The sequence below is a fragment of the Trinickia sp. HAY1-2D genome (genome assembly GCF_056754935.1).
Map to the genome: position 1 here is coordinate 972456 of NZ_JBPGWX010000001.1, position 57289 is coordinate 1029744.

The 57289-nt window shown below is 63.1% G+C and carries 50 protein-coding genes and 2 pseudogenes (2 of these 52 only partly in view); 24 read left to right on the plus strand and 28 right to left on the minus strand.

Going from position 1 to position 57289, the window contains the following annotated elements; translation table 11 throughout:
* The 5 genes in view from ACR9ZC_RS04265 to ACR9ZC_RS04285 are tightly spaced (at most 55 nt apart) and all read right to left on the minus strand, a layout consistent with a single transcriptional unit that may run on beyond the window.
* Window positions 1-254: the 5' portion of a (Fe-S)-binding protein gene (locus ACR9ZC_RS04265; protein WP_481579258.1), read on the minus strand. The gene continues 1672 nt to the left of window position 1, outside the view; only the first 254 of its 1926 coding nucleotides appear in the window; it begins with the start codon at window positions 252-254; its stop codon lies beyond the left edge, outside the window.
* 2 nt (window positions 255-256) lie between these two features.
* A complete protein-coding gene (locus tag ACR9ZC_RS04270) occupies window positions 257-2320 on the minus strand; it encodes an oxidoreductase (RefSeq protein ID WP_481579259.1) in 2064 nt (687 codons plus the stop codon).
* 43 nt (window positions 2321-2363) lie between these two features.
* Window positions 2364-2894, minus strand: a complete 531-nt coding sequence (locus ACR9ZC_RS04275) for a DUF5943 domain-containing protein (protein WP_173255508.1) — start codon at window positions 2892-2894, stop codon at window positions 2364-2366.
* A 55-nt stretch (window positions 2895-2949) separates the two neighbouring features.
* A complete protein-coding gene (locus ACR9ZC_RS04280; protein WP_331572949.1) occupies window positions 2950-3921 on the minus strand; it encodes a dipeptidase in 972 nt (323 codons plus the stop codon).
* A gap of 53 nt (window positions 3922-3974) precedes the next feature.
* On the minus strand, window positions 3975-5249 hold the full coding sequence (locus ACR9ZC_RS04285) for a serine hydroxymethyltransferase (RefSeq protein WP_481579260.1): 1275 nt from the start codon (window positions 5247-5249) through the stop codon (window positions 3975-3977).
* A gap of 390 nt (window positions 5250-5639) precedes the next feature.
* Between ACR9ZC_RS04285 and ACR9ZC_RS04290 the strand changes: the two genes are divergently transcribed.
* Complete coding sequence (locus ACR9ZC_RS04290) at window positions 5640-6668, plus strand: GlxA family transcriptional regulator (RefSeq protein ID WP_331572953.1); 1029 nt, start codon at window positions 5640-5642, stop codon at window positions 6666-6668.
* Here the strand turns inward: ACR9ZC_RS04290 and pdxR are convergent.
* On the minus strand, window positions 6658-8106 hold the full coding sequence (gene pdxR, locus ACR9ZC_RS04295) for a MocR-like pyridoxine biosynthesis transcription factor PdxR (protein WP_481579261.1): 1449 nt from the start codon (window positions 8104-8106) through the stop codon (window positions 6658-6660). The two genes, ACR9ZC_RS04290 and pdxR, sit on opposite strands and share 11 nt — an antisense overlap.
* Before the next feature lie 125 nt (window positions 8107-8231).
* Here pdxR and ACR9ZC_RS04300 point away from each other — a divergent pair, with 125 nt between their 5' ends.
* A complete protein-coding gene (locus ACR9ZC_RS04300; RefSeq protein WP_481579262.1) occupies window positions 8232-8975 on the plus strand; it encodes an NAD-dependent epimerase/dehydratase family protein in 744 nt (247 codons plus the stop codon).
* A gap of 78 nt (window positions 8976-9053) precedes the next feature.
* Here the strand turns inward: ACR9ZC_RS04300 and ACR9ZC_RS04305 are convergent, their stop codons facing one another.
* Window positions 9054-9695 (minus strand): TetR/AcrR family transcriptional regulator, encoded by a 642-nt coding sequence (locus ACR9ZC_RS04305; RefSeq protein ID WP_481579263.1) that lies wholly within the window; start codon window positions 9693-9695, stop codon window positions 9054-9056.
* Between the two features lie 75 nt (window positions 9696-9770).
* Here ACR9ZC_RS04305 and ACR9ZC_RS04310 point away from each other — a divergent pair, with 75 nt between their 5' ends.
* Entirely contained in the window at window positions 9771-10430 is a 660-nt protein-coding gene (locus tag ACR9ZC_RS04310; protein ID WP_481579264.1) for a glutathione binding-like protein, read from the plus strand.
* A 93-nt stretch (window positions 10431-10523) separates the two neighbouring features.
* Here ACR9ZC_RS04310 and fdhA read toward each other — a convergent pair whose 3' ends face one another.
* Entirely contained in the window at window positions 10524-11720 is a 1197-nt protein-coding gene (gene fdhA / locus ACR9ZC_RS04315) for a formaldehyde dehydrogenase, glutathione-independent (RefSeq protein WP_331566641.1), read from the minus strand.
* A gap of 246 nt (window positions 11721-11966) precedes the next feature.
* Between fdhA and betB the strand changes: the two genes are divergently transcribed.
* The 4 genes from betB to ACR9ZC_RS04335 all read left to right on the plus strand — a co-directional run bounded on the left by betB (window position 11967) and on the right by ACR9ZC_RS04335 (window position 17340).
* Window positions 11967-13445, plus strand: coding sequence for a betaine-aldehyde dehydrogenase (betB, locus tag ACR9ZC_RS04320; protein ID WP_481579265.1), 1479 nt, complete (start codon window positions 11967-11969; stop codon window positions 13443-13445).
* Window positions 13446-13457: 12 nt separating this feature from the next.
* Window positions 13458-15158 carry a choline dehydrogenase gene (gene betA, locus ACR9ZC_RS04325; RefSeq protein ID WP_481579266.1) on the plus strand — a complete coding sequence of 567 codons (1701 nt, stop codon included), beginning with the start codon at window positions 13458-13460 and terminating at the stop codon, window positions 15156-15158.
* 20 nt (window positions 15159-15178) lie between these two features.
* Window positions 15179-15586, plus strand: coding sequence for a CopM family metallochaperone (gene copM / locus ACR9ZC_RS04330; protein ID WP_414720153.1), 408 nt, complete (start codon window positions 15179-15181; stop codon window positions 15584-15586).
* A gap of 311 nt (window positions 15587-15897) precedes the next feature.
* Entirely contained in the window at window positions 15898-17340 is a 1443-nt protein-coding gene (locus ACR9ZC_RS04335) for an MFS transporter (protein WP_481579267.1), read from the plus strand.
* A 139-nt stretch (window positions 17341-17479) separates the two neighbouring features.
* Here ACR9ZC_RS04335 and ACR9ZC_RS04340 read toward each other — a convergent pair whose 3' ends face one another.
* The 4 genes and pseudogenes from ACR9ZC_RS04340 to ACR9ZC_RS04355 form a co-directional block, all read right to left on the minus strand.
* Window positions 17480-17893: a molybdopterin cofactor-binding domain-containing protein gene (locus tag ACR9ZC_RS04340; protein ID WP_481579717.1), complete on the minus strand. Its 414-nt coding sequence runs from the start codon at window positions 17891-17893 to the stop codon at window positions 17480-17482.
* A 168-nt stretch (window positions 17894-18061) separates the two neighbouring features.
* Window positions 18062-19782, minus strand: a pseudogene (locus ACR9ZC_RS04345) (xanthine dehydrogenase family protein molybdopterin-binding subunit); the annotation flags it as partial.
* Window positions 19763-20218, minus strand: coding sequence for a (2Fe-2S)-binding protein (locus ACR9ZC_RS04350; RefSeq protein ID WP_481579268.1), 456 nt, complete (start codon window positions 20216-20218; stop codon window positions 19763-19765). The gene ACR9ZC_RS04350 and the pseudogene ACR9ZC_RS04345, both read right to left, overlap by 20 nt.
* A gap of 13 nt (window positions 20219-20231) precedes the next feature.
* On the minus strand, window positions 20232-21284 hold the full coding sequence (locus tag ACR9ZC_RS04355; protein WP_331572091.1) for an NAD(P)-dependent alcohol dehydrogenase: 1053 nt from the start codon (window positions 21282-21284) through the stop codon (window positions 20232-20234).
* A gap of 173 nt (window positions 21285-21457) precedes the next feature.
* On the opposite strand from ACR9ZC_RS04355, the gene ACR9ZC_RS04360 reads away from it, so the two are divergent.
* Window positions 21458-22429, plus strand: coding sequence for an AraC family transcriptional regulator (locus ACR9ZC_RS04360; protein ID WP_481579269.1), 972 nt, complete (start codon window positions 21458-21460; stop codon window positions 22427-22429).
* A gap of 31 nt (window positions 22430-22460) precedes the next feature.
* On the opposite strand, the gene ACR9ZC_RS04365 is transcribed toward ACR9ZC_RS04360, so the two are convergent.
* Window positions 22461-23450 (minus strand): aldo/keto reductase, encoded by a 990-nt coding sequence (locus tag ACR9ZC_RS04365; RefSeq protein ID WP_481579270.1) that lies wholly within the window; start codon window positions 23448-23450, stop codon window positions 22461-22463.
* A 137-nt stretch (window positions 23451-23587) separates the two neighbouring features.
* Between ACR9ZC_RS04365 and ACR9ZC_RS04370 the strand changes: the two genes are divergently transcribed.
* Both ACR9ZC_RS04370 and ACR9ZC_RS04375 read left to right on the plus strand, forming a co-directional pair.
* The gene (locus tag ACR9ZC_RS04370) at window positions 23588-23866 is read left to right on the plus strand and encodes a type II toxin-antitoxin system RelE/ParE family toxin (RefSeq protein WP_481579271.1); all 279 of its coding nucleotides are present in this window, start codon (window positions 23588-23590) and stop codon (window positions 23864-23866) included.
* Window positions 23867-23876: 10 nt separating this feature from the next.
* Window positions 23877-24188, plus strand: coding sequence for a HigA family addiction module antitoxin (locus tag ACR9ZC_RS04375; RefSeq protein ID WP_481579272.1), 312 nt, complete (start codon window positions 23877-23879; stop codon window positions 24186-24188).
* Window positions 24189-24299: 111 nt separating this feature from the next.
* Here the strand turns inward: ACR9ZC_RS04375 and ACR9ZC_RS04380 are convergent, their stop codons facing one another.
* Genes ACR9ZC_RS04380 through ACR9ZC_RS04400 form a run of 5 tightly spaced genes read right to left on the minus strand, consistent with a single transcriptional unit; the run spans window position 24300 to window position 30927 of the window.
* Window positions 24300-24926, minus strand: coding sequence for a sarcosine oxidase subunit gamma (locus ACR9ZC_RS04380; protein ID WP_481579273.1), 627 nt, complete (start codon window positions 24924-24926; stop codon window positions 24300-24302).
* Window positions 24916-27939 (minus strand): sarcosine oxidase subunit alpha family protein, encoded by a 3024-nt coding sequence (locus ACR9ZC_RS04385; protein WP_481579274.1) that lies wholly within the window; start codon window positions 27937-27939, stop codon window positions 24916-24918. The genes ACR9ZC_RS04380 and ACR9ZC_RS04385 overlap by 11 nt, the downstream gene beginning before the upstream one ends.
* Window positions 27936-28247 (minus strand): sarcosine oxidase subunit delta, encoded by a 312-nt coding sequence (locus ACR9ZC_RS04390; protein WP_173255535.1) that lies wholly within the window; start codon window positions 28245-28247, stop codon window positions 27936-27938. The genes ACR9ZC_RS04385 and ACR9ZC_RS04390 overlap by 4 nt, the downstream gene beginning before the upstream one ends.
* Window positions 28248-28269: 22 nt before the next feature.
* On the minus strand, window positions 28270-29514 hold the full coding sequence (locus tag ACR9ZC_RS04395) for a sarcosine oxidase subunit beta family protein (protein WP_481579275.1): 1245 nt from the start codon (window positions 29512-29514) through the stop codon (window positions 28270-28272).
* 27 nt (window positions 29515-29541) lie between these two features.
* Entirely contained in the window at window positions 29542-30927 is a 1386-nt protein-coding gene (locus tag ACR9ZC_RS04400; RefSeq protein WP_481579276.1) for an L-serine ammonia-lyase, read from the minus strand.
* 274 nt (window positions 30928-31201) lie between these two features.
* Here ACR9ZC_RS04400 and ACR9ZC_RS04405 point away from each other — a divergent pair, with 274 nt between their 5' ends.
* Window positions 31202-32278, plus strand: a complete 1077-nt coding sequence (locus ACR9ZC_RS04405) for a GlxA family transcriptional regulator (RefSeq protein WP_481579277.1) — start codon at window positions 31202-31204, stop codon at window positions 32276-32278.
* Window positions 32279-32376: 98 nt separating this feature from the next.
* On the opposite strand, the gene ACR9ZC_RS04410 is transcribed toward ACR9ZC_RS04405, so the two are convergent.
* The 4 genes and pseudogenes from ACR9ZC_RS04410 to ACR9ZC_RS04425 form a co-directional block, all read right to left on the minus strand.
* Window positions 32377-33309, minus strand: a complete 933-nt coding sequence (locus tag ACR9ZC_RS04410) for a choline ABC transporter substrate-binding protein (protein ID WP_481579718.1) — start codon at window positions 33307-33309, stop codon at window positions 32377-32379.
* Window positions 33310-33438: 129 nt separating this feature from the next.
* Window positions 33439-34425, minus strand: a complete 987-nt coding sequence (locus ACR9ZC_RS04415; protein ID WP_331570597.1) for a GlxA family transcriptional regulator — start codon at window positions 34423-34425, stop codon at window positions 33439-33441.
* A gap of 12 nt (window positions 34426-34437) precedes the next feature.
* Window positions 34438-35343 (minus strand): choline ABC transporter permease subunit, encoded by a 906-nt coding sequence (choW, locus tag ACR9ZC_RS04420; RefSeq protein WP_173255540.1) that lies wholly within the window; start codon window positions 35341-35343, stop codon window positions 34438-34440.
* Window positions 35336-36628 (minus strand): annotated as a pseudogene (locus ACR9ZC_RS04425) (quaternary amine ABC transporter ATP-binding protein); the annotation flags it as partial. The pseudogene ACR9ZC_RS04425 and the gene choW, both read right to left, overlap by 8 nt.
* Window positions 36629-36668: 40 nt before the next feature.
* Here ACR9ZC_RS04425 and ACR9ZC_RS04430 point away from each other — a divergent pair.
* The 3 genes from ACR9ZC_RS04430 to ACR9ZC_RS04440 all read left to right on the plus strand — a co-directional run bounded on the left by ACR9ZC_RS04430 (window position 36669) and on the right by ACR9ZC_RS04440 (window position 40937).
* Window positions 36669-37550 carry a CDP-diacylglycerol diphosphatase gene (locus tag ACR9ZC_RS04430; RefSeq protein ID WP_481579278.1) on the plus strand — a complete coding sequence of 294 codons (882 nt, stop codon included), beginning with the start codon at window positions 36669-36671 and terminating at the stop codon, window positions 37548-37550.
* Window positions 37551-37742: 192 nt separating this feature from the next.
* Complete coding sequence (locus ACR9ZC_RS04435; RefSeq protein WP_481579279.1) at window positions 37743-38888, plus strand: porin; 1146 nt, start codon at window positions 37743-37745, stop codon at window positions 38886-38888.
* A 159-nt stretch (window positions 38889-39047) separates the two neighbouring features.
* Window positions 39048-40937 (plus strand): methyl-accepting chemotaxis protein, encoded by a 1890-nt coding sequence (locus tag ACR9ZC_RS04440; RefSeq protein ID WP_481579280.1) that lies wholly within the window; start codon window positions 39048-39050, stop codon window positions 40935-40937.
* A gap of 9 nt (window positions 40938-40946) precedes the next feature.
* On the opposite strand, the gene ACR9ZC_RS04445 is transcribed toward ACR9ZC_RS04440, so the two are convergent.
* Window positions 40947-41921: a cysteine synthase A gene (locus tag ACR9ZC_RS04445; RefSeq protein ID WP_481579281.1), complete on the minus strand. Its 975-nt coding sequence runs from the start codon at window positions 41919-41921 to the stop codon at window positions 40947-40949.
* A 402-nt stretch (window positions 41922-42323) separates the two neighbouring features.
* Here ACR9ZC_RS04445 and ACR9ZC_RS04450 point away from each other — a divergent pair, with 402 nt between their 5' ends.
* The 8 genes from ACR9ZC_RS04450 (at window position 42324) to ACR9ZC_RS04485 (ending at window position 49049) form a co-directional block, all read left to right on the plus strand.
* On the plus strand, window positions 42324-42542 hold the full coding sequence (locus tag ACR9ZC_RS04450; RefSeq protein WP_481579282.1) for a response regulator transcription factor: 219 nt from the start codon (window positions 42324-42326) through the stop codon (window positions 42540-42542).
* Window positions 42533-42766, plus strand: coding sequence for a response regulator transcription factor (locus ACR9ZC_RS04455; protein WP_481579283.1), 234 nt, complete (start codon window positions 42533-42535; stop codon window positions 42764-42766). Before ACR9ZC_RS04450 ends, ACR9ZC_RS04455 begins: the two co-directional genes overlap by 10 nt.
* A 195-nt stretch (window positions 42767-42961) precedes the next feature.
* Window positions 42962-43924 (plus strand): hypothetical protein, encoded by a 963-nt coding sequence (locus tag ACR9ZC_RS04460; protein ID WP_331570583.1) that lies wholly within the window; start codon window positions 42962-42964, stop codon window positions 43922-43924.
* A gap of 147 nt (window positions 43925-44071) precedes the next feature.
* Window positions 44072-45769 carry a S8 family serine peptidase gene (locus ACR9ZC_RS04465; protein WP_481579284.1) on the plus strand — a complete coding sequence of 566 codons (1698 nt, stop codon included), beginning with the start codon at window positions 44072-44074 and terminating at the stop codon, window positions 45767-45769.
* 90 nt (window positions 45770-45859) lie between these two features.
* Complete coding sequence (locus ACR9ZC_RS04470) at window positions 45860-46540, plus strand: ribonuclease T2 family protein (RefSeq protein ID WP_481579285.1); 681 nt, start codon at window positions 45860-45862, stop codon at window positions 46538-46540.
* Window positions 46541-46594: 54 nt separating this feature from the next.
* Complete coding sequence (locus tag ACR9ZC_RS04475; protein WP_481579286.1) at window positions 46595-47704, plus strand: hypothetical protein; 1110 nt, start codon at window positions 46595-46597, stop codon at window positions 47702-47704.
* A 3-nt stretch (window positions 47705-47707) separates the two neighbouring features.
* Window positions 47708-48520, plus strand: coding sequence for a bestrophin-like domain (locus ACR9ZC_RS04480; protein WP_481579287.1), 813 nt, complete (start codon window positions 47708-47710; stop codon window positions 48518-48520).
* A complete protein-coding gene (locus ACR9ZC_RS04485) occupies window positions 48507-49049 on the plus strand; it encodes a glycoside hydrolase family 19 protein (protein WP_481579288.1) in 543 nt (180 codons plus the stop codon). The genes ACR9ZC_RS04480 and ACR9ZC_RS04485 overlap by 14 nt, the downstream gene beginning before the upstream one ends.
* 101 nt (window positions 49050-49150) lie before the next feature.
* Here ACR9ZC_RS04485 and ACR9ZC_RS04490 read toward each other — a convergent pair whose 3' ends face one another.
* From ACR9ZC_RS04490 to ACR9ZC_RS04505, 4 genes are read right to left on the minus strand one after another with little or no spacing between them, the layout of a single operon-like run.
* Entirely contained in the window at window positions 49151-51160 is a 2010-nt protein-coding gene (locus ACR9ZC_RS04490; protein ID WP_481579289.1) for an acetyl/propionyl/methylcrotonyl-CoA carboxylase subunit alpha, read from the minus strand.
* A gap of 56 nt (window positions 51161-51216) precedes the next feature.
* On the minus strand, window positions 51217-52002 hold the full coding sequence (locus tag ACR9ZC_RS04495; protein WP_481579290.1) for an enoyl-CoA hydratase/isomerase family protein: 786 nt from the start codon (window positions 52000-52002) through the stop codon (window positions 51217-51219).
* A gap of 51 nt (window positions 52003-52053) precedes the next feature.
* On the minus strand, window positions 52054-53661 hold the full coding sequence (locus tag ACR9ZC_RS04500; protein ID WP_481579291.1) for a carboxyl transferase domain-containing protein: 1608 nt from the start codon (window positions 53659-53661) through the stop codon (window positions 52054-52056).
* A gap of 40 nt (window positions 53662-53701) precedes the next feature.
* Window positions 53702-54883, minus strand: a complete 1182-nt coding sequence (locus tag ACR9ZC_RS04505; protein WP_481579292.1) for an isovaleryl-CoA dehydrogenase — start codon at window positions 54881-54883, stop codon at window positions 53702-53704.
* Between the two features lie 306 nt (window positions 54884-55189).
* Between ACR9ZC_RS04505 and ACR9ZC_RS04510 the strand changes: the two genes are divergently transcribed.
* Together ACR9ZC_RS04510 and ACR9ZC_RS04515 are read left to right on the plus strand one after the other, a co-directional pair.
* Window positions 55190-55972: a TetR/AcrR family transcriptional regulator gene (locus ACR9ZC_RS04510; RefSeq protein WP_481579293.1), complete on the plus strand. Its 783-nt coding sequence runs from the start codon at window positions 55190-55192 to the stop codon at window positions 55970-55972.
* Between the two features lie 87 nt (window positions 55973-56059).
* Complete coding sequence (locus tag ACR9ZC_RS04515) at window positions 56060-57082, plus strand: DUF2891 domain-containing protein (RefSeq protein ID WP_481579294.1); 1023 nt, start codon at window positions 56060-56062, stop codon at window positions 57080-57082.
* 12 nt (window positions 57083-57094) lie between these two features.
* Here ACR9ZC_RS04515 and ACR9ZC_RS04520 read toward each other — a convergent pair whose 3' ends face one another.
* Window positions 57095-57289, minus strand: partial view of a type II toxin-antitoxin system HipA family toxin gene (locus tag ACR9ZC_RS04520; RefSeq protein ID WP_481579295.1) — the 3' end only. It continues 1095 nt past the right edge of the window; the window shows 195 of its 1290 coding nt (coding positions 1096-1290); its start codon lies off the right edge, out of view; it ends in the stop codon at window positions 57095-57097.

Sequence of the window (57289 nt, forward strand, 5' to 3'; positions counted from 1 at the left end):
AAGACGAGCGCGAGCGCCGCGATGGCCCCTCCGGCCGTCGCCACGTGCGTCTTCGCGATGTAGGGATCGCGTGCAACCACGTGATGCAGATCGACGAAGTACCGCTTGGGAATCGTAAAGAGATTGGCCACCCCGAATGCGCCGGCCGGCGTTGCGCGCCCCACGCGCCAATATGCGGCGCGGCGCGCGAGCGCGTAGGCGAGGCCGGCCATCGAGAGCCACAGCAACCCTGTGATGACGAACGCCGGGCTCATGATCAGAAGTCCTTGCAAAGACGAAGCGAATCGTAGATTGCGCCGTGGATGTTATGCATCGAGATGCAGTCGCCCACGCGGAACAGCAGGAACCGGCCGTTGCCGAGTTCCTCCGAGAGGCACGGCTGCGGCTCGGCCGCGAACAGCTTGTGCACATCGGTCTGTCCGCGGTTCAGCGACTCGGGTTTGAGCTTCCAATAGAGTCCATCGTTGGGCGTGCTGCCGTTCTCGATCACGACCTGATCGACGGCGCGCTCCTCCTGCTCCTCGGTATACTCGTTTCGAAGCACGGCGATTTTTTTGCCGTCTTCCTCGTACACGCGATCGAGCCAATAGTTCGGCGTATGGATCACGCCCTCCGCATAGAGGCGCCGATAGAAAATCGGGAACGTGGTGCCGCCGCAATCGTCGGCTACTTTCACATCGGGCGTCACGATCTCGACTTTCGAGCCGCGGCTCGCGATGAAATCGGCTACCCCGGCACCGGCATGTGTGCTGACGCCGTCGTAGACGAGCACGTTCTTCATCGGCTCGACACGGCCCGACAGGATGTCCCACGAGCTCACTGCGAGCCCCTGGGCGACACCCCAGTCCTGTACCTGGTCGGAGAATGCGCGACCGCCCGTGGCCAGCACGATGATGTCCGGTTTTTCCGCCATGATCGCCTTCTCGTCGGCCTCGACGCCGAGACGCCTATCGACGCCCAGACGTTTCGTCTCCATGTCGAACCAACGGACGATGCCGGCCATCTGCTCGCGCTGCGGCGCCTTCGAGGCGAGGACGATCTGACCGCCCACTTCGGTATGCTTTTCGAACAGCACCACGTCGTGGCCGCGCGAGCGGGCAACACGTGCCGCTTCCAGACCCGCGGGACCGGCACCGACCACCACCACCTTGCGGCGCGGACCACGCGACTTCTCGATGACGTGCGGCATCGTCGCTTCGCGCGAGGTTGCGGCGTTCTGCACGCACAGCACGTCCAGGCCGTTGTACTGGCGGTCGATGCAGTAGTTGGCACCGACGCATTGCTTGATCTCGTCTTCGCGGCCGTCCCGGATTTTGATGACCATATGCGGGTCGGCAATTTGCGCGCGTGTCATGCCGACGAGATCGATCATGCCCGAGGCGAGCAGCCGCTCGGCCTGTCCCGCATCGCGGATGCTTTGCGCGTGCATGACGGGAATGTCGACGACCGACTTGATGCCTGCGGCCAGATGCACGAATGGCTCGGGCGGCAGAGCCATCGGCGGCATGCAGTTGGCGAGCGTATTGTGCGTATCGGCACCGGAGCCGATGACGCCGAGGTAATCGATGAGCCCCGTCTCGGACATCGCGTGGGCGATTTCCTTCAGTTGCTCGTGATCGAGACCGTCTTCATGGAATTCGTCACCGCACATGCGCAGACCGACGACGAAGTCCGGCCCGACTGCTTCGCGCACCGCGTTCAGCACCTCGACGCCGAAGCGCAGACGGTTCTGCAGACTACCGCCCCATTCGTCGGTGCGAAAATTCGTACGCGGGCTCCAGAACTGGTCGATCAAGTGCTGGTGCGCCGCCGAGATTTCGATCCCGTCCATCCCCGCATCCTTCACGCGCTTCGCGGCGCTCGCGAAGTCGGCAATGATCCGGCGGATTTCTTCGACCTCGATGATCTTCGCGTTGCCGCGGTGCACAGGCTCGCGAACGCCGGAAGGCGACATCAGATGCGGCCAGTGTTCTCCGTGAAACGCGGAGCGGCGCCCCATGTGCGTCGCCTGGATCATGATCTTGGCGCCGTGACGATGCATCGCCTCGGCCAGTCGCGACAGCGGATCGACGATGCGGTCGGTCGCCAGGTTGACGGATTTCCACCAGCCCTGCGGGCTGTCGATCGATACCGGGCTCGACCCGCCGCACACCGCCAGACCGACGCCGCCTTTCGCTTTCTCCTCGTAATACCGGATATAGCGATCGCCGGGCAATCCGCCCGGCTCGGCGTAGACCTCCGCATGTGCCGTGCTGACGATGCGATTGCGCAGCGTCAGCTTGTTCAGCGTCATCGGTTTGAACAAATGGGGGTAGCGCATTTCGATCGACCTCGAATCTGTTTCCTTGAGCGGCCTTCGTCGTTCAGACGAGCGGCGACACTTCGAAGACGCAATGCGCGTGGCCCTCGCCCGCGCATCGCACTTCCTGCGATATCGAACGCGGCCCGCGAGAAGCGGCCTCGGCGGTATCGTTGACCCAATCCATCGCGCCCGCGAACCAGCCGGCAAACATGTAGCAGAGCTTGCCGTGCTTGTTGGGCTGCGCGAGAACGAACGACGAGTTCCTCAGTTCGATGCGCGCCCGTGCCGCCTTCGGATCCGCCTCGACGATGCTGAAGAGCCCCCAGCCGCGCTGCGACAACCGCTTCAGGTAGTGCTCGAAGACGGCCATGCCCGAAAGGCCATGCTGCTTCGCTTCCTTGTCGCACCAGTGATAGGCCGACTTGTAACCGGCCTTGTAGAGGATGTCGGCATACGCCTCGCGTCCCAACGCTTCTTCCACGGCGACGTGGTTGTTCGTGAAGAAATGGCGCGGCACATAAAGCATCGGCAGCGCGTCCGTGGTCCAGACACCGGTTTCGGGATCGACGTCGATCGGCAGTTGCGGTTGCATGATTGGCCTGTTGCTGTGTTGTGGGGTGGATGTTCGATTCGGATGCGCGGGCGGCCTATGCGCCCCAAACGTCGCGGAAAACGCGTACCCAGTTCTCGCCCATGATCTTGCGGATGCGCGTCTCGCTCCAGCCCGCGCGCTCCATGGCAGCGGTCAGGTTCGGAAACTCGCCGATCGTCCGGATCCCCTCCGGATTGACGACCTTGCCGAAATTCGTGAGGCGGCGGTAACGGCCCTTGTCGTGTGTGAGCCAATCGAAGAAATCGACGCTGTAGCCCTGCGTGAAGTCCGTGCCGATCCCCACCGTGTCCTCGCCGATCAGATTGACGACGTAGTCGATGGCTTCGATGTAATCGTCGATCGTCGCCTCGATGCCGCGCTTGAGGAACGGCGCGAACATCGTCACCCCGACGAACCCGCCGGCGTCCGCGATCTCTTTCAGTTGCGCATCGCTCTTGTTGCGCGGGTGCTCCTTGAGCCCCGAGGGCAGACAGTGCGAGTAACACACCGGCTTTTTCGAAAAAGCGATCGCTTCGGAAGAGGTATTGCCGCCGACGTGCGACAGATCGACCATGATGCCGACACGGTTCATTTCGGTAATGACTTCGCGGCCGAAGTCCGAGAGGCCGCCGTCGCGCTCGTAGCATCCCGTACCGACGAGGTTTTGCGTGTTGTAGCAAAGCTGCACGACGCGCACGCCCATGTCCGCGAACGCCTCGACATAGGCGAGGTTGTCCTCGAACGCATGCGCGTTCTGAAAGCCCAGGATGATCCCTGTCTTGCCTTCTTTCTTCGCACGCAGGATGTCGTCGGTCGTCCGCACGAGCGTCAGCAGTTCGCCATTGTCGCGAATTTGCTTTTTCATCGAGCCGATGTTGTCGACGGTCTTCGCGAAGTTCTCCCAGACCGATACCGTGCAGTTGGCGGCCGTGATGCCGCCCTTATGCATGTCTTCGAATACCGAACGTTCGAACTTCGAAATGTTCAGACCATCGATGATGATGCTGTCTTGATGCAGTGTGCTCATTTATCGCTCCAGCGTAGGTCGATCGTCGCTTTCGTCGGTTTTGCAGCCCGGTTTCAATAGATCGGGAAGCGCTCGCACAGCGCGAAAATCTCGCGCCGCACGCGTTGTTCCGTCTCGGCATGGCCTTCGGGATGTTGCGTGAGCGCATCGAGCACTTCGAGAATCAGCCGCCCGACCTGCTCGAACTCGGCCACGCCGAAACCACGCGATGTACCGGCCGGCGTGCCGAGCCGCACGCCCGAAGTCACCGTCGGCTTCTCGGTATCGAACGGAATGCCGTTTTTGTTGCACGTGATGCCGGCCCGCTCGAGCGCCGTCTCGACTTGCGTACCCTTCAAACCCTTGGGGCGCAGATCGACGAGCAGCAGGTGGTTGTCCGTTCCGCCCGTGACGAGATCGACCCCGCCCTCGCGCAACACGGCGCCGAGCGCCTGCGCGTTCTCGAGTACGTTACCGATATAGGTCTTGAAGCCCGGCTGCAGCGCCTCGCCGAACGCGACGGCTTTGCCTGCGATCACGTGCATGAGCGGGCCGCCTTGCAGTCCGGGGAAGACCGCGGAATTGATCTTCTTGGCGATATCCTCGTCGTTCGTCAACACGAAGCCGCCTCGCGGGCCGCGCAGTGTCTTGTGCGTGGTCGAGGTGACGACGTGCGCATGCTCGATCGGGTTCGGGTGCCGGCCGGCCGCGATGATGCCGGCGATATGCGCCATATCCACCATCAATTTAGCGCCGACGGCGTCCGCGATAGCGCGAAAGCGTGGGAAATCGAGCACGCGCGGATAGGCGGAGAAGCCCGCGATGATGAGACTCGGCTTGTGTTCGTGCGCAAGCGCTTCGATACGGTCATAGTCGATGCGCAGCGATTCGCGATCCACGCCGTACTGCACCGCGTTGAACCATTTTCCCGAGAGCGCGGGCTTTGCGCCGTGCGTCAGATGCCCGCCCGCGTCGAGCGACATGCCGAGCACCGTATCGCCCGGCTTGGCCAGGGCGAGCATGACCGCGCCGTTGGCCTGGGCGCCCGAGTGCGGCTGGACGTTGGCGTAGCCGGCGTTGAACAGTTGCTTGACGCGATCGATGGCGAGCGTCTCGATGTCGTCGGCGAACTCGCAGCCGCCGTAATAACGCTTGCCGGGATAGCCTTCCGCATACTTGTTGGTCAGCACCGAACCTTGCGCTTCGAGCACGGCTCGCGACACGATGTTTTCCGATGCGATCAGCTCGACTTGCGACTGTTGCCGCTCGAGTTCCTTGAGGATCGCACCGCGTACGGGCGCATCGCGCTCGGCGAGTGACTGGCTGAAAAACGTCTGAGTATTCGACATTGTCCTATCCGTGATGGGTCCGACGCGGCACCCGCTCGCGGGGCCGCCACGGACATGCGTTGGCGACGGCTCTATTCTTCTCGTTCGCCTTCACGCCGGATTGACGAATTCAGACGCGTTCTTTGCCTTTTCCGACACGTTCGTCTGTTTTGGACAAGTCGCGCCGTGGCCGGCTGGCATACGGCGTTCCCGCACCGTCTCGCGTCCGCCTTGCCCGAAACGGGGGCGAAACGGGCACGCTTGCAGTGCAAGGCTGCGGCTGCCGGGTGGATGAAATGTGCGCCCGCATTAGGGTTAGGCCGTATGGCATGCTTGTTGCCCTGGAACCCAAAATGAGACGCCGAGGCTCCCCCAATCGGCCGCGCTATCCCGGATTCGAGGAAGGTCACCATGTCACCCCAGCGTACTGCGTCGCTCGCGAACTTCGCGTTCATGGCGCTGCCGAACTTCACGATGATCGCGTTCTCGAATGCGATCGAAGTTCTGCGGATGGCCAACTATCTGAGCGGCCAGACGCTTTATCGATGGTCCGTGGTCAGCCCGGACGGTGGTCCCGTGATGGCCAGCAACGGGCTCTCGGTCATGACGGAGCCGATCGCATCGCTGCAGGAACAACCCGACATCGTCTTCGTCTGCGGTGGCGTCGACGTGCAACGCGCAACCGATAATGCCCATCTTTCCGCGCTGCGGCGCTTCGCTCACTCGGGTATCGCGCTCGGCAGCCTCTGCACCGGAACCTATGCGTTGGCGCGTTCGGGTCTGCTCGATGGCTACGCTTGCGCGATCCATTGGGAAAACATGTCGGCGCTCAAAGAGGAATTCCCCAATACGCGGTTTCTGAAGGAGCTGTTCGTCATCGATCGAGACCGTGTCACCTGCACCGGCGGTGTCGCGCCGCTCGACATGATGCTGCATCTGATCGCCCCGCGTATCGGTACTGCGCGCGTGACGCAAATCGCCGAGCAGTTCATCGTCGAACATGTGCGCGATACGAGCGCGCAGCAGCGCATGCCGCTCGTGGCACGCCTCGGCTCCGCGAATAAATCGCTCTTCGAAGTCATTGCGCTGATGGAGAGCAATATCGAGGAGCCGCTTTCGCGCGAGGAGCTCGCGCGGCTGGCGAACATGTCACAGCGGCAATTGCAACGGCTCTTTCGCGAGCACCTCGGGATGACGCCGACGCATTACTACCTGACGCTGCGTCTGCGACGCGCGCGCGAACTTCTACTGCAAACCGACATGTCGATCATGCACATCACGATGGCATGCGGATTCCAGTCGGCCTGCCATTTCAGCAAGAGCTATCGCGACGCGTTCGGCACCGCGCCGACACGCGAGCGGCGCAAGCAAGTCGCCCCGCTTGCGCGCGGCAACGCGCCGGCCAGTACCACCTTGGCACGCGATACGCTCATGCACTGACGTTGCCCAGCGCAAGCGCATCGCGCAAGGCCGCTGCCAGCCGCGCCGCTTCCTGCGCCGTTGCGACGTTCGTAAACCCCATCAGCAAGCCTTCCTGTTTCGTCTCCCCGAGGTAGCGTGGCGACAGCGCCTGGCAATTGAGCCCGGCGCGTTGCGCACGTCTGGCAAGCGTTTCGTCGCGCGTCCTCCCCGCAAAGCGGGCCACGAGATGCATGCCGCCGCGCGCGAGATCGATCGTCACCCGCGCGCCGAATGCGTCGGTCAATGCGGCGGCCAACAGCGCGCGGCGGTGGGCATAAAGCGCGCGCATTTTCTTCAGATGCCGCGAGAAATGCCCGTTGTCGATAAAGTCCGCCACGATGGCCTGGGTCGCTCGCGCAACGTAGTTCGGCCAGATCTGCACGGACGCCGCGAACCGCTCGGTCAGCCGCTCGGGCAATACGAGGTAGCCGAGCGATAGGCCCGGGAACAAGACCTTCGAGAAACTGCCGGCATAGATGACGCGATCGGTCGTATCGCGGCTTTTCAATGCCGGCAGGGGCGGCCCGTGATAGTGGAATTCGCCGTCGTAATCGTCTTCCACGATCCACGCTTCATGACGCGATGCCCAATCGAGCAATTGCAGCCGGCGCGGCATCGACATCGACACCCCAAGCGGTGACTGGTGAGACGGCGTGACGACAGCCAGCCGCGCCCTCGGTGCTTCGCGAATGCCTTCGGCGACCACGAGTCCCTCGTCGTCGACCGGCACTGCGCACGGGATCGCTGCCGCGCGTTCGAGCAGCGTTCGCGTCGGCGGATAACACGGATTCTCGATCCAGACGCGATCGCGCGGGCGCAACAGCGTTTGCAAGATCAGTGCGAGGGAAGCGCGGTAGCCCCCCGTCACGAGAACCTGCTCCGCGCGGCACGGCACGCCGCGCGATACGAGCAGATAAGCCGCGATGGCTTGCCGCAACGGCAGGTACCCGCACGGATCGCCGTAGGACAGCTCGGACGGCGAGGTCGCGCGAATGCGTCTTGTCGCGAGGCGCGACCACAGTTTGCGCGGAAAGGCGTCGAGCGCCGGAATGCCAAGCTGCAACGGCGGCGGCTCGGGGTTCGCGGCCATCGCGCCGCGGTCCACCCGCGGCCGGGCGTTGGCCGTCGCCCTCGCCGGCTGCCGTGCCGCGTGCTGCGCAAGATGGGGCGAGACGATAGTGCCGGCAGGGCCCCGCGCGAGCACATAGCCTTCGCCGGCCAGCCGCTGATAGGCGGACTCCACCGTCCCTCGCGCGACACCGAGCTCGCTCGCCAGCGCGCGCGCCGACGCGAGCCGAGCGCCGGGTCGCAGCATGTGCGCGTCGATCGCGTGACGCAAACGGTCGTAGATTTGCTGCGACAACGGGATGCGCCGGTCGATTGGGCCGATCGCCAAAGGTGGGGAAGGCTCTTTCATGGACTAGTCGTTTCGAGCGTTTTTGGCGCTTTTCGGTGGGACATGATACGGCGACACTGCGAGGAACCGTCCACGTTGTTCGTCGACTTCGTCCGTCAATCCCATCCGATCCGGGAGCCCCTCTCATGAGTACGACACTCTTTCTGGCAGGCGCCGCCGGCGCCATTGGCAGCGCGCTCGTTCCGTTGCTCGTCGGTTCGGGCTACACGGTGTATGGCACGACCCGCAAGCCGGAGCGTGCGGGCGAGATCGAGGCGATGGGCGCACGGCCCGTCATTCTCGATGTCTTCGATGCCACTGCGCTCGCACGCGAGATGCAGCGCATCGCCCCGGCGATCGTCGTGCATCAGTTGACCGACTTGCCGCCGGGCCTCGACCCCGCCCGCATGGCGGACGCCGTGGCGCGCAACGCGCGCATTCGCGACGAAGGCACGGCGAATCTCGTCGCGGCGGCCCGCGCGGCCGGATGTCGGCGATTCATCGCGCAAAGCATCGCGTGGGCGTATGCCCCGGGGCCGGCGCCTCACGTTGAAACGTGGCCGCTCGATCTCGGTGCCGAGGGTGCGCGGGCGATCACGGTACGCGGCGTGGCGGCACTCGAAGCGCACGCGCTGAACGAGTCCGATCCGCGTTGGCAGGGAACGGTTTTGCGCTACGGCAATCTCTACGGGCCGCGCACGGGTTTCGACGAGCCCACCGGGGCGAGCCCGGTCCATGTCGAAGCCGCCGCGTGGGCCGCCGTGCTGGCTCTGAAAAGCGAGGCGACCGGTGTATTCAATATCACCGACAATGGCACGCCGGCCAGCAACGAAAAGGCCAAGCGCGTGCTCGGGTGGGGTCCCGCGTTACGACTTGCGCCGCTCTCGTGAGCGTACCGGCTTCATCTCTCTTGCGCGGTGTACTGACGATGATTCCCGCACGCTACTCGTCATCGCGAAAGAAAAAGGCTATCGTCCCTCGCGGGCCGTGCCACAGATCATCGCCACGCCCGCCTCCGCTGTCGCTCGCAACGTGCTGCGCTTGTCCCCCGCGCGAGAGCGCAGCGCGAGCGTATGAAGAATGGCCGAGGCGAGTTTGGACAGTATCTTGGGATCGGTCGCATCGTCCACTTCGCCCTCGGCCTGGGCGCGGCGAATGCGCGCTTCGAACGACTTGTCGAACGTCAGCAATCCTTTGCCGAGCACACCGCGCACTTCGTCGTCGTTGACAGCCTCGACCGCGGCTGTCCCGATCAGAAAACAGCCTTGCGCCGCGCCATCCGTTTCGAAATAGAGCGCCAGCGCCAGATCGTAGATACGCATCAGCGCTTCGCGCAGCGGTAGCGGCGCGGCCAATTCGCGATCCATCGCTTCGCGATTCGCGACGACGTAACGTTCGAGCGTTGCGAGATACAGCGCCCGCTTATCGCCGAATGCACCGTACAGGCTCGGGCGGTTCATGCCCGTCGCCTCGCTCAGATCGTCGAGCGTCGTTGCGCTGTAGCCCTTTTTCCAGAACGTGTTTCGCGCCTGCCGCAGCGCTTCGTCGGCATCGTATGCCCGCGGGCGCCCGCGGGGGCGCTTCGGTTCTCGCTCGTCTTTTTGTACCATTTGAAACAAAATCCTTGGCCATGAATATTTATGTGCAATATAGTACAAAAACAGACCGACGAGGAGGAACGAGGAATGGAACTGTACTTTTCGCCGCTCGCGTGTTCGATGGCCACCCGCATTGCGTTTTACGAAGCGGGCTACGAAGCTACCTACATTCAGGTCGACACGAAGCGCAAGCAGCTGGAGAACGGCAGCGATTTTTTTTCGCTCAATCCGATTGGCCAAGTGCCGGTGCTGCGTACGGACGAGGGCGAGTTGCTCACCGAAAACACAGCGATCCTGCCGTATGTCGCCGATCGGTTTCCGCACGCACAGTTGGCACCGGCGGGCAGCTTGGAGCGCGCACGTCTGCAGCAATGGCTGGGTTTCATCAGCACGGAACTGCACAAGGCGCTCTTCGTCCCGCTGCTCGACCCGAACGCCGGCGATGAAGTGAAGCGCTATACGCGTGAGAAGGTGGACATCCGCCTGAATCTCGTGGCCGCCCGCTTTGCCGCGCACGAATGGCTGCTAGATGCATTCAGCGTGGCGGATGCATATCTCGCCGTCGTGCTCAACTGGGCGCGCTACTGCGATGTCGATATCGATCGATGGCCCGCCATCGCAGCGTACTTCAAGCGAGTCACCGCGCGCCCCGCTGTCGCGCGGGCAATGAGCGAGGAATTCGCGCTATACCGTGAACAAGTCGAGCGGGAAAAGGAAAGGGAAAGGGCCGACGCAACGCGTGCTTGAGACGTACGAAGGCAATGAAGGCAAGCGCAATGGAGCGCACGCAACCGCCATACTGCGCGACTGCGCGGGCTCCATCGCTTACCGGTGTCGGCCTCAAGCCGCCTTCAGGATTCCGTGCGGATCGATCACGAATTTGCGCGGTGCGCCGCCGTCGAACTTGCGATAACCCTCAGGTGCCTGATCGAGCGAGATCACCGTGACATTGACGATCTTGGCGATCGGCAGCTTGTCCCAGAGGATGGCCTGCATCAGATTGCGGTTGTACTTCATGACCGGCGTCTGGCCCGTATGGAACGAATGCGATTTCGCCCAGCCCAGCCCAAAACGCAAGCTCAGACTGCCGCGGCGCGCGGCGGCATCGGCCGAGCCCGGATCGTCCGTCACATAAAGCCCCGGAATGCCGATCGCACCCGCCGCACGCGTGACTTCCATCAGCGAATTGAGCACGGCGGCGGGTGCCTCGTCGCCGTGCGCGCTACCGTGCCCATGCGCCTCGAAGCCCACGCAATCGACGGCGCAGTCCACTTCCGGCTTGCCGAGTATGGCCTCGATCTGCTCGCCAAGCGTCGCATCCTGCGACAAATCGACTGTCTCGAACCCCATCTGCCGCGCATGCGCGAGACGTTCGGCGTTCATATCGCCGACGATCGTGCAAGCAGCCCCGAGCAGGCGCGCCGACGCGGCCGCCGCCATACCGACGGGGCCCGCCCCGGCGATATACACGGTCGACCCTGGCTTCACACCAGCGGTGACGGCGCCGTGATAACCGGTCGGCAAAATATCGGACAAGCAGGTGAGATCGCGGATCTTGGACAGCGCCTGATCGCGGTCGGGAAATTTCAGCAGATTGAAGTCGGCGTACGGCACGAGCACGTACTCGGCCTGCCCGCCGATCCATCCGCCCATGTCGACATAGCCGTACGCCCCGCCCGCGCGCGCGGGATTGACGTTCAGACACACGCCCGTGTGCTGATCCTTGCACATCGCACAGCGCCCGCAGGCGACATTGAACGGCACGGAAACGAGATCGCCGATCGATAGCGTCTCGACGTCACGGCCGATTTCGACGACCTCGCCCGTAATCTCATGCCCGAGTACGAGACCGACGGGCGCTGTCGTGCGGCCGCGCACCATGTGCTGATCGGAGCCGCAGATGTTCGTGCTGACCACCTTCAAGATCACGCCGTGCTGGATCGAGCGGCCGCTCGGGTCCACCATCTTCGGGTAATCGATCGACTGCACGTCGACTTTGCCCGGCCCCATATACACCACACCTCGGTTGCTGCTCATCGTAAGCGTCTCCATGTCTTCGAAGAAATTTCGCGCGCGGCTCCATCGGACGGCCCGCGCACGATGTCCTACGCATTGCAGCGTAGTCCTCAATGCGCCGCGGCTATCCATCCAAACGCGACACGTCTTTGCCGGAACCCGACATGCCCGTCCCGATGGGTCCCTTATCGATTGAACGCATGGCGCAAAACGCCTATCGTGGAAGCCTTCGCGGCCCACCGTCACCGTTCGTTGGAGGTTCATTCGATGGCCCAGTCTTCCGTCTACGGCCTGAAGCGGCTCTATATCGACGGCACCTATTGCGATGCCACCAGCGGCACGACGTTCGATACATTCGATCCCGCCACGGGCGCGCACCTCGCGACCGTCCAGCAGGCCAGCCAGGCCGATATCGACCGCGCCGTTGCCGCAGCACGCGAAGGGCAGCGCCAATGGGCCGCCCTCGGCGCCATGGCGCGCTCGCGTATTCTCAAGCGTGCCGTCGAGATCCTGCGCGCGCGTAACGATGCGCTCGCCGAGCTCGAAATGCGCGATACCGGCAAGCCGGTCGCGGAGACGCGCAGCGTCGACATCGTCACTGGCGCCGACGTCATCGAGTACTACGCCGGTCTCGCGCCCGCGCTCGAAGGCACGCAAATTCCGCTGCGCGAGGACTCCTTCGTCTACACGCGCCGCGAGCCGCTCGGCGTATGCGCCGGCATCGGCGCATGGAACTACCCCCTGCAGATCGCCTGCTGGAAATCGGCGCCCGCGCTTGCAGCCGGCAATGCAATGATCTTCAAGCCGAGCGAAGTGACGCCGCTCTCGGCGCTGGAATTGGCCGCGATCTACACGGAAGCCGGCGTGCCGCCCGGTGTCTTCAACGTCGTGCAAGGCGACGGCCGCGTCGGTGCCATGCTCGCGACGCACGAGGGCATTGCCAAGGTCTCGTTCACGGGCGGCGTGGAAACCGGGAAAAAGGTGATGTCGATTGCGGGAGCATCGTCGCTGAAGGACGTGACGATGGAACTAGGGGGAAAATCGCCGTTGATCGTTTTCGACGATGCGGACTTGAACCGCGCGGCCGATATCGCCGTTACCGCCAATTTCTTCAGCGCGGGCCAGGTCTGTACTAACGGCACGCGTGTTTTCGTGCACCGTTCGGTCAAGGCCGAATTCGAAGCGCTCGTGGCCGAACGCGTCAAACGTATCCGCATCGGCAAACCGTCCGATCCGCAGACGAATTTCGGCCCGCTCGCCAGCGCGGCCCAGCTCGACAAGGTGCTCGGCTACATCGAAAGCGGCAAGCGCGAGGGCGCGCGGCTCGTGACAGGCGGCATGCGGCTCGTCGACGGCGATTTCGCGCAGGGGCAATACGTCGCACCGACGGTCTTTGCCGATTGCCGCGACGACATGCGCATCGTGCGCGAGGAGATTTTCGGCCCCGTCATGTGCCTGCTCGATTTCGACGACGAAGCGCAAGTCATCGCCCGCGCGAATGCGACACACTTCGGCCTCGCCGCCGGCGTCGTCACCGAAAGCCTGGCGCGCGCGCATCGCACGATCCACCGTCTCGAAGCCGGTATCTGCTGGATCAATACATGGGGTGAATCGCCGGCCGAAATGCCCGTGGGCGGATACAAGCAATCGGGCATTGGCCGCGAAAACGGTTTGACCACGCTCGAGCACTACACACAGATCAAATCGGTTCAGGTCGAACTCGGGCCGTACCGGCCTGCCTTTTGAAAGGGGATGCGCTTGAACACCAGCGAATTCGACTACATCGTGATCGGCGCCGGCTCGGCCGGCAATGTGCTGGCCACACGGCTGACCGAGGATGCCGATGTGAGCGTGCTGCTGCTCGAAGCGGGCGGTCCGGACTACCGCTTCGACTTTCGCACGCAGATGCCGGCCGCGCTCGCTTACCCGCTGCAAGGACGACGCTACAACTGGGCCTATGAAACGGAGCCCGAGCCGCATATGAACAACCGCCGCATGGAGTGTGGGCGCGGCAAGGGCCTGGGCGGCTCGTCGTTGATCAATGGCATGTGCTATATCCGCGGCAATGCGCTCGATTACGACGGATGGGCGCAAATCGAAGGGCTTGGGGATTGGAGCTATCTCGACTGTCTGCCCTACTTCAAAAAAGCCGAAACACGTGACATTGGACCGAATGCCTATCACGGTGGCGACGGTCCCGTTCATGTCACGACGAGCAAACCGGGCAACAATCCGCTGTTCGGGGCGATGGTGGAAGCCGGCGTGCAAGCCGGTTATCCGCGCACCGACGATCTCAACGGTTATCGGCAGGAAGGCTTCGGCCCGATGGATCGCACGGTCACCGCGCACGGCCGCCGTGCCAGCACGGCACGCGGCTACCTCGATCAGGCACGCGAGCGACCGAACCTGACGATCGTCACGCATGCGCTGACCGATCGTATTCTGTTCTCGGGTAAGCGGGCGGTTGCGGTGGCCTATTTGCATGGCGGCGAAGCGCGCGAGGCTCGAGCTCGCCGCGAAGTGCTGTTATGTTCCGGCGCCATCGCTTCGCCGCAGATCTTGCAACGTTCCGGGGTCGGCCCCGGTGAATGGCTGCGCGCGCTGCAGATTCCCGTGGTGCTCGATCTGCCCGGAGTGGGCCGCAATCTGCAGGACCATCTCGAGATGTATCTGCAATACGAGTGCAAGGAACCCGTATCGCTCTACCCGGCGCTCAAGTGGTACAACCAGCCCGCCATTGGACTCGAATGGTTGGCGAAGGGCACGGGCCTCGGTGCCAGCAATCACTTCGAAGCCGGCGGTTTCATCCGCACGCGCGACGACGATCTTTGGCCGAACATTCAATATCATTTCCTGCCGATAGCGATCAACTACAACGGCTCGAATGCTATCGACATGCATGGCTTTCAAGCGCATGTCGGCTCGATGCGTTCGCCGAGCCGCGGGAGGGTGAAGCTGCGGTCGCGCGATCCGCGCGATCATCCGAGCATCTTGTTCAACTACATGGCGGAGCCGCTCGATTGGCGCGAGTTTCGTGATGCTATCCGGATCACACGTGAAATCATCGCGCAACCCGCGCTCGATCGGTACCGCGGACGCGAGCTGAGTCCGGGTGCCGATCTGAAGAGCGACCGGGAACTCGATGCGTTCGTTCGCTCGCGTGCTGAAACCGCGTTTCATCCGTCGTGCTCATGCCCAATGGGGTATGACGGGATGGCGGTCGTCGATACCGAAGCCCGCGTGCATGGTATCGATGGTTTGCGTGTCGTCGATGCGTCCATCATGCCGATCATCACGACAGGCAACCTGAACGCACCGACGATCATGCTGGCAGAGAAAATCGCCGACAAGATTCGCGCACGTACGCCGCTGGCGCGCGCCGATGTGCCTTACTATGTCGCGAAAGGGACGCCGGCATGCCAGCGTGGCACGAAACTGGCTGGTACGGTCGACGTCTGAACGGTCCAGGAGATTTCAACGTGCGCAATCGTCTCGCCTGTCGTCTCGCGCTCATTGGCGCGAGCATCGTATGGGGCCTGTCGGCCATGCCTGCGGGTGCCCAACAAGCTGCCTCGATGCCTGGCATGGATATGTCGCATGCGGCGGGCACGACGCCCGGCGGTTCCAGCGATGCCTCCTCGCAGGCTTTCAAGGAGGCTGATCAGAAAATGATGCAGAACATGAATTCGCCGAGTTATACCGGCGATGCGGACAAGGACTTCGTCTCGCATATGATTCCGCACCATCAAGGGGCAATCGATATGGCTCAGGTCGAGCTCAAGTATGGGAAAGATCCCATATTGCGGCGTCTGGCTCATCAGATCATCAAGGCGCAGCAGGACGAAATCAAGCTCATGCAGCGTTGGCAGGAGAAACGGGCTCAGTAGTGCGGCTTGGGTGGGTGGTCAACGCCCGCGGCACGTACTCACGCATGCGCAACTCGGGTTGTCAGCTCGAGGCCCAGCGCTTTCATTACCGACAGCATTGTTTTCAGCGTCGGATTGCCTCGCTCACTGAAGGAACGGTAGAGCACTGCGGCCACGGCAGCCCGGTAACGGGCATCCATCGGCCGATGCCCGATCCCGAATGGCGCCGCTGAGCAAGTGCGATGGCGGATTTTCTATACCCCACGTTTTATTGGCCGCATCTACTGATGACAAGCCGCCGCGTAGGCGGTCTTTTCTCATCGGGAACTGCCATGCCGACCGCCACTTCGTCGAGGACCCCTCGCGCTCATGCCGCCGCCCGGCTCGAGCGTCTGCCATTTTCCTCGTACCATCGCCTACTTTTCATCGTTATCGCGCTGGCGTTCTTTTTCGATTCGGTCGATCTCGGCACCATGACTTTCGTGCTCGGCTCGATCAAGCAGGAATTCGGCTTGTCGACTGCGGCGGCGGGGCTCGTCGCCAGCGCCAGCTTCTTCGGCATGGTGTTTGGCGCCGCCGTGGCAGGCCTGCTCGCCGACCGTTTCGGCAGACGTCCTGTATTCCAGTGGAGCATGGTGCTCTGGGGAGTCGCCTCCTACCTGTGCTCGACCGCGCATGATGTGAATTCGCTCATCGCTTTTCGTGTCGTTCTCGGAATCGGCATGGGCATGGAGTTTCCCGTCGCACAGGCGTTGTTGTCCGAGTTCGTTCCGACCGCTTCGCGCGGCCGCCTCATCGCATTGATGGACGGCTTCTGGCCGCTGGGCTTCATTACGGCAGGCATCGTTTCGTATTTCGTGCTGCCGCAATTCGGCTGGCGCACGGTGTTCGCATTGCTGGCCATTCCGGCCGTGTTCGTGCTGATCGTGCGGCGCATCGTGCCTGAATCGCCGAGGTGGCTGGAGCATCGCGGGCGTCTTGCGCATGCCGACGCGGTACTGAACGATATCGAAACGAAGGTGTTGCGTGCGACGGGCCTTGCATCGCTGCCCCCCATACCGGATATGGACGCCGTGCCGTTCGGGCAGCGCCCGCGCAGTGCATTCCGCGAAATCTGGAGCGACGTTTATCGCAAGCGCACGATCATGGTGTGGACGCTGTGGTTCTTTGCGCTGCTCGGCTTTTACGGGCTGACCTCATGGCTCGGCGCGCTGATGCAGCAATCGGGCGTTACGGTGACGAAGTCGGTGCTCTATACCGTGCTCATTTCCCTGGCTGGTATCCCCGGTTTTCTCTGCGCCGCGTGGCTCGTTGAACGATGGGGCCGCAAGCCGACTTGCGTAGCATCGCTCATGGGCGGCGCAGCGATGGCTTATCTCTACGGGCAGGCAGTCTTGCACGGCGGCGATCTCACACTGGTGATCAGCGCCGGCTTTGCGATGCAGTTCTTTCTCTTCGGCATGTGGGCCGCGCTTTATACCTATACCCCCGAGCTTTACGGCACCGGTGCGCGTGCAACCGGATCAGGGTTCGCGTCGGCAGTCGGCCGGATCGGCTCGTTGATCGGGCCGTATGTGGTCGGGCTCGTATTGCCTGTCTTCGGACAGAGCGGCGTCTTCACGCTCGGGGCGCTTTCGTTCATGCTGGCTGCGGCAGCCGTCGCAGTGTTGGGGATCGAAACAAAGGGGCGCGCGCTCGAATCGCTTTCGAGCGATGTAGCAGAAGCGACGGACGATCGGTACGCCACGGCGACGGAGCGAGTCAGGGGTGGCTAGCAGGCTATGGAATGGACCTGCTTCGACATCGAATTCCCTCGCCGGTTGAGAGAACCTCCCCGTAGGGCCGAATCGAAAAACGCCCCAATCGACGGCAAGGTCGATCGGGGCGTTTTGCCAGCGAGCCCGAAGCCGCCGTTCAAGCCGTCTTCAACTGCTCTCCCACGGGTAACTTCCGTATCCGCTTGCCCGTTGCGGCGAAAATCGCATTCGTCAAAGCCGGCGCGAGCGCCGACGTCCCCGGCTCGCCGATACCACCCGGCGCTTCACCGCTCTTCACGATATGCACCACGATCTCCGGCGTTTCATTGAGCCGCAATACACGATAGTCCGTGAAATTGCTCTGCTCGACCCGGCCATCCTTGATCGTGATTTCGCTATAAAGCGCACCGGTGATACCGAAGACGACACCGCCTTGTATCTGCGCTTCGATCGTCCTCGGATTGACGGCCATGCCGCAATCGACGGCACATACGACGCGGTCCACCTTCACCGCGCCGCCCTCGACCGTCACCTCCGCCACCATGCTCAAATAGCTGCCGAAGGCGTGCATGACCGATACGCCGCGCCCCTTTCCTTTCGGCAGCGGACTGCCCCAACCGGCCTCGCGCGTGGCAACCTGCAACACATGCGCGGCACGCGGGGCATCGCCTAGCAAATCGAGCCGATACTTCACCGGATCGATGCCCGCATGTGCGGCAAGTTCGTCGATGAAACTTTCGACGACGAACGTGCCGCGCGTCGCACCGACGCCGCGCCAGAACGCGGTCGGAATAGGACCGGGCTCCTCCCGCACGTAATCGACGAGTTGATTCGGCAGGCTATAAGGCAGTTCGGCCGCCACTTCGACCGCATCAGGATCGACGCCGTTCTTCACGACTGCCGGCGCGAAGCGTGCCAGGATCGACGAGCCCACCACCCGATGCTGCCAGGCTATGGGCTTGCCGTTCGCGTCGAGGCCGGCAGATATTCGATCGTAGTAGCAAGGCCGATACATGTCGTGCTGGACGTCTTCCTCTCGGGTCCAGACGACCTTGACGGGCGAAGCGACGGCCTTGCCGATCTTCAGCGCCTGCACGATCGCATCGACTTCGAGCCTTCTGCCGAACCCGCCGCCGAGCAAATGATTATGGACGGCCACTTTTTCGGGGGCAGGCCCGTCACTTTGGCGCCCACGGCGCGAGCGATGGTCGGAACCTGCGTACCGACCCAGATATCGCAGCGGTCGCCGCGCACGTGCACCGTGCAATTGATGGGCTCCATCGTGGCGTGTGCGAGCAGCGGTTGCTCATAGACCGCATCGATGCGCGCCTTGGCCTCGCCGAACGCTTTGCCGACGTCCCCTTCCTTGCGCGCGACAGCGCCGTCGCGCCGCGACGCTTCCGCAAGATGGGAAAAAATCTTCTGAGTCGATAGCGTGGCAGCCTGTCCGCCGTTCCACTTGATGTCGAGGGCAGCAACGCCTTGCTTCGCAGACCAGGTATGCGCCGCGACAACGGCAACCGCGTTGTCGAGCTTCACCACCTGATGCACTCCGGGCACTTGCTTGGCACGCGTATCGTCAACGCTCTCGAGCGTGCCGCCGAACACGGGGCAATTGACGATGGCCGCGTAGACCATGCCGGGCAGGCGCACGTCGAAGCCGAACAGCGCAGTACCGTCCACTTTTTGCGCCGAATCGAGCCGGTCCGTGGGCTTGCCGATCAGTTCGAAGTCCTTGGGGTCCTTGAGCGGGACATTGGCCGGCAACGGCAGCTTCGCCGCGGCATCGACGAGTTTGCCGTAGGCGATCCGCCGTCCGCTCGGCGTGTGCACGACTTCACCGGCGTGCGCCGTGCATGAGGCGGGATCAACGCGCCATTGCCGCGCCGCCGCCGAGACCAGCAGCGCGCGCGCCGTCGCACCCGCCTGCCGCATCGGCTGCCATGCGAAGCGAATCGAGGTCGAACCGCCGGTGATCTGCCCGCCTCCCAGCAACGGATCGCCATACAGCTTGTCGTTGGGCGGTGCATGATCGAGCGTCACTTGCTGCAACGGCACGGCCAGTTCCTCGGCGATCAGCATCGGAATCGAGGTATAGACGCCTTGCCCCATCTCCACCTTGGGCATGACGAGCGTCACGCGGCTTTCGCGATCGATTCGGATGAACGCGTTCGGCGCGAAGGTGCCGGGCGGTGCGACCTCGGAAGCCTGCCCTTCGACGGCCGATCGACGCGCATGCGCGCCACGGTCGGTCGCGGCATCGGCTCGCACGTTGAAGCCGAGCAACAATCCGCCGCCAGCGGCCGCACCGAGCGTCATGCCGAACTTTAGAAACGTCCTTCGCGAGACGCCGGAACCGGCCGGCTCGTCTGCCAGGTCCGGAGCGCCAGCGGCGCTGCCTTCGAAGCTATGCGCGAGATCGAAGAGTCCTTTGGACATGTCAGACTTCCCCCGCCGCATGCTTCACGGCTGCGCGAATGCGGTTGTAGGTGCCGCAACGGCAGAGGTTGCCCGACATCGCCGCATCGATATCCGCATCGCTCGGCTTCGGGTTTTGGGCGAGCAGCGAGGCAGCCGACATCACCTGCCCCGACTGGCAATAACCGCATTGGACGACATCGAGATCGCGCCAGGCTTCCTGCACCTTACGGCCTGCCGGCGTAGCGCCGACGGCTTCAATCGTCGTGACTCTCTTGCCGGCGACGGCCGAGACCGGCAGCACGCACGAGCGCACCGCGGCCCCATCGAGATGGACCGTACACGCACCGCACTGAGCGATGCCGCAACCGAACTTCGTGCCGGTCAGGCCCACTACATCGCGCAGTACCCAAAGTAGCGGCATGTCGTCCGGCACGTCGAGCGTGTGGACCTTTCCGTTGATCGTCAGCGTCGCCATCCTCAGTCCCTTCTTATTGTCTCAATGAGTCGATATCGATCACGAAGCGGTATTTCACATCGCTCTTCAACATCCGGCCGTAAGCTTCGTTGATCTGCTGCATCGGAATCATTTCGATATCCGAGGTGATGCCATGCTGACCGCAAAAATCGAGCATCTCCTGCGTTTCGGCGATGCCCCCGATCAGCGAACCCGCCAGCCGGCGGCGTTTCAGGATCAGGTTGAACACTTGCGGCGACGGATGATCGTGCTCGGGTGCGCCGACCAGCGTCATCGTCCCATCGCGCTTGAGCAGTGCGATGAACGGATTCAAATCGTGTTGCGCGGCAACCGTATTGATCAAAAGATCGAAGCTGTTCGCATGTTTGGCCATCGCCTCGGGGTCCTTCGAGATGACGACCTCGTCCGCCCCCAACCGTTTGCCGTCTTCGACCTTCGACGCCGACGTCGTGAAAAGTACCACGTGCGCGCCCATTGCGTGCGCGAGCTTCACACCCATGTGGCCGAGGCCGCCGAGACCGACGATGCCGACTTTCTTGCCCGGGCCGGCGCCCCAGGTGCGCAACGGCGAGTAGGTCGTGATGCCCGCGCACAGCAACGGTGCGACGGCAGCCGGATCGAGGTTGTCGGGCACGCGCAGCACGAACGCTTCGTCGACGACGAGGTTCGTCGAATAGCCGCCGTAGGTCGTTTCACCCGTTACGCGATCCGTGCCGTTGTAGGTGCCGACGAAGCCGTTCTCGCAGTATTGCTCGAGGCCCTCCTGGCAGCTCGCGCAGGTTCGGCATGAGTCGACGAGACAGCCCACGCCGACGAGGTCGCCCGCTTTATAGCGCGTAACGGCCGGCCCGACTTCCATCACGCGGCCCACGATCTCGTGGCCGGGCACTACCGGGTAGAGGGTGTTGCTCCATTCGTTGCGTGCCTGGTGCAGGTCCGAGTGACACACGCCGCAGAACATCACTTCGATATGCACGTCGTGCTCGCGCAGACCGCGACGCTCCAATTCGAACGGCGCAAGCGGCGATTGTGCGTTCTGGGCTGCGTAGGCGTGAGTCTTGTACATGGTCGCTCCTGTCATGCGGTTGGCAAATCGAGCCTCACATCCTAGGCAGCGGCCGTGCCGCGCGGAATACCTGAACCTCTTGAAGCCTTGCCTGTTTCTCTTGGCGACCAGCAAAACCGCGCCGTTGGTGGTAGATTTCGAGCCTGTTCCTCTTGCCAGACCGTACCCCGGACATGACGCATTCTTCTTCGGAAACCGCTCGTGTGGGCATCGACGCATCGCAGACACGCGTCGTCGAATTGCTGGGCCGGCTCGCGCCGGCCGAAGGCATCGTGCCTTCGTCGATCGAAGGCGTAAAGCTGATGCGCCTGAACCATCGCTGCCCGCGCATACCGGTCTTGTACGACCCGAGCATCGTCATCGTCTGCCAAGGACGGAAACGAGGCTTCCTGGGCGCTCAGACCTTCGTCTACGACCCGCAGCACTATCTCGTGATGGCCGTGCCGCTGCCGTTCGAATGCGAGACCGAAGCGACGCCTGATGAACCGCTGCTGGCCGTCAAGATCCAGATGGATCTCGCTGTCGTCGCGGAACTGCTGATTGCGCTGAACGACTCGCGCGGTCCCATCCAGGGCGAGCCGCGGGCGTTTTACGCCACTCCGCTCGAAAGGCCGCTCGCCGATGCGGTATTGCGGCTCGTGGAAGCGCTGGCCTCGCCTGCCGACGCCCCGATTCTCGGCCCGGGCATCGTGCGCGAGATCTGCTATCGCGTGCTGACCGGTCCGCAAGGCGATGTCATTCGCGTCGCGCTGACGCATCAGCATCATTTCGGTCGCATTGCGAAGGCGTTGCGCCGCATTCATTCGGATTACCAAAACACCCTCGACGTCGAAACGCTCGCGCGTGAGGCAGGCATGAGTCTCGCGGTGTTCCATGCGCAGTTCAAGGCCGTGACGGCCACTTCGCCGATGCAGTATGTGAAGACCACGCGGCTGCACCATGCGCGTTTGCTGATGGCGCAAGACGGGCTCAACGTGAGCGCGGCGGCGGCTCACGTCGGCTATGAAAGTGCCTCGCAGTTCAGCCGCGAATTCAAGCGGCTTTTTGGCGTCACGCCCGCCGACGAAGCGCGGCGCGTGCGCGCGGCGGTCGGCTCGCCGCCGCCCGTCGCGCCTTTACGCAGCCAGTATGTGACGGCCGAATGAGCAAGCGTTCCATTTTGGGCTCGGGGCTTCGTTACCGGGGCGCGTCGCCGAAGCGATATTCGTAGCTCAATTCGTCGAGCTTCGTTTTGAGCGCGGCATCGAGTGGTCGAGCCGCGGCCGCGATGGAATCGCTCAATTGCTGGGGCCGGCTGGCGCCGATGATCGCCGAGGTGATGGCGGGATTGGCCAGTACCCAGCCGACGGCTGCGGTCACGGGCGACAGCCCGGCCTCAGCCGTCGTTTTACAGAACGCGTCGACCGTTTCGAATTCGCGCTCGTGCCAGTAGCGCTCCTGATACACCGCGCCGGCCGTGCCGAGCGTGAAGCGCCCTTCGGGGGGCGTCGCACCGCGCTTGTGCTTGCCCGTCAATAGGCCGCCGGCCAGCGGGTTGTAGGGAATCACGCCAAGCCCTTCTTCTTCGGCCAGCGGCAGCAGTTCGCGCTCGATCTGGCGGAACAGCAGGTTATAGCGAGGCTGAACCGAGACGAAGCGCGCAAGCCCGAGCGTGTCGGCACGGCCTAACGCACGCGCGAGCCGGTAGGCCACGAAATTGGAAACACCGATATAGCGGGCACGTCCCGAGCGCACGATCGTATCGAGCGCTTCGAGTGTTTCGTCGATGGGCGTTTCGCGATCGTCGGAGTGCAGTTGGTAGAGATCGACGTAATCCGTGCCGAGCCGCTTTAGCGACGCATCGATGGCATCGAGCAGGTGTTTGCGCGAGGCGCCTTGATCCCACGGCGACGGGCCCATTTTGCCGACGGCTTTCGTTGCGAGCACGAAGCGTTGGCGCTTGTCCTTCAGCCAGCGTCCGACGATTTCCTCGGTGGCGCCGACGTTTGAGTCGCCACCGCCTAGGGGATAGACGTTGGCCGTATCGAAAAAGGTAATGCCGGCATCGGCGGCGGTTGCCATGATGCGGCCCGACGTCGCTTCGTCGGTCTGAAAGCCGAACGTCATCGTGCCGAGACACAGGCGCGAAACAGTCAGTCCGGTACGGCCTAGCTTGCGGTATTCCATGGGGTTCCTCCGGGAGTCGAGCGCTTGAGGGGCAAAGCCCAAAGAATAGCTCTCGCGGCGGATGCGCGCTGGAACACCGATCTGCGAGCCGCAAATGGGCGACTTGTGCAGCGTGACGTTACAGCATACATTGCACAATGATCAAATCGTTTCTGCACAAAGGCTTGCGAGATTTTTTCGAGAACGGTGGCAAGGCCGGCATCCAGCCGCACCACGCCAACCGGCTCTCCCGTCAGCTACGCCAGCTCGACGATGCGGCCGGTCCCGACGACATGAACGTGCCGGGTTGGAAATTGCACTCGCTGCACGGAGATCTGGAGGGGCATTTTTCGATATGGGTCAACGGCAACTGGCGCATAACGTTTCGATTCGAAGGCGCCGATGCCGTGCTAATCGATTATCAGGACTACCCCTAGGAATTGTCTTATGAGCCGTATCTTCAATCCGCCGCATTCTGGCGCCACGCTACGCGAAGACTTATTGCCGGCACTCGGCCTGACCGTAACCCAGGCCGCGCAGCAACTCGGTGTCACGCGTTCCGCGCTTTCGCGCGTGCTCAATGAGCACGCCGCGATCTCGCCTGAAATGGCGTTGCGCATCGAAGCGTGGCTTGGCGTCGAACGAGGGGGCCGCGCCGACGTCTGGCTGGCCGGACAGACCGCCTATGATCTTTGGCAGGCACGTAAGAACAGCGGCAAGCTGCACGTCAAGCATGCGCCCGCTGAGCCGGCCCACTGACAGCAATTGGCCAGGTAAGAATCGAATTGAAAACTTCGCTCGGCGAAACGTGAGACTTCGCTCTTCTTCGATCGGCCCGGGCCGCCCACCGCCCAGAGCCGATCGCCCGCCTTACATCAACAACGGCGCCGCGGCATCCAACATAATGCGGCAGAAGTAATCGGCAAAACTGCGGCGCACCACGATCTCATAGCTGTCGCTACCCAGCGGCACGAGCACGATCGAAGCCTTGAAATAATGGCTCTGCACGCATTGCCCACGCGCCAATATACGCGGATGAAGATCGAGCGGGCAGCCGCGCGCCAGCACGTCGCGCACATGCGTCCCACTCGCTTCCAACACCGTATAACCGCTCCCCACATCGACAGCCGCAGCAAACAGCCCCTGAAACGCCGCGCCGAGCTTCGCTTCGAGCTGAGCCGCCCGCGGCTCGATCGAGCGAACGAGCCATTCGTCCGGACCCAACCAAAGCATGTCGCACTCGCTCGCCTGCGCAACCGTATTCGGCTTCACAGGCAAGCTCGCGCCAAGCACGCTTTGCACGGCACTCATGAACGCCGGATCGCGCGCATCGCCGCGCACGTTCACGAGTTCCAAAAACGGCCGCTCGCGCAGTCGAAATACATTCGATTGCTTGGCCTGACTCGCCGCAAGAATATCCTGCACGCCGACGAGCGGAGATTCGAGCCGTCCCTGGCCGCCGAGCGTCGCCGCATTGCCTTTCGTCTCATTCCACATGCTGACGCACTCCTTCGGTGTCATAGAACACGGGGCTCGATATCGTCGCGTCGACGGTGCGCCCGTTCAAATCGATCGTCACTTTCTGCCCCATCTTGCCAAGCCCACCCTTGACAACCGCCATCGCAATCGAGCGCTTCAGAATCGGGCTGTAGTAGCTCGACGTGACATGCCCGAGCATCGGCACCGGCTCCGTCGCAACGGTATTCGCGGGCGGTGTCCTCGTACCCTTCGCCAGAATCTGGCCACCTTCGGGCAACACGGTGGCGGGATCGTCGGTCAACAGCCCCACGAGTTGCTTGCGCCCTTCCTTCGCGGTGTCGGACCGGGTCAGCGACCTCTTGCCCAGACAGTCTTTCGTCTTCGCAACAAGACCGCCCATACCGAGATCGAACGGAGTGATCGACCCGTCAGTGTCCTGCCCGACGATGATGTAGCCCTTCTCCGCACGCAGCACGTGCATCGTTTCCGTGCCGTACGGCGTAATACCGAACTCCGCACCGGCCTCCATCAGCGCTTCCCAGACCGCGCGCCCCGCATTGGCCGGCACGTTGACTTCGTACGCAAGCTCGCCGGAGAAGCTGATCCGCATGATGCGCGCCTTCACTTCGGCCACCGTGCCATCGCGGTAGCTCATGAACGGGAACGCCTCGTTTGCGAAATCCACGTCGCGGCAAACCTTTTGCAGCACTTTGCGGCTCTTCGGCCCAACGACGGCAAACGTGGCCCAATGGTCCGTGACCGAAGCCAGCCGCACCTTCATGTCCGGCCATTCCGTCTGCAGCCATCGCTCGAGCCAGGTCAGCACCCGCGCGGCGCCGCCCGTCGTCGTCGTCATCATGTAGTGCTGATCGCCCAGACGAACGGTCACGCCGTCGTCGAACACCATGCCGTTTTCATCGAGCATGAGGCCGTAGCGGCATTTGCCCACTTCGAGCTTCGACCACGGATTCGTGTACACCCAGTTCAGCAGCTTCGCCGCATCGGGACCCTGGATATCGATCTTGCCAAGCGTGGACGCATCGAGAATGCCGACGCCCGTTCGAACCGCGAGACATTCGCGCGCGACGGCAGCGTGCAGGTCTTCGCCCGCCTTCGGGTAATACCAAGGCCGCTTCCAGTTGCCGACATCCTCGAACGCCGCACCGTTCTCCACGTGCCATTCGTGAATGCAGGTCTTGCGGATGGGATCGATGAAATCCCCGATCTCCCGGCCGGCGATCGCACCGAACGTCACAGGCGTGTAGTTGGGGCGGAACGTCGTCGTGCCCGTCTCGGGAATCGTCTTGCCGAGCGCGCTCGCGAGAATCGCCATGCCGTTGATGTTGCCGAGCTTGCCTTGATCGGTGCCGAACCCCATGGCCGTATAACGCTTCACATGCTCGACCGATTCAAAACCTTCGCGCGCGGCCAGCAAGATATCGGCTGCCGACACGTCGTTCTGAAAATCGACGAACTGCTTGGGCCCGCGTGCGGCACGCTCGTGTGAGCCGACGAGCCAAAGCGGCAGCAACGGCGACTCCTTGATATCCGCCACTTGCGGCGCAGGCGGACGCACAGCTTTGAAGCCCACCGATTGCGCGGCTTCGAGACCGGCATCGAGCGCCAGACGCAGGCCGCGCGCAAGACTGAATTCGCCCGACGCGGCACCGACGCTCACTTCGGGCTGGGCAGCCTTGCCCGGCACGAAGCAGGACTTCTCGTCGTTCCAATGCGCCTTACCGCCCGACTGCGCGAAAAGATGCAGCACAGGGCTCCAGCCCCCCGACATGGCCACGAGGTCGCAAGCGATCGTCTCTTGCCGCGCGCCGACCACGCCCTTGTCGAACGTGGCGATTTCGACCGACGACACACGACGCTTGCCGTTCGCCACGGTGACGACGGCACCGCTTTTCACGGCGATGCCATGACGCCGCGCGGCGGCGGGCAGTGCGCCGTCGCTCGATGCCCGCGGATCGACAACCGTGACCTTCGCGCCGCTCGCTTTCAAATCGAGCGCGCACTGATATCCGTCATCGTTGTTCGTGAAGACGACGGCCTCGCGCCCCGGCAATACGCCGTACCGATGCACATAAGTCGACACCGCCGATGCGAGCATGATGCCCGGCAGATCGTTGTTGCCGAACACGAGCGGCCGCTCGTGCGCGCCTGTCGCGAGAATGACGCGCTTGGCGCGAATCTTCCAGACGAGCTCGCGCGTACCCTTGCGCAGCGAAACCGGCAGATGGTCGGTCAGCCGCTGCACGACCGTCACGAGATTGTGATCCTGATAGCCGAATGCGGTACTGCGCGTGAGGATTTTGACGTCCGGCATCTGCGCGAGCGCCGATTCGATCTTCTCGGCCCACTGCACCCCGGGCTTACCGTCGATCTGCGCGCGGCACGACAGCAGGCTGCCGCCGAGTTCGCGCTGGTCGTCGACGAGAATCACACGCGCGCCTGCCAGGCCGGCCGCATGCGCCGCGGCCAAACCTGCGGGCCCGCCGCCGACGACGAGCACGTCGCAGTGCGCGAAGCATTTGTCGTAACGGTCCGCGTCGAGCGTATCGGGCGCTTTGCCCAGACCCGCTGCCTCGCGAATCTTTTCTTCGTACTTCGGCCACCATTTGCGCGGCCACATGAACGTCTTGTAATAGAAGCCCGCGGGAATGAAGCGCGCGATCTTCTGATTGACCGCCATGCGGTCGTCCTCGATCGACGGCTCCGCATTCACGCTGCGCGCGACGAGTCCCTGGTAGAGCTCGATTTCGGTTGCACGCGCATTCGGCACGGTATAGGCGCCGCGTTCGAGTTGCACGATGGCATTCGGCTCTTCCACGCCCGCCGTCACGATGCCGCGCGGGCGATGGTACTTCCAGCTTCGCGCTACGAAATGCATGCCATTGGCGAGCAGCGCCGATGCGAGCGTATCGCCCTGATAGCCCTGGTACGTACGGCCGTTGAACGTGAACGTCAACGGAATGGCGCGATTGATCCGCCCACCGGCGCCGAGTCGGTCTTTCTGGCTGCTCATGATTGGGTGCCCTGTTGTTTGCCGTTGTGCTCCGCCCGCTCGGGGGTGGCCCCGTCGAACGTTTCATATCCCTGAATCGCGTACGTCACCGTATCGCGCGTTGCCTTGAACCACCGCCGGCAGCCTTGCGCGTGAAGCCATTGCTCGCGATGCACGCCGCGCGTGTTGTGCCGCATGAAGAGGTAATCGCCCCACTCGCGGTCGGACAATTTCTCGGGCTCGAGCGGGCGCACGATGTCGGCTTCGCCGCCGCAGGAGAATTCGGATTCGGCACGCGGGCCGCACCAGGGGCATTCGATCATCAACATGATTGGTCTCTCTCCAGTGCCTTCAGTGGGCCACGGCGGCAGCGCCGTGTTCGTCGATCAGATGGCCGGTGTAGAACCGGTCGAGCGAAAACGGCGCGTTGATCGGATGCGGCGCGTCGTTGGCGATCGTGTGCGCAAACACCCATCCGGAACCCGGCGTCGCCTTGAACCCGCCCGTTCCCCATCCGCAATTGAAATAGAGCCCTTTGACGTCGGTCTTGCTGATGATCGGGCACGCATCGGGCGAAACATCGACGATGCCACCCCATTGCCGATTCATCCGCACGCGCGAAAACACGGGGAACATTTCGACGATGGCTTGCAACGTGCCTTCGATCACATGGAAGCTGCCACGTTGGCCGAAACCGCCGTATTGATCGATGCCGGCGCCGATGACGAGATCGCCCTTGTCGGACTGGCTGATGTAGGCATGCACGGCGTTGGACATGACCACCGTATTGACGACAGGCTTGATCGGCTCGGAAACGAGCGCCTGCAACGGGTGGCTTTCGATCGGCAGACGGATACCGGCCATATCGGCAATCGTCGTCGTATTGCCGGCGGCGACCACCGCGACCTTCTTCGCTTTGATGAAGCCCTTCACCGTTTCGACACCGACGACGGCACCGCCATCGCGTCGAATACCCGTCACCTGACAGTTCTGGATGATGTCGACGCCATGCGAATCCGCGCCGCGCGCGAAACCCCAGGCCACCGCATCGTGACGCGCGACCCCGCCGCGCCGCTGAAACGATGCGCCGAGCACCGGGTAGCGGGCGTTCAGATTGATCGTCGGCTCGATCTCCTTGATCTGCTCGGGCGTCAGATATTCGGCATCGACGCCGTTGAGCCGATTGGCGTTGACGCGCCGTTGCGTATCTCGCACGTCCTGAAGCGTATGCGCGAGGTTCATGACGCCGCGCTGACTGAACATGACGTTGTAGTTGAGATCTTGCGAGAGCCCCTCCCAGAGCTTCATCGCCTTTTCGTAGAGCGCAGCCGACTCGTCCCACAGGTAGTTCGAACGAATGATCGTCGTATTGCGCGCGGTGTTCCCGCCGCCGAGCCATCCCTTCTCGAGCACGGCGACGTTACGCACGCCGTGCTCCTTCGCGAGGTAATAGGCGGTGGCGAGACCATGACCGCCGCCGCCGACGATCACCACGTCGTATTCGCGCTTCGGCTCGGGACTGCGCCATTGGCGCTCCCAGCTCTCGTGATACGACAATCCGTTGCGCACCAGACTGAATAGGGAAAAGCGGCTCATAGCGGTCGTCCTTGCGGTGTTCCTCATTTAGCATTCGATGACGTTGACGGCCAGCCCGCCGCGCGACGTCTCCTTGTACTTCGTCTTCATGTCCGCGCCCGTTTCGCGCATCGTCTTGATGACCGAGTCGAGCGACACGTAATGCTCTCCGTCGCCCTTGAGCGCCATGCGCGATGCGTTCAGCGCCTTGATGGCACCCATGGCGTTGCGCTCGATGCAGGGAATCTGCACGAGACCGCCAACCGGATCGCAGGTCATGCCGAGGTTGTGCTCCATGCCGATTTCGGCCGCATTTTCGACCTGACGCGGTGTGCCGCCCATGACCGCGGCGAGCGCGGCGGCCGCCATCGAGCAGGCCACGCCGACTTCGCCCTGACAGCCGACTTCCGCGCCCGAGATCGAAGCCGTTTCCTTGTAGATGATGCCGATGGCCGCGGCCGTCAGCAGAAAATCGACGATGCCGTCCTCGTTCGCGCCGGGCACGAACTTGACGTAGTAGTGCAACACGGCCGGAATCACGCCCGCCGCACCGTTGGTCGGTGCCGTGACGACTCGCCCGCCGGCCGCGTTTTCTTCGTTCACGGCCATCGCGTAGAGATTCACCCAGTCGAGCATCGAAAGCGGGTCGCGCAGGCATTCCTCCGAGCGCGCCCGCAGGTGCTTCGAAAGCTCCGCGGCACGACGCTTGACGCGCATTGGTCCGGGCAGTTCTCCCTCGGTGCGGCACCCGCGCTCGACGCACGCGGCCATCGTGCGCCAGATCGCGAGCAGCCCTTCGCGCACCTGAGCCGCATCGCGCGAAGCACATTCGTTTTTCATGGCCACTTGCGCGATCGAGAGCCCGTGTTCGCTGCAAGCGCGCAGCAAATCGGCCCCCGTGCGAAACGGATAGGGCACGGATGCACCGCTGCTGACACCGTTGACACGGTCGCCGTCGCGATTGACCACGAAGCCGCCGCCAACCGAGTAATACTCTTTTTCGACGAGCAACTGACCGAGCTCGTCGAACGCCTGAAAACGCATGCCGTTCGAATGGACGACGTTCGTACCGGTCATGAGCCGACGATAGAACGCGATGTCTTCCTTTTCATCGAAGCGGATGGGCGTCTGACCCAGCAGTTGCAGCGATTTTTCGCGCCGAATATGGGCGAGCCGGGGCTCGATCAGATCGGGGTCGATCGTATCGGGCAGATGCCCCTCGAGCCCGAGCAGCACAGCCTTGTCCGTGCCGTGGCCCTTGCCCGTCGCACCGAGCGAGCCGTATAGCTCGACCTTCACGCGGCGTACGTAGCCGAGCAGATTCGCATCCTCGACATGCGAGACGAACCGGCACGCGGCGATCATCGGACCGACGGTATGGGAGCTCGAAGGCCCGACACCGATCTTGAAGAGATCGAAAACACTGACGTTCATGGGGACGGCCTCGATTGACGAATTGACGTCTCGTGAGATGGTGCGGCGCCGCATCCTCTGGCGTGATGCCGTTGCAGCGTACGATTACCGATGGACGCCAGTACACCAAAGCGTAGAATTCGCCGATAGAACAAAAGCGGCATCGCTGTGGGATGCCGTCGCCAAACCTACCCGCGCGGGCCCCGGTTGTGCGCGTAAATGATAATTTGCGGCGGAAAACCACAAATGGGCACCCGGCGGCTCGCCCGCCACACCGTCTTTTTGCATTGGCAACATGAACGCAGTCGAACCGTCACCGCCGATTACCTCCGTCATACCGAAGGAACGCATCCGTTTCGGCATCGTCCTGCTGCCGAATTTCACGCTGACGGCATTCTCGGGCTTCGTCGACATGCTGCGCCTGTCCGCCGACGACAGCGATTTCAGCAAGCCCGTGCGCTGCGCCTGGAGCGTCGTGGGCAGGACGCTTGCGCCCGTGCGCGCGAGCTGCGGCATCCAGGTGACGCCGTGGGAAACCTATGAGGAGTCCGAACCGTTCGACTACGTCGTCGTCGTCGGTGGGCTGCTGCATTCGGGACCGCACGCCGACGACGACACGCTCGAGTTCATTCGACGCGCGGCGAACCGCGGCGCGACGGTCGTCGGCATCTGCACAGGCGTCTTCGCGCTGATGCGCGCGGGCGTGCTGGACGGCTACCGTACCTGCGTCAGCTGGTTTCACTACTGGGATTTCATCGAGCGGTTCCCGTCGGCAGATACGAACCTGCTCGTGGCCGACAGGCTGTTCGTCATCGATCGCCGGCGCGTGACCTGCTCGGGCGGCCGCGCATCGATCGACGTCGCCGCAGCCATTCTGCTGCGTCACTTCGATCATGCGACGGTGCAAAAGGCGTTACGGATCTTGCTCGTCGGGGAAATGCAGAAGGGCAACGCGCCGCAGCCCCATCCACCGGGGCTCGCGCCCGCGACGCATCCGAAGGTCAAGCGTGCGATCCTGTTGATGGAGCAACACGTCGGGCGTACGCTGCCGCTCGAAGAGCTGGCGTGCAAGCTCGATTTGTCGCCGCGTCAGCTCGAACGGCTCTTCAAGGCTGAAACGGGTAAGAGCCCTCAGACGTTCGCCAAGCATGTGCGGCTACGCACGGCCGCATGGCTGCTGACGAGCTCCGACCGAACGGTCGCCGATATCGCATCGAGCTGCGGGTTCTCCGATGCGTCGCATCTGGGGCGCGAGTTCCGCAAGCAATTCGGCGTGCCGCCCGTGACCTATCGCGAGCGGCAAGCGGGGCTGTCGAAGCAGGAAGAATTCGCGCTGATCGACGGTGAATCCCTGCCCGACGACGAGGATTGACGGGCAAGCCGCATTCGTCGAGCGGTTCGCACCAGCCGTGACTGACCCGCCTCGACGCGTATATCAGCCACGGCACCCGATATCGACCCGATCGGACGTCAATGCGAGGCGATGTAAGACTTCACCGCCGCGAGCCCATCCTTCCCGTCGAACGTCGTCACGCCGGAGAGCCATTGATCGAGCACCTTCGGGTTCTGCTTCAACCAGGCCGTCGCGGCCTTCGTCGGATCTTCCTTGTTCATGATCGGCATCATCACGTGGTTTTCGACATCCGTCGTGAACTTCAGATTCGATACGAGCTTCGCCGCGTTGGGACAACGTGCCGCATAGTCGGGCGGCGTGGCGGTGAAAACCTTCGCCTCGCCGTAGTTCGGCCCGAACACGTCGTCGCCGCCGCTCAGATAATCGATCTTCATCTGCACGTTCATCGGGTGAGGCTCCCAACCGAGAAAAACGATCCACTGCTTGTTGCGGACCGCCTTGTTCACCTCGACGAGCATGCCGGCCTCGCTCGATTCGACGAGCTTGAATTTGCCGAGGCCATACTGATTGCCCTTGATCATCTTTTCGATGAGGGCATTGCCGTCGTTGCCCGGCTCGATGCCGTATATCTTGCCATCGAGCTTGTCGGCATACTTTTGAATATCGGCAAACGTCTTGAGCCCGCCGTTATAGACGTATTCCGGGACGGCCAGCGTATATTTCGCACCGGTCAGATTGGGGCTCGCCAGTACCTTGACCTGCCCTGCCTTGACGAACGGCGCGACGATCGGATCCATCGTGGGCGACCAGTAGCCGAGAAACACGTCGATCTGCTTGCTTTTGATGCCGGTAAAGGTGATCGGCACCGAAGCGATCGTCTTCATCGGGTGATAGCCGAGCCCTTCGAAAACCGTCGAGGCCAAGCCCGTCGTTGCCGCGATGTCGGTCCAGCCCACATCCGCAAAACGCACGTTGCGACACGCCGCCGGATCCGTCGCATAAGCGGACGTCGATAGCGCCGCGGCGGCCACTACATAACCGGCTTTCATCCACACCTGCTTCATCGCGATCATCCTCAGTTCCCTGCCTTGTTTTTTGCTGATTACAGGATCGACACTTCGCCGGGCAAGGCAAAGCATCGTACGGACTGCCAATCGATTCACAACGAACCTGCTTCGTCAATGCTCGCGCCTGCGCTCGCGGCTCGGCGCATACCCGAACTGCGAGCGATAAGCCTTGCTGAAGTGGCACGGAGACTGGAAACCGCATATCGACGTGACATGCGCGATCGATGCATCGGTCGTGCGCAGCAGCTCGCGAGCACGGCGAAGGCGAAGCGACAAGTAGTAGTGAGTCGGCGAAACGTCGAGATAGAGCTTGAACATGCGCTGCAGATGGCGCTGCGAGAGTCTGACGAGCCGTGCCAGTTCATCGAGGGAAAGCGGCTCTTCGATGTTCGCTTCCATGAGCCGCACGACTTCGACGAGCTCCGCCCGCGAAAAACCGATGCGCGCATCGACCGGAATCGGCTGATGGTCCGAAGCGCTGCGGATGCGCTCCAGGATGAACTGCGCCGACACCTGCCCAGCCAGGTTCTGCCCGTGCCGCCGCCCCACGAGATGGAGCATCAGATCGAGCGGTGCCGTACCGCCGGTGCAGGTGAGGCGATCGCGATCGATGACGAACAGCTCGTCGGTGAACTTCACGCGTGGGAACTCGCGATGCAGGGCGGACATGTCCTCCCAGTGCACGGTGCACCGGTAATCGTCGAGCAGGCCCGCGCTCATCAAAGCGTAAGCGCCGGTGCACAGCGCGCCGAGCGGCACATCGCGCGAGGCGAGATAAGCAAGCAGGCTGCGCACGCGCAGATCCACCCCCTCGCGAATCTGCGTGCCGCCGCAAACAATGAGCACATCGGGCACGCCCGCTGTTTCCAGCGTGCAGGTCGGCGTCACGGTGACCCCGTTGCTGGCGGGCACCGGAACACCGTCCGGCGAAATCACCGACCACCGGTAGTGGTCGGCGCGGCTGACGTAGTTCGTCATCCTGAGCACCTCGACGGCGCTCGTGAACGCAATCATCGAGAAGTTCGGCAAAGTCAGGAAGCCGAAATGTTCGGTCCTGGTCTTCGCCGCTTCGTCCGCTGCAACGACGGCCGACGCCATATGTGCCTCGCGTCAGCTTTGAGCGGCCGGCTGCTGCGCCGAGCGCACGCGCATCACGTTGCGAAGCCCCTTGAAGCGCTGCGTCTGCACGACGCCGGGCATGCGTCCGAAGCTCTCTGTGATGCGGTCGAGGACGATCGCGAGCAGCACGACGGACAAACCGCTTTCGAACCCGAGCCCGATATCGAGCCGCTGAATGCTCGCCAGCACATCGTTGCCGAGTCCGCCGGCGCCCACCATCGAAGCGATGATCACCATCGAGAGCGCCATCATGATCGTCTGATTGACGCCTTGCATGATCGACGGCAACGCATTCGGAAACTGCACCTTGTAGAGCAATTGCCACGGCGTGCAGCCGAACGCCTGCCCCGCCTCGACGATTTCGCGATTGACGTGCCGGATGCCGAGGCTCGTCAGGCGCACGGCGGGCGGCATCGCGAAGATGACCGTCGAGAGAATCCCCGGGACGCGTCCGAGGCCGAACAGCATGGCCGCGGGAATCAAGTACACGAACGCCGGCATGGTCTGCATGAGGTCGAGGATCGGCCGCACGACGAGCGCCACATGCTTGCTCTTGGCGGTCCAGATGCCGAGCGGAATCCCGATGACGAGGCTGATGATCGTCGATGAGAGCGTCAGGCCGAGCGTGACCACGGTCTGATCCCAGAACCCGGTGGCATAGATGAGCAACAGCGATAGCGTCGTGAACAGCGCGAAGCGCCAGCCCACGCGCCACAGCCCGACGCCGATGAAAATTGCCATCAGCGCCCACATCGGTATGGCCTGCAGCCCATGCTCGACGAGCGCCGCCAGCGATTCGATCGCCCGGCCGATCGCATCGAATGTGTTGCTGTCGTGATCGAGCAGATAGTGGACCGAGTGGTCCACCCAACTTCCGAGCGGAATGAGTTCAGACATGGGAACCTCGCATACGCGTAAGAGCTTGAAGAACGACGGCGCGATCGACCGAGCCACAGTAGCAGCCGTCGTCGTCCACCACAGGCAGCGCGCGCGCATGCGCGACGACGCGCGAGACGACCTGCTCGAGCGTCGCCCCGCGTGAGATGCATTCGACCTGTCCGACGTCGGAGGACGCCTTGCCGAGCGCATCGCGCGTGACGAAGCCACGGAACTTGCGCTCGCCGTCGAGCACGAAGGCGTAGTCGGCGCTGCTGTTCAGCGATGCCGCGACGCCCGCCGCATCGAGGTGCCGCACGAGCGGCACGGCGTCCGTCTGCATGAGATCGCCCGCGGTCAGGTAGCGGCTCGTATCGACGCCATCGAAAAACGCGCGCACGTACTCATCCGCCGGACTGCTGATGATTTCCTGCGGCGTGCCGAGCTGCACGAGCCGGCCGCCTTCCATGATCGCAATCCGATTCCCGATCCTGAGCGCTTCCTCGAGATCGTGCGAAACGAACAGAATCGTGCGCCGCTGGTCCTTTTGCAGCTGCAGCAGGACGTTTTGCATCTCCTTGCGCTTGAGCGGATCGAGCGCCGAAAACGCCTCGTCCATGATCATCAGCGATGGATTGACGGCCAGCGCGCGTGCGAGCCCGACCCGTTGCTGCATCCCGCCCGACAGCTCGGAGGGCAGCTTGTGCGCAAACGTCGCGAGGCCCACCTGTTCGAGCACCGCCATCGCGCGCGCCTCGCGCACCTTGCGCTTTTCGCCGGCGACTTCGAGGCCGAAGGCCGCGTTGGCGAGCACCGTGCGCTGCGGCATCAGCGCGAACGACTGAAACACCATGCTCATGTCGCGCCGGCGCAGCGCCGTCAACTCCGAGCGCTTCACAGCTGCGATGTCGCGCCCGTCGACGAGCACCTTGCCCGCCGTCGGCTCGACAAGCCGATTGATCAGGCGAATCAGCGTGGATTTCCCGGAACCCGAGAGCCCCATCAGGACGAAGATCTCGCCCTCCGGAACCTCGAACGACACGTCGTGCACGCCGACGACCTGCCCTGTGCGCGCAAAGATCTCGTCTTTCGTCGCGCCCTGAGCCAGCATGTCGATCGCTTGCTTGGGGTTGCTGCCGAACACCTTGCAGAGCCCTTCGACGACCACCTTCGGTGAACTCATTTTCTCCGTCTCCTTGCGGCAGGCGCGTGCCTGCACAGTCTGCATACATAGTTGCCAGAAAAATCCCCGGGTAGCCGACGAATTCCGACGCACGCTTGCGAAAATGCGACACGGGCCGGCAAGCCGCCGATCCCGGCGCGGTTCCGCGTCGTTTCATGCCAAAATGGCCCCGTTTTTTGGCAAGTTCGTGTTCCAGGAAGACATTACGCACGCTATGTCAGACAAGCCGCGCCATCGTGCCCCCGAGGGGCGTGCGATGCTTCACGGGAGCCGTATCCGTATCGGGCGCATGAGGCTCGAGCCGCGCCTCGCCGCCCTGCTTTGCGCATCGGTACTGGCAGCCGGCTGCGCGACGCTCGCCGCGACGGATCCGAACGCGCTATGGCAGATCGTTCACTTCGATTGCACCGCCGCCGCGCGTTCGAGCGGCCGCACCGGTCTGTGCGCCGCTGTCGACCTCGATCGGCATTTCGCCATCCTCAAGGATCGCAGCGGCATTGCCCAGCACCTGCTGATCCCCACCGAGCGCGTTTCAGGCATCGAGAGCCCCGCAGTGTTGGCACCGGACGCCCCCAACTACTGGGCCGACGCATGGCAGGCGCGCAGTTACGTGCAGGCTTCGCTCGTAAAAGCACATCGGCATGCGCTCGCCGACGATCAACTCGGACTCGAGATCAACTCCACGTATCGGCGTTCGCAAGACCAGTTGCACATCCACATCGACTGCATGAGCGCCTCGGCGAGCGCCGCGCTCGCCAAGCATCGATACGACGCCGCGCAGCGCTGGACATGGGACACGATCGATGGCGCGCGTTATCGAGTGATGCACATCGACGGGCCCACGCTCAGCGTGGATCCCTTCGACATCGTTGCGCGCGACCGACCCGGCGCGATGGCGATGCAAACGATCCTCGTCACTGGAGCCGGCCCGTGGGCACAGCGCGACGGGTGGCTGATCGTGAACAGCGCCACCGACGTCGACGGCGGAACAGGCTCCGCCGAAGTCCTGCTCGACCATCGCTGCGAGGCGGCGGGCCCGGTATAACGCCGCGCAGACGTTCCTCCCGCTCGCGTGAATATCGCCCACGCCAGGTCGCAATGAGACCATTTCATGTCGCCTTTATTCACGTGACGCGGAATATGGACTTGTAAGTTGCGGTAATCGTCGCCTTTGCACTACTTGCCCGACTCGCGACGACTTGCTGCCGCATCTTCCCAACCTCCAGAGACAGAAGCGATGAAAAAACGACTGAATGCAGCGGCGTTCACGGGCGCCGCGCTCGCGATCGCATGCATGCCCGCTGCAAGCTATGCGCAAAGCAGCGTCACGCTCTACGGCATCATCGATGCCGGCATCACCTGGGTCAACAATACGGGCGGCTCTCATGTCGTCAAGTTCGATGACGGCATCTCCTATGGTAATCGCTGGGGTATCAAAGGCCAGGAAGATCTTGGCGGCGGACTTTCGGCCGTTTTCGTACTCGAAAGCGGCTTTCATGTCGGCAACGGCCAGTTGGGATTCGGCGGCGCCGAATTCGGGCGCCAGGCTTATGTAGGACTGCAGAACAGCTGGGGCACCGTTTCGCTCGGCAATCAGCTCGACATGACGGGCGAAATGGTCGGGCTGTACAACGTCTCGGCATGGGCCAGCGGCTATGCGATTCACCAGGGCGACTTCGATCGTTTCAATATCGATCGTTTGCCGAACTCGATCAAATTCCTCTCGAACGAATTCAGCGGCTTCAAGTTCGGCGGCATGTATTCGTTCGGCAATGTGGCCGGCAACTTTCATCAGGACAGTGCATGGAGCGTCGGCGCGCACTATGCGAACGGCCCCTTCACGATCGGCACCGCCTATACGCAGCTCAACAATCCGCACGGCATCTATGCGTTCGATCCTTACGCGATGATCGGCACCCACACGTTCCTGGGACGGCCGACCGTCAGCGTCGATCCGGCAACCGGCGCGATCACGGACCTCTTTTCGAGCAGTTCTTTCCCGGTGGACAAACAGGCCACGTTCGGCATCGGCGCGAGCTACCTGATCGGCACGGTCACGCTGATGGGCAACTACAGCTACACGCAGATCAAGGGACTCGGTACCAAATCCCACATGCACGTGGGCGAAGGCGGTGCCAGCTGGCAGGTCACCCCCGCATTCAGTGCCGTGGGCGGTTATCAATACACGTCGTTCGAAGGCCACCACTGGAATCAGGTGTCGGCAGGCCTGCATTACCTGCTCTCGAAGCGGACCGATGTCTATATCTCCGGCGATTGGCTGAAAGCGTCGAGCGGCGTGGATGCCGTGATCGGCTACAGCTTCACACCCTCCACGACGACGACGCAAGCCGACGTGCGCATCGGCATGCGGCACTCGTTCTGAACTCCATCGCGGGGAGGCGCCGCGTCGCCTCTCCCTCCCGCTATCCGTCCCGCTTAATTATTCGACCGATGTGCCGACATCCTGGATAGACGGCCATGTACGGTCTCGATCGCATCGGATGGATGAGATCGAATCATTCAAACATCAAAAGGGGACAAGGTGAAGTTCACACATTCGATCGCGTTCAAGATCAGCGTGGCCTCCGGCTTCGCGTTGGCGGCCACCGTAGCGTTATTGACCACGGTAGGCGCGCTGAACGTTCGCCATCAGGCTATCGATGCTTTCGAGCAATCGAGCAGTGCGCGAATCAAGCAAGCCGATGAATCGCTGGACGGGCTTTTCCGCGAAGTCGAGCAAAACCTGACGTACCTGGTGAATACGGTTCAACTGCAGTCCGCCGATAACACCATCGTCGATTACATGACGCACAGCGATACGATGACGCCCGAGTCGAACGGCCCCGTCGAACGATCGATCTATGCGTTGCTGAAGGCCTTCGGCGACAGCCACCCCAATATGCGCTACCTCGATATCGGGACGAAATGGGGAGGCTATGTACAGTGGCCGGTCGAAAGCTTCAACGGGGCACACTACGACCCACGCGTGAGACCCTGGTATCAGCTTGCAATGACCGCACCCGATCGCGTCGTCAGACCGGCTCCCTATCTGAATGCGGCGGCCTCGGGCGGCGCAATCATTTCGTTCGCGCGCGTCGTGAAGAATCCGCAAGGGGAAGTCATCGGCGCGCTCGAGGGCGACATTACGCTCGACGGCTTCGCCAAGCTCACGAACGCCATCCGTTTCGGCAAGACAGGCTACCTGATCGTCGTCGACAACAACGGCAAAATCCTCGTCGACCCACGTGACAAATCGCACGAGTTCAAGGATATGAAAGCGCTCGGCGAAGGGTACCGCCAACTCGCCGCCGCGAGCGATGGTCTCGCGACGATCGAAATGAACGGCACGTCGTATCGCGCGTACGTCTATACCTCGCCTCGAAACGGATGGAAGTATTTCGCGCTGGTTCCAAGCGCCGAAATGATGGCGGCCGCCAATCGGCTCACCGCGATGCTGATCGGCGTCGGTCTGCTGGTGCTCGCGGGAGCGCTCGCCGTAACGATTGCGCTCGGACGCCGGATGACGTCGCCTTTGCGCACGCTGGCGGGCTCGATGTACGAGATTGCATCGGGCGATGGCGACATGACGCGTCGCCTGCCGCTCGTCAGCAAGGACGAGGTGGGACACCTCGCGACCCAGTTCAACGCTTTCGTCGAGAAACTGCATGGCGTGCTCGTCAAGGTGATGGCAAGCAGCCGTCACTTCGAGCTCGCCGCCAACGAAGTGTCCGCCGGCAACGGCGACCTCTCGGCGCGCACGGAACAACAGGCCGCCTCGATTCAACAGACCGCCGCAACGATGGAAGAACTGGCGAATACGGTGCGCGGTACGGCCGAGCAGGCGAAAAACGTCAACGAAGTCGCAACGAACGCAGTCCAGACCGCCCGCCGCGGCAATGAAGCCGTGTCGAGCGCCGCGCGGACGATGGACGTCGCCGTCGAACAATCGGGGCGTATCGTCGGCATCGTCGCCATGATCGAAAGCATCGCTTTTCAGACCAACATCCTGGCGTTGAACGCGGCGGTCGAATCCGCGCGTGCGGGTGAAAGCGGCCGCGGATTTGCCGTCGTCGCATCGGAAGTGCGCAACCTCGCACAGCGATCGACGAGCGCGGCGAAGGAAATCAAGGACCTGCTGGAATCGTCGGTGGACCACGTGAGAACGGGTGCCGAGCAGGTCAACGTCGCCGGCCGGACGATCTCGGAGTTGACCGACGCCATAGCGAACGTCGCAACGATCACGACCGAGATTTCCGCATCGGCCCGCGAACAGAGCCGTTCGATCGACGAGGTGAACCAGGCCGTCTCGCTCATGGATCAATCGACGCAACAAAACGCCGCGCTGGTCGAGCAGATCGCGGCCGCCTCGGCGTCGCTGAGCGAGCAAGGCCGCGAGCTGCATACCACCGTCGGCTTTTTCAGGCTCGACTGAGGGGAGCCATCAGCCGGCCCGCAACCCGCGCTGCCGCAACCATTCGCTATTGAACAGGCGCGCGAAATAGAGGCTGCCGCGATCGCAAAGCAGTGTCACGATCGTATGGCCCGGCCCCATTTCGCGGGCGACCTGCACGGCGGCAGCCACATTGATTCCTGTCGATCCACCGACGAAAAGGCCTTCCTCGCGAAGCAGCCGATAGACCATCGTGACGCAGGTCTGATCGTCGATACGAACGGCATCGTCGATCGGCGTGCCTTCCAGGTTCGCTGTCACGCGGCTCGAACCGATGCCCTCGGTGATCGAGTTCCCTTCGCTTTTGAGCTCGCCGCTTTTGACGAAGCTGTAAAGCCCGCTGCCGTGAGGGTCGGCCAATACCGTCTTCACCTCCGGTTTGCGCTCCTTCAGACAGCGCGCCACGCCTGCCAGTGTGCCGCCCGTGCCGGTCGCGCAGACGAACGCGTCGACCAGGCCGGCCGTATCGCGCCAGATCTCCGGGCCGGTCGTTTCATAGTGCGCCTGGCGATTGACGAGATTATCGAACTGGTTCGCCCAGATGGCGTTCTCCGTTTCCTGCGCCAGGCGGCCCGCGATTTTCTGGTAATTATTGGCATCCTTGTAGGGCGCGGCCGGTACCGGCCGCACCTCGGCGCCCAGTACCCGCAAGAGATCCATCTTTTCCTGCGATTGCGTTTCGGGAATCACGATGACGCATCGATAACCGCGCGCCGCACAGATATGTGCGAGGCCGATGCCGGTGTTGCCCGCGGTACCCTCGATCACGGTGCCGCCGGGCCGCAGCGCCCCCCGGCGCTCGGCATCCTCGATGATATAGCGGGCCGCCCGGTCTTTGACCGAACCGCCCGGATTCATGAATTCCGCTTTGCCGAGAATCTCGCATCCGGTCTCGGCACTGAGCTTGCCAAGGCGCAGTAGTGGCGTATTGCCGATTGCGCCGGTAAATCCATCGAGCGCGGGCATGATCCCTCCCTTCGCCGTTCACGTACGGGACGATCTCAGTATAGGCCGGTTCAATATAAACAGATCGGTATGTATCAATACAAATCCCCCCGCCAAAACACCCGATAAGTTTCAATTAGGCTATATTCAACGCATCAAAGATTGAAACGAATAAATCGGAGACCGCCCTACCGCCAGGACTTCGCGTCACCATTGAAACGAGTTCGGCCATTTCGAGCCGGGTTCGATTTAAAACGTTTTCAGCTTATTCGGTTACAGAAGATTTGCCTTTGCAGCATACTCTTTTGCCGGAAATATGCGCATACGGGGGATCGGCGAATAGCCGGTCGAAAACGTCAGCCTGTACCACCGCGGCCTTCACGACGAAAGGGATGCTCGTTCAACCCATCGTCGGGGGCCATCTTGAACATCAGCACTCGGGAAAACACCGTCTTCGAATTGATCGCGAAAGGCCTTACCGATCGCGAAGTTGCCAATCACCTTTCGATTTCGATCGCGACTGCGCGTAAACATCGTGAAAACCTGTTGGGCAAATTCCACTTCACGAAGTCGTCTCAACTCGCTACGCATTACTTTCGACTCAATCCGGACGCCCTCAAAAAAACGATGACTTGCGACTGACCGTCGTTTGCACGCCTCGCGAACGAGAAATATTAAGGCTTCTCGCAGTCGGCCTCAGCGACAAACAGGCGGCACGAGCACTTTCGATCAGCGACATGACCGCGCGTAAGCATCGAGCCAATCTTCTGCGAAAAACCGGCGCCCCCAACGTCTGTGCATTGATTTTCATGGCGGCGGCGGCCGGATGGCTCGACGACCTTTTGCAGCCGCCGGAATCGGCTTGATTGCGATCTACCGCATTTGCCGTATGGAGCCGGCGAAGCCGCACTCGCACAATCGGTTCGTCGATTGTTCAGATGATTCGCCCAATAGGTGCCAACGGCATCGGGGTTGTTTCATCCCGGTCGGCACGTGACCGGCGCACACACTCCATTCGACTTACGCGCCGGACCATTCCGCTCTCCATCGAGGATTCCGAAATGACTTACGTACATCCTGCTTTTGCCGGCGTAGTGCCGCATATGCCGTACGTGCACCTTCATCATCTCGCGGCGATGCCGCAGGCCGTCGCGCCGCAATCCGTGGCACCGCAAGCAGTCGCGCCCATGGCCTATGCGCCGCAAGGCATTTTCAGCGGCATCGTCGGCGCGCTGGCGCCGACCGTAGGTCAAGCCGTGGGCGGTCTTTTGGGCGATCCGGGCGCAGGCAGGGCCATCGGTAATGTGGCAGGGCATATTGCCAGCTTTCTGCCGTTCGCCGTCGAGCCGCAAACGGCCTTCGCACCGCAAACGGCCTTCGCACCTCAGACGGCCTTCGCACCGCAAGGCGTTTTCGGGAACATCGCGGGTGCGCTGGCCCCGACGGTCGGCAACGCATTGGGCAGCGCACTCGGCAATGGCGCACTCGGTCAGCAAATCGGTAACGTCGCCGGGCATTTCGCGCAGTTCCTGCCCTTTTCGGTGCAGCCTCAACAGGCGTTCGCGCCGCAGGGCGTCTTCGGCAACATCGCAGGCGCGCTGGCCCCGACGGTCGGCAACGCGCTGGGCAGCGCGCTCGGCAACGGCGCACTCGGTCAGCAGATCGGTGGCGTTGCCGGGCATCTCGCGCAGTTCCTGCCGTTTTCGGTGCAGCCCCAACAAGCCACCCTCATGCCACAGGGCGCCTTCGGCAACATCGCGAGCGCGGTCGCTCCGACGGTCGGCAGCGCATTGGGCAACGCATTGGGCAACGCGGCGCTCGGCCAGCAGATCGGCGATCTCGCGGGACACTTCGCACGCTTTCTGCCCTTTTCGGCGCAGCCTCAATCAGCCCCGCTCATGCCGCAAGGGTTGATCGGCAACATCGCCGGAGGCCTTGCATCGATGCTGCCTTTCGCGGCACAGCCAATGTCGGTGCCGATGGCCGTGCCGATGCACGTGTCCCCTCTCGGAACCATGCACTGACACACGACGGGAAGCCACTTGCTGTCGCGCCGGCCACATGCGCGGCAGCACGCCCCTCATGACGGACGGACGAACTTTACCGGTTTTGCCGCCGCGTTCGTCCGTCGATCGATGCGTCGTTCTCACGGCGACGCGAAGGAGACTGCGATGGACAAGGACAAAAAGCCGGTCGCGCCGAAATCCGCGGCCGAAGGCGACGCCGATTCGACGCCGAAGACCTCGCCTGCCGCCGCGGCAGGAAATGCGGTCCCGGTAGCCGGCGGCAAGCGCCAGTATCTGATTGCGCCACGGCGCGGCGTGCTGGCGAGGCAAGCGGCCGTCACGCCGATGTCGGCGGGCGACATGAGCAATGCGATAGATCGCCTGCCCGGTGTCGAAGTCGTTCGGGTCCTGGCCGGCCACAAGAACGCGCGCATGATGTCGGCGCGCCCCGACGAAGCAACCGACACCTACGTGGTCAAGGTCGATCCGGCCCACGCGCAGATCCTGCAGGCAACCGCACCGCCCGAGATGATCGTCGAAGAGGACCATTCGCTCGGCTACGGCCGCAAGCCCGACGCCGACGCCGGCGCGCAACTCAACCCGCAGTCGGCGTTCTCGTCGGCCACGCTCAGACAGGTGACCATTCGCGTGCTGGGCACGGACGACGCACCTGTTGCCAACGCCGTCGTCGAGGTCGCCGCCGACGGATTTCCGGCCAAAGGCACGACGAATGCAGGCGGGGAAGTCACGCTGACGCTCGTGCAAATGAGCAACGGGCCGGTGCAGTCGCTCTCGGTTCGTCCCGCGCATACGTACTGGAACAGCTATCTCGTCGGACCGTCGCTCGCGAGCGACCAGGTCAATATCGTGAAGCTCACCCCTTTATGGCTGCCGAATCGCAATGTGCCCCCGTTCGCACCGCTCGGCTGGGGACAGCGGCTCATGGGACTCGACGAATCGCCGAGCACGGCCAGCGGAGCCGGCGTGCGCGTGGCCATCATCGATTCCGGCGCGGACACCTCGCATCCGTTGCTCGGCCATATCCTGCGCGGCGCCGACATGACCAACGAGCAGGACCCGGCCACGTGGAAGACCGATGTGATCGGCCATGGCTCGCATTGCGCCGGAGTGATCGCCGCACGCATGGGCGAGCAGGCGAAAACCGAGAGTATCGCCATGCGCGGCTTCGCCCCCGATGCCGAGATCCATGTGCTGAAGGTCTTTCCGAGCGGCCAATACAGCACGCTCATCGAAGCGCTCGACTACTGCATCAATCACGATATCGATGTCGTCAATATGAGTCTCGGCGCGCCGCAGCCTTCGCTTGCCGTCGAGCAAAAGCTCATCGAAGCGGTACAAAGCGGCGTCGCTTGTGTCGTCGCTGCAGGCAACTCCGGCGGCCCCGTCCAATATCCCGCGGCCTCGCCCTACGTACTCGCGGTCTCGGCGTTGGGGCTGCACCGGGAATTGCCGCCGAGCGCCTGGGAACAGACGCAAGTCGTCGCGCAAACGCTGACTGCCGACGGGCTCTTCTCGCCGACGTTCTCGTGTCATGGGCCGCAGATCGGCGTGTGCGGCCCGGGCGTCGGAATCGTGTCGACCGTGCCGGGTGCGGCCTTCAATCCCGAGTCCGGCACCTCGATGGCAGCGCCCCACATCACCGGTCTCGCGGCACTGCTGCTGAGCGATCCGCATCTTGCCGGCTATCTCGGTCCCAGGGGACCGCAACGCGTCGCCGCGCTCTTTCAATTGATCCGGATGATCTGCACACCCGTTTCGGCGAACGATCCATTGAACCGCTTCGGCGCGGGTCTGCCGAGATTGCAAAACATTCGCCGGCTGCTGCCGCAAGTCTACCGGTAAGGACCCCACGCACGCGCGATGCGCAAGCGCACGCCGCGAATATCGCGGCGGCGCCGCGCACCGGCGTCAAAACGACAGGAGAACATCGACATGTCGACGCTATCGCACCGGAGAATCAGGCGGGCCGCATTGCTCGCGGCGATCGGCCTCGTTTCGGTCGGCGCCCACGCGCAAAGCTGGACGCTCGCACTTTCGTGGAAAGCAGGATCGTGCGACGAGAACAACGGAACCACCACCTGCATCGCCCAGGCGGCGCAGAGTGTCCCGGCCCGTGGCGCCGATACGGATGCGGGTGCCCCGCCCCCGATGCTGAAAGCGATCGCGCTGCGTACGGATCGCGTCGATTGCGATGCGACCGCGCTCGCCGACGAGAGCCTGCCCGCCGGCCTCGAACGCTATGTGTCGTCGACGAGCGGCAATTCGTTGCAACAGCGCTGGAGCCGCTATGGCAGTTGCAGCGGATACACGCCGGCAGGTTACTTCACGGAAATCGCGGCCATGGCGCGTGCCGTCGGCCGTACGAACCTCGGACAGTATCTCGAGCAGCATGCCGGCAAACGGGTGCCGCTCGACGAGCTGAAAGATGCGCAACTGCATGACTTCTTCTTCGGCGCCGATAAAGCCATTCAGTTCTACTGCGCGCCAGACGGGCGCCTCGCCGAAGTGCGCTACACGTTGCGCGACTGGTCCGACATGTTCGTTTACCGCGACAGGGGCAGCCTGCTCGTGCCCACACCCGGCGGAAACTGCGGCGAAGAGGTCATTCTCTAGCAGCGCCCAATAGAAGACGCCCGCAACGTCCCCACGCCAACAGGAGACCTCATCATGTGTGCTGTCCGAATCGGTGTGCAATATCCATCGCCCAAGATCGGTTTCGACCAAGGCATTCGAGGCGCGCCGGCCGGCGCCGCGATTGCGCCGGCCGTGCCGAGGCACGCGCTGATCGCGCAATTGCAAACGGAGTGCGACGCGATGGCTCGCTATGCACTCCGGCACGGCATGGCGATCGCCCCGGAGCTCGTGGCGCAACTGTCGCCGCTGCTCGCCATCGATCCCGAGTCGGTGAGCGCTTCGACGAACGGTGCCGAAGGCATCGGCAACGGAGCGGCTTCGTCCGCGCAGACTCCGCTATGCCACGCGCTCGCCACGATTCACCGGCGCCTCGCAATCGCGATCTCACCGGCCACGCCGCAAGCCGTCGCACTGCTCGATAACGAGCGTCGGCGCCAACGCTTCTCCTGGCTGGGGCCCGTGCCGCTGATTCGCACGCTGACGGTCTGCGCGCTGTCATTCCTGTTCGCGGTGATCGCCATGTCGCTGCCGCCCGAGGTCTCGGCCGCGAACATCGACCGGGGATTCCTCGATTCGTCGGGCACGCCGCTGTTGTTGAACGCGATCTTTCTGCTGTCGTGCGCCGGCCTCGGCGCGTCGTTCGCCACGCTCTTTCAAGCGCATCGATTTGTCGCGAATGCGACGTACGACCCTCAATACGACGCTTCGTACGGCGCACGCCTGATACTCGGCGTCATCGCCGGGCTGATTCTCGTGGAGATCCTGCCTTCTCATCTCTACGACAGCGGCAGCATGCGCAGCTTCGGCAAGCCTGCACTCGCCATGCTGGGCGGATTCTCCGCGACCGCCGTGCATCGGCTGCTGCATCGGCTCGTCGAAACGCTCGAGACGCTCGTGCGCGGCGACCCGCGGCCGGCCGCGGAGGCGGCCTTCGAGACGCGACGCGCACAGGCGGCGACCGAGCGCGTCCAATGGAAAGGCGAGCTTGCCGCGGAATTGCTCGAACTTCAACAATCGATCGAGGGCGGCATGCCGGTGGACGCGGTCAAGCAGCGGCTGGCCAGCTTCACGCGCAACGTCCTGCATCCCGATGCACCGAAGCCCGCCGCAAGCGCCGCGGCCGAGCCCGGTCAGAAGGAGTAAGCCATGCTCTTCCTCTATAACTGGCCGTCATCGATCATGGGACTCTTCGTCGTCACGCTCACGCTGATCGTCGCGCTGGGCGGCTATGCCTTCTTTCGCCGCGTCGTGGGCGTGCGTCCCGCACCCGAAGAGCAATCGATGACGATTGCGATGGTCTCCGTCATCACCACGATCAACTCGCTGCTGATTGCGTTCGCCGCCATCAACGTATGGGGGGCCTACTCGGACGCAGCCCACAACGTCGACCTCGAAGCCACGACGGCCGGCGAACTCGCGCGTGATCTCGCTGCATTCGGCGAGCCGCCCGCGGGCCAGGCAGTCGATGCGCTCCATGCCTATCTCGATGGCGTCGTGCGCTTCGAATGGCCGAAGATGCAGCAAGAAGCAGCCGGCGATCCCAAGTCGGAAGCGCGTTTCGACGCACTCTTCGCCAAGGTCAACCAGATTCAGCCGCGCAACGAGCGGCAGCGCGCGCTGCTGGCCGAGGTGCTCAAGCGCGTCAATGAGTTGGCCAAACTGCGCGATCAGCGCCTGCTGACGCTCGATGTCGCCATGCCGGCGACGCTGTGGACCGTCATGCTGATTGCGAGCGCCGTCTCGTTCCTGCTCCTCTATACGCTGCCGGGCACCATGTTCAACGTCGCGTTGATCGCCGCGTGGGCGCTGACGCTCGGGCTCGCATTCTTTTTCGTGCTGGCCGTCGACCGGCCCTTCGCGGGCCGGGTCAGCGTGGGGCCAGAGCCGCTCGCGCATCTGGTGCAAGCGCTGAATGCCCGCGCGCAACCTGCGATCGGAGTCGATCATGACACGCGATGACTTCCTGGCTGCGGCACAACTATCGGACGCGCTCGTCGATCAATGGTACGCGCCCATCCGTGCCGCGTTCGACGAGTTCGATATCTCGACGCCGGCGCGCATGGCCGCCTTCGTCGCCCAGGCAGGCCACGAAACACTCGGCTTCACGCTCACGCGCGAGCTGTGGGGGCCGACGACGGCTCAGCTCGCTTACGAGCCGCCCTCGCCAAAAGCAGCCGAACTCGGGAATGTGCGACCCGGCGATGGGCGGAGGTTCCGCGGTCGAGGACTGCTTCAGATCACGGGGCGGGCGAACTACGCGGCCTGCGGCCACGCGCTCGGCATCGATCTCGAGACGCAGCCCGAGCAGCTCGAGCAAGCGCTCGCCGCGGCCCGCGCTTCCGCATGGTGGTGGCACCAGCATGGTTGCAGCGCCTTCGCGGATAGCGGCGATTTCATCGCGCTGACCCGGCGGATCAACGGCGGCGTCAACGGACTCGTCGACCGGCAACGCCGGTGGGAAATCGCGAAAGCCGCGTTCGGTATCTGAGCATGCGCGTCGCGCATCGATGCGGGATCGATCACTTTAACGAGCGCCCCCGTGCGCCGGCGCGCTACTACACGCACTACTTGTCCAGGCTCCAGCCGCCATCACCCGCCCGTCTCCATGACGAGCAGCTGCGCCCCGTCGGCCACCTGATCGCCGACGCCGTACAGCACCTCGGAGACTTTTCCGGCGGCGGGCGCGCCGATCGTATGTTCCATCTTCATGGCCTCCATGACGATCAGGGGCGTGCCCTTTTCCACAACGGCGCCTGCCTCGACGAGCACCGCGATCACCTTGCCCGGCATCGGGGCGGTCAAGCGCCCCTCTCCGTGCTCGGCATCCGCCGCATGCGCGAGCAGGTTCGTCCACTCGAATGCAAGCGATGTACCGGAGCAAAATACATGGAACGTATCGCCATCGACAAAAACCCGGCCCGTCGTTCGAACGTCGCCAAGGCGTACCCCGTAGCCATGAGGCTGCGCCTCGCGCCACCAGTCGAACGGCTCCGTCCATTGCTCGTGCTCGAGGGCGCGAACGGAATCGTCGCGGGTATAGACGACCCTGCAAGGCGCGTCGTCCTCGATCGCGCGCCACTCGATCGTCTGGCGATAGCTGCCGTTCAAACGCCAATGCGATAGCGCATCCCACGGAGAGGCGCCATGCGCGGTGCCGCCTTCGCGCGTCAGCAGCGCTGCGCAGGCAAGCGCGAGCGCTTCCTTGAACGGTTTCTCGGTGCGAGCGAACAGCACATCGTGATGACGCTCGATGAGGCCTGTATCGAGTTCGGCCGAGGCGAACGGCGGGCACGTCACGATGCGCCGCAGAAATTCGATATTCGTTTGCGGGCCCACCGCTTCGCAGGCTTGCAATGCGCGGTCCATACGGGCAAGCGCCTCGTCCCGGTTCGCGCCGTGTACGATCACCTTCGCGATCATCGGGTCGTAAAACGGCGTGATGGTATCGCCTTCGCGCACGCCGCTATCGATGCGCACTGCCGCGCGCCGCGGCTCGCCGATCGTGAACTCGACGCTTGCCGGCATGCGCAGATACTTGAGCGTGCCCGTCGAAGGCAAAAAGCCGCGCGCCGGATTCTCGGCATAGACGCGCGCTTCGATCGCATGGCCATCGACCTTCAACTGGTCCTGCCGCAATGGCAGCGGCTCTCCGGCCGCCACGCGCAACTGCCACTCGACCAGATCGAGCCCCGTCACCATTTCGGTAACGGGATGCTCGACCTGCAGGCGCGTATTCATCTCCATGAAGTAGAACGCCGTGCCGGTCATGATGAACTCGACGGTGCCGGCGCCCACGTAGGACACCGCGCGCGCCGCCGCGACGGCAGCTTCGCCCATCGCTCGCCGAACGTCCGCCTCGAGCCCCGGTGCGGGCGCTTCCTCGAGCACTTTCTGGTGACGCCGCTGCACCGAACAATCGCGATCGAACAGGTAGACCGCACCGCCATGGCGATCGGCGAATACCTGCACCTCGACGTGCCGAGGCCGGAGCAGGTATTTCTCGATGAGAATGCGATCGTTGCCGAAGCTGCTCGCCGCCTCGCGCTTGCATGATGCGAGCGCAGCCGCGAAATCCTCGTGCTTGTCCACCACGCGCATGCCCTTGCCGCCACCACCCGCGCTGGCCTTCAGCAGGACGGGATAGCCGATCGCATCGGCCTCGCGGTGCAATCGTTCGGGGTCCTGATCGTCGCCGTGATAGCCGGGCACGAGCGGAACGGCCGCCGCTTGCATCAGCGCTTTGGCCGCCGCCTTCGATCCCATGGCCGCGATGGCCGACACCGGCGGCCCGATGAAGACGATTCCGGCCGCGTCGCAGGCTTGCGCGAATGCTTCGTTTTCCGAAAGAAATCCATAGCCGGGATGAATGGCCTGCGCGCCCGTCTTCAGCGCGGCATCGATGATGCGCTCGATGCGCAGATAGCTTTCGGCCGCGGGCGAGGCACCGATATGCACCGCTTCGTCGCATGCGGCGACATGCTTCGCACCGGCATCGGCGTCCGAATATACGGCCACGCTCGCCACGCCGAGCCGGCGGCAAGTCGCCGCGACACGGCAGGCAATCTCGCCGCGGTTCGCAATCAGGATCTTGTTGAACATGTGAGGTCTCGCAATGGGGGTGCGCGTCGCGCTGCCGTGTCTCGCCGGGTCGTGGATCAATCGCGCCAGGCCGGCGCCCGCTTGTCGAGGAACGCGGCCACCCCTTCGCGGCCTTCGTCGCTGGCCCGAATGGCTGCAATGCGCGCGGCCGTATCGTCGATGAGCGCTTCGTCGAGTGCGCGACCCGCGACATCCTGCACGAGCCGTTTGGATTCGCGTACGGCCCGCGGACCGTTCGCGCAGAGCGCGGCGGCGAGCTTTTGCACTGTGGCGTCGAGCGCATCGGCCGGCACGGCTTCATGAACGAGCCCGAACCGGCAGGCAACCGCGCACTCGAACGGCTCCGCCGTCGTGAAATAGCGGCGGCAGGCACGCTCGCCGAGCGCCCGGATAACGTACGGTGAAATAGTCGCGGCAATCAATCCCAAGCGCGCTTCAGACAGGCAAAAGCGTGCCGTCTCGACCGCGACGACGATGTCGCACGCAGCGACGAGCCCAACACCGCCCGCATACGCATCGCCGGACACGCGCGCGATGACCGGCTTCGCCGAGCGATAGACGGCTGCCAGCATGTCGGCGAGCCGCCGCGCGTCGGCGCGATTCTCCTCGTCGGAGAACGACGCCATCTTTTTCATCCAGTTCAGATCGGCGCCCGCGCAAAACGCCGGACCGTTGGCCGCGAGCACGACCGCGCGCACATCGTCGCGCGTCGGTAGACGCGAAAAGACGTCGGTCAGCTCGTAGATCATCGTCTCGTTGAATGCGTTGCGCACCTCCGGGCGATTAAGCGTCACCGTCGCGACGTGCCCGGAAATCGCTAGCTCAAGCGTGCTGTATTGCATCGAGGGCTCCTCGTCCGTTCGTTTCGAAGGTCGCTTCTTTCCGATTGCGGATCACATCCGAAACACGCCGAAGCGCGTGTCGCCGATCGGCGCATTCATCGCCGCGGATAAGCCGAGACCCAGCACGTCGCGCGTTTGAGCCGGATCGATCACACCGTCGTCCCAAAGACGCGCGCTCGCGTAATAGGGATGGCCCTGGTGTTCGTACTGGTCGCGAATCGGCTTCTTGAACGCTTCCTCCTCGTCGGCGCTCCACGAGCCGCCCTTCGCTTCGATACCGTCGCGCTTGACCGTTGCCAGCACCGACGCGGCCTGCTCACCGCCCATGACGGAGATGCGGGCGTTGGGCCACATCCAGAGAAAGCGCGGCGAGTAGGCTCGCCCGCACATGCCGTAGTTGCCCGCGCCGAACGAGCCGCCGATGATGACCGTGAACTTCGGCACGTTGGCCGTCGCAACCGCCGTGACCATCTTGGCACCGTTGCGTGCAATTCCTTCGTTCTCGTATTTGCGCCCGACCATGAAGCCCGTGATGTTCTGCAGGAACACGAGTGGAATTTTGCGCTGACAGCAAAGCTCGATGAAATGGGTGCCCTTGAGCGCCGACTCCGAGAACAGAATGCCGTTGTTCGCCACGATGCCGACCGGATGACCCCAGATATGGGCGAAGCCCGTGACGAGCGTCGTGCCGTAACGCGCCTTGAACTCGTCGAATTCTGAATCGTCGACGACGCGCGCGATGATCTCGCGAATGTCGAACGGCTTACGCGTATCGACCGGAATGACGCCGTAGATGCTCTTTGCGTCGTAGCGCGGCGGCTTCGGTTCGCGCAGTGCGATCGGCGGTACTTTCACGCGGTTGAGCTTGCCGACGATGCTCCGCGCGAGCGCGAGCGCATGCGCGTCGTTCTGCGCGAGGTGATCGACGACACCCGACAGACGCGTATGGACATCGCCGCCGCCCAGATCTTCCGCGCTGACCTCCTCGCCCGTTGCCGCCTTCACGAGCGGCGGCCCGCCGAGGAAGATCGTGCCTTGATTCTTGACGATGATCGATTCGTCGCTCATTGCGGGCACATACGCGCCACCCGCGGTGCACGAGCCCATCACCACCGCGATCTGTGCGATACCCGCTGCCGACAGATTGGCCTGATTGTAGAAAATGCGCCCGAAATGATCCCGATCGGGGAATACCTCGTCCTGATTCGGCAGATTGGCGCCGCCCGAGTCGACGAGGTAGACACACGGCAAGCGGTTTTCGGCGGCGATCTCCTGCGCGCGGACATGCTTTTTGACCGTCACCGGGTAGTAAGTGCCGCCTTTGACCGTTGCATCGTTGCAGACGATCACGCATTCCTGCTGTGCGATGCGGCCGATGCCGGTAATGATGCCGGCTCCGGGTGCCGCATCGTGGTACATGCCGAAGGCCGCGAGCTGGGAAAACTCGAGAAACGGCGTACCGGGGTCGAGCAGTTGCGCGATGCGATCGCGCGGCAGCAGCTTGCCGCGCGAGACGTGCTTGTCGCGCGCCGCGGCCCCGCCGCCCAATGCGAGATGCGCGACTTTCTGCTGCAAATCGGCAACGACCGCTTCGAGCGCAGCGGCGTTGGCGCGGAATTCGTCGGAACGCGGATTCAGCTTGCTTTCGATGATCGGCATGAGGGGAATACTCCGTTCGCGGCGCAGATGTCGGGATGCGTCAGGCGGTTTCGGCAAAAAGCTCGCGGCCGATCAACATGCGGCGCACCTCGCTCGTGCCCGCGCCGATTTCATAAAGCTTTGCGTCGCGCCAAAGCCGGCCGACCGGATATTCGTTGATATAGCCGTTGCCGCCGAGGATCTGGATCGCCTCACCGGCCATCCATGTCGCTTTCTCCGCGGTATAGAGAATGACGCCCGCGCAATCCTTGCGAACTTGACGTACGTGTTCCTTGCCGAGCGTATCGAGCTGACGGCCCACGGCATACAGATACGCACGGCAGGCTTGCAGCGTCGTGTACATGTCCGCGACCTTGCCCTGGATCAGTTGAAATTCGCCGATCGCCTGACCGAATTGCTTGCGATCGTGAATATACGGAACGACGGCATCCATACAGGCAAGCATGATGCCCGTCGGGCCACCGGCCAGCACGGCGCGTTCGTAATCGAGGCCGCTCATCAGCACGTTCACGCCGCCGTTCAAGCGGCCGAGGATGTTTTCTTCGGGGACCTCGACATCCACGAAGACGAGCTCGCCCGTATGCGAGCCGCGCATGCCGAGCTTGTCGAGCTTTTGCGCCACCGAGAAGCCCTTCATCCCTTTTTCGACGATGAACGCCGTGATGCCGCGAGCACCCGCTTCGACATCGGTCTTGGCATAGACGACGAGCGTGTCGCAATCGGGACCGTTCGTGATCCACATCTTCGTGCCGTTCAGCACATAACGGTCGCCACGCTTGTCCGCGCGCAGCTTCATGCTGACGACGTCCGACCCGGCGTTGGGCTCGCTCATCGCCAACGCGCCGACGTGCTCGCCGGAAACGAGCTTCGGCAGGTATTTGTGCTTTTGCGCTTCGGTGCCGTTGCGGTGAATCTGATTGACGCACAGATTCGAATGAGCGCCATACGAGAGTCCCACCGACGCAGAGGCGCGCGAGATCTCTTCCATCGCGACCATATGTGCCACGTAGCCCATGTTCGCGCCGCCGTATTCCTCGGAGACCGTCATGCCGAGCACGCCGAGTTCGCCGAACTTGCGCCAGAGGTCCATTGGAAATTGATCGGTGCGATCGACCTCGGCCGCACGCGGGGCGATCTCCTTCGCGGCGAAGTTGGCCAGCGTATCGCGCAGCATGTCGATTTCCTCGCCGAGCGCGAACTGCAATCCAGGCACGTTGCTCATGATGCCTCCCGCTGGGCCGCCCCAAGGGAAGCATCCGCCCCCTCGGGGGGCGGCGAACGAAAGAGAGCGTGGGGGTCGTTCATTCAGTTTCTCCAGTCGGGGCGGCGTCGTACGCCACCGTGGTCGGGCGGAGGCGCGGATCGCGCGCTCGATCAACGCGCATTTCACGCCACATTTACGTAAGCGTCAATAGGTTTTTCTGAGTATCACTCACTTTTGGAAGACGCTATATGGAGCGTGCCGCTCGGTGCTACCATCGCGATCACCGAGCCTCCGAACGGAGGCAGACTTGAACCTGACTCAAACATGGACGATTCGAAGCCCGAAGCGGGCGGTGCGCGGCGTCAGCCGGCCGGTCGCAAATCACAGCAACGTGTGAAGGACATCCTTCAGGCGGGCCGCGAGGTGTTCTCCGAAAAGGGGTACGAGCGCGCGACGACGGCTGAAATCGCTCAGCGCGTCGGCGTTTCCGAGGCGACGGTCTTCAGTTACTTTCGCGGCAAACGAGAGTTGTGCGTGCGAGTCATCTCGGATTGGTACGATGAAATCATCGCGGCCATTGAAACGGGGCTTCCGCGCGACGGCGGCACGCGTCAGCAGTTCGCCTTTATCGTGCGCATGCACGTGCGGCTCATGCTCGTGCACGGCACCGGCCTTTGCTCGCTGGTGCTTTCGGAGGGGCGCACGAAGTACCATGCGCTCGGCGACGAATTGACCGTCCTGCAGCGGCGCTACACGGCGCCGCTCATGCGCGTTCTCGCGCAGGGGCAGCAAGCGGGACATATTCGCACCGACATGCCGCTTCGGCTCATGCGCTCGCTCGTATTCGGCCCGATGGAGCATGTGTTGTGGGATGCGACGCTTGCGCGTCGTGGCGCGGATATCGATGCAACGGCCGAACAGCTCGTCGATGTCTTATGGACCGCGCTGCAGCCGCCGCACCCGGACGTGGCCGCGCTGACCCGGCTAAAGGAAGACGTCGACGACGCGATGCGTCGTTTCGACCATGCGACGCGCACGGCAGAACGGATGTCGAAGCCGGTCGCCAACGGCAAACGTACAAGCAAGAAGGCAACGGCCGAAACGTGAGGGATGCGCCGCCGCTCGGCGTACGCTTGCCGGTTATCGGCCGCGCGCGTATCGTTGGCCCATCGTTCGCTTTGGCTCGATAAGCCGATGATCTCCGTTCTCACCCCCGCCCTGGCCTCGAAACTCGCAAAGCTTGCTCTCGCCCATTTGACGCGCGAGTACCCCAATAAGCTGACGCATGCTCTGGCGGGTCCCGAAGACGTGCGCTCGCCGCGCGAACTGCACCCGATCTTCTATGGCAGCTACGATTGGCATTCGTGCGTGCACGGTTATTGGATGCTGCTGCGTTTGGTGACGCATTATCCCGACATGCCCGAAGCGCCAGCCGTCAAGGCCGTCGTGGATGCGCACTTCACCGATGCTAACGTTGCCGGGGAGTTGGCTTATTTGAGGCTCCCTCACAACGGAAGTTTCGAACGCCCATACGGTTGGGCCTGGCTGCTCGCGCTCGCCGCTCAGCTTCATTCGATGCCCGGGACCGACGCAGCGCGTTGGTCGCGTACGATCGCGCCCCTGACTGATACCTTTGTCGCGCGCTTCGAAGCGTTTTTACCGAAGGCCACCTATCCGCTGCGCGTAGGCACGCATTTCAATACGGCATTTGCGCTTGCTCTTGCGCTCGACTTTGCACGTATCGCCGAGCGCGCAAGCTTCGCTGAGTTGATCGTCGATACGGCGAAACGCTGGTATTTGAACGATGCGGCTTGCCAAGCTTGGGAGCCGAGCGGCGATGAATTTCTTTCTCCGTCGCTGATGGAAGCGGAATTGATGCGGCGTGCCCTGCCTCCACCTGAGTTTTTGAACTGGTTCGACCGGTTCTTGCCGGGCCTCGCGCAGGGGAAACCGGCCACGCTGTTCACGCCCGCGACGGTGGCGGATCGCAGCGATGGCAAAATCGCGCATCTCGATGGACTGAATTTGAGTAGAGCATGGTGCCAGCGCTCGATTGCGCAAGCGCTGCCACCAGACGATGCACGCCGGCCGCTGCTCGAGGATGCTGCCGAGCGGCATTTGCAGGCTGCGCTTACCCATGTGGCGGGCGATTATATGGGTGAGCATTGGCTGGGGACGTTTGCGGTGCTGGCGCTAGCGCTCCCTGACGGCAGTTGATCGTTGCCTGCGTCAAGCACCCGGTGGCGGCGAAGCAGATCGTCGCGAACGACGAGCCGGCTTCTCGCAGAGTTTCTCGAATTCGTTTGCCATCTCGCCGACGCGAACGTACCGTGCACAGGCTTCGATATCGTCTTCGCGCACACCTGCCGCTGCAAAATGCTCCTGCCATCTTTCGAGCACGACCATCATCTCGCCGATCTCGCT

Coding starts and splice junctions, on each gene's coding strand:
- ACR9ZC_RS04270 (WP_481579259.1), bottom strand. CDS start 2,320: ATGCGCTACCCCCATTTGTTCAAACCGATGACGCTGAACAAGCTGACG.
- ACR9ZC_RS04275 (WP_173255508.1), bottom strand. CDS start 2,894: ATGCAACCGCAACTGCCGATCGACGTCGATCCCGAAACCGGTGTCTGG.
- ACR9ZC_RS04280 (WP_331572949.1), bottom strand. CDS start 3,921: ATGAGCACACTGCATCAAGACAGCATCATCATCGATGGTCTGAACATT.
- ACR9ZC_RS04285 (WP_481579260.1), bottom strand. CDS start 5,249: ATGTCGAATACTCAGACGTTTTTCAGCCAGTCACTCGCCGAGCGCGAT.
- ACR9ZC_RS04290 (WP_331572953.1), top strand. CDS start 5,640: ATGTCACCCCAGCGTACTGCGTCGCTCGCGAACTTCGCGTTCATGGCG.
- pdxR (WP_481579261.1), bottom strand. CDS start 8,106: ATGAAAGAGCCTTCCCCACCTTTGGCGATCGGCCCAATCGACCGGCGC.
- ACR9ZC_RS04300 (WP_481579262.1), top strand. CDS start 8,232: ATGAGTACGACACTCTTTCTGGCAGGCGCCGCCGGCGCCATTGGCAGC.
- ACR9ZC_RS04305 (WP_481579263.1), bottom strand. CDS start 9,695: ATGGTACAAAAAGACGAGCGAGAACCGAAGCGCCCCCGCGGGCGCCCG.
- ACR9ZC_RS04310 (WP_481579264.1), top strand. CDS start 9,771: ATGGAACTGTACTTTTCGCCGCTCGCGTGTTCGATGGCCACCCGCATT.
- fdhA (WP_331566641.1), bottom strand. CDS start 11,720: ATGAGCAGCAACCGAGGTGTGGTGTATATGGGGCCGGGCAAAGTCGAC.
- betB (WP_481579265.1), top strand. CDS start 11,967: ATGGCCCAGTCTTCCGTCTACGGCCTGAAGCGGCTCTATATCGACGGC.
- ACR9ZC_RS04335 (WP_481579267.1), top strand. CDS start 15,898: ATGCCGACCGCCACTTCGTCGAGGACCCCTCGCGCTCATGCCGCCGCC.
- ACR9ZC_RS04340 (WP_481579717.1), bottom strand. CDS start 17,893: ATGCACGCCTTCGGCAGCTATTTGAGCATGGTGGCGGAGGTGACGGTC.
- ACR9ZC_RS04350 (WP_481579268.1), bottom strand. CDS start 20,218: ATGGCGACGCTGACGATCAACGGAAAGGTCCACACGCTCGACGTGCCG.
- ACR9ZC_RS04355 (WP_331572091.1), bottom strand. CDS start 21,284: ATGTACAAGACTCACGCCTACGCAGCCCAGAACGCACAATCGCCGCTT.
- ACR9ZC_RS04360 (WP_481579269.1), top strand. CDS start 21,458: ATGACGCATTCTTCTTCGGAAACCGCTCGTGTGGGCATCGACGCATCG.
- ACR9ZC_RS04365 (WP_481579270.1), bottom strand. CDS start 23,450: ATGGAATACCGCAAGCTAGGCCGTACCGGACTGACTGTTTCGCGCCTG.
- ACR9ZC_RS04370 (WP_481579271.1), top strand. CDS start 23,588: ATGATCAAATCGTTTCTGCACAAAGGCTTGCGAGATTTTTTCGAGAAC.
- ACR9ZC_RS04375 (WP_481579272.1), top strand. CDS start 23,877: ATGAGCCGTATCTTCAATCCGCCGCATTCTGGCGCCACGCTACGCGAA.
- ACR9ZC_RS04380 (WP_481579273.1), bottom strand. CDS start 24,926: ATGTGGAATGAGACGAAAGGCAATGCGGCGACGCTCGGCGGCCAGGGA.
- ACR9ZC_RS04385 (WP_481579274.1), bottom strand. CDS start 27,939: ATGAGCAGCCAGAAAGACCGACTCGGCGCCGGTGGGCGGATCAATCGC.
- ACR9ZC_RS04390 (WP_173255535.1), bottom strand. CDS start 28,247: ATGTTGATGATCGAATGCCCCTGGTGCGGCCCGCGTGCCGAATCCGAA.
- ACR9ZC_RS04395 (WP_481579275.1), bottom strand. CDS start 29,514: ATGAGCCGCTTTTCCCTATTCAGTCTGGTGCGCAACGGATTGTCGTAT.
- ACR9ZC_RS04400 (WP_481579276.1), bottom strand. CDS start 30,927: ATGAACGTCAGTGTTTTCGATCTCTTCAAGATCGGTGTCGGGCCTTCG.
- ACR9ZC_RS04405 (WP_481579277.1), top strand. CDS start 31,202: ATGAACGCAGTCGAACCGTCACCGCCGATTACCTCCGTCATACCGAAG.
- ACR9ZC_RS04410 (WP_481579718.1), bottom strand. CDS start 33,309: ATGAAAGCCGGTTATGTAGTGGCCGCCGCGGCGCTATCGACGTCCGCT.
- ACR9ZC_RS04415 (WP_331570597.1), bottom strand. CDS start 34,425: ATGGCGTCGGCCGTCGTTGCAGCGGACGAAGCGGCGAAGACCAGGACC.
- choW (WP_173255540.1), bottom strand. CDS start 35,343: ATGTCTGAACTCATTCCGCTCGGAAGTTGGGTGGACCACTCGGTCCAC.
- ACR9ZC_RS04430 (WP_481579278.1), top strand. CDS start 36,669: ATGGCCCCGTTTTTTGGCAAGTTCGTGTTCCAGGAAGACATTACGCAC.
- ACR9ZC_RS04435 (WP_481579279.1), top strand. CDS start 37,743: ATGAAAAAACGACTGAATGCAGCGGCGTTCACGGGCGCCGCGCTCGCG.
- ACR9ZC_RS04445 (WP_481579281.1), bottom strand. CDS start 41,921: ATGCCCGCGCTCGATGGATTTACCGGCGCAATCGGCAATACGCCACTA.
- ACR9ZC_RS04460 (WP_331570583.1), top strand. CDS start 42,962: ATGACTTACGTACATCCTGCTTTTGCCGGCGTAGTGCCGCATATGCCG.
- ACR9ZC_RS04465 (WP_481579284.1), top strand. CDS start 44,072: ATGGACAAGGACAAAAAGCCGGTCGCGCCGAAATCCGCGGCCGAAGGC.
- ACR9ZC_RS04470 (WP_481579285.1), top strand. CDS start 45,860: ATGTCGACGCTATCGCACCGGAGAATCAGGCGGGCCGCATTGCTCGCG.
- ACR9ZC_RS04475 (WP_481579286.1), top strand. CDS start 46,595: ATGTGTGCTGTCCGAATCGGTGTGCAATATCCATCGCCCAAGATCGGT.
- ACR9ZC_RS04480 (WP_481579287.1), top strand. CDS start 47,708: ATGCTCTTCCTCTATAACTGGCCGTCATCGATCATGGGACTCTTCGTC.
- ACR9ZC_RS04485 (WP_481579288.1), top strand. CDS start 48,507: ATGACACGCGATGACTTCCTGGCTGCGGCACAACTATCGGACGCGCTC.
- ACR9ZC_RS04490 (WP_481579289.1), bottom strand. CDS start 51,160: ATGTTCAACAAGATCCTGATTGCGAACCGCGGCGAGATTGCCTGCCGT.
- ACR9ZC_RS04495 (WP_481579290.1), bottom strand. CDS start 52,002: ATGCAATACAGCACGCTTGAGCTAGCGATTTCCGGGCACGTCGCGACG.
- ACR9ZC_RS04500 (WP_481579291.1), bottom strand. CDS start 53,661: ATGCCGATCATCGAAAGCAAGCTGAATCCGCGTTCCGACGAATTCCGC.
- ACR9ZC_RS04505 (WP_481579292.1), bottom strand. CDS start 54,883: ATGAGCAACGTGCCTGGATTGCAGTTCGCGCTCGGCGAGGAAATCGAC.
- ACR9ZC_RS04510 (WP_481579293.1), top strand. CDS start 55,190: ATGGACGATTCGAAGCCCGAAGCGGGCGGTGCGCGGCGTCAGCCGGCC.
- ACR9ZC_RS04515 (WP_481579294.1), top strand. CDS start 56,060: ATGATCTCCGTTCTCACCCCCGCCCTGGCCTCGAAACTCGCAAAGCTT.